This is a genomic window from Paenibacillus phytorum (assembly GCF_013141715.1).
Taxonomy (GTDB): domain Bacteria; phylum Bacillota; class Bacilli; order Paenibacillales; family NBRC-103111; genus Paenibacillus_E; species Paenibacillus_E phytorum.
In genome coordinates this window covers 1-57,671 of sequence record NZ_WHOA01000041.1, presented here as the reverse complement: position 1 = coordinate 57,671, position 57,671 = coordinate 1, and the positions used below count along the sequence as shown (strand labels likewise).

At 46.3% G+C, this 57,671-nt stretch carries 47 protein-coding genes and 1 pseudogene (1 of these 48 running past the window's edge); 28 read left to right on the top strand and 20 right to left on the bottom strand.

The genetic code is table 11. The annotated features are described in order from the left end of the window. The 7 genes from GC098_RS07105 to GC098_RS07075 all read left to right on the top strand — a co-directional run. A protein-coding gene (locus GC098_RS07105; RefSeq protein ID WP_171642331.1) for a phage late control D family protein crosses the window boundary here: on the top strand, positions 1–257 show its end. The gene continues 832 nt to the left of window position 1, outside the view; 257 of the gene's 1,089 nt are visible here — the last part of the coding sequence; its start codon lies beyond the left edge, outside the window; the stop codon is at positions 255–257. Next, positions 257–982 (top strand): phage baseplate assembly protein V, encoded by a 726-nt coding sequence (locus tag GC098_RS07100; protein WP_171642329.1) that lies wholly within the window; start codon positions 257–259, stop codon positions 980–982. The genes GC098_RS07105 and GC098_RS07100 overlap by 1 nt, the downstream gene beginning before the upstream one ends. Positions 983–1,000: 18 nt before the next feature. Continuing rightward, complete coding sequence (locus GC098_RS07095) at positions 1,001–1,402, top strand: gp25 family contractile injection system sheath assembly initiator (RefSeq protein ID WP_057304100.1); 402 nt, start codon at positions 1,001–1,003, stop codon at positions 1,400–1,402. A 51-nt stretch (positions 1,403–1,453) separates the two neighbouring features. Further along, entirely contained in the window at positions 1,454–4,528 is a 3,075-nt protein-coding gene (locus GC098_RS41130; protein WP_171642327.1) for a baseplate J/gp47 family protein, read from the top strand. A gap of 662 nt (positions 4,529–5,190) precedes the next feature. Next, entirely contained in the window at positions 5,191–7,425 is a 2,235-nt protein-coding gene (locus GC098_RS07085) for a putative baseplate assembly protein (RefSeq protein WP_171642325.1), read from the top strand. A gap of 30 nt (positions 7,426–7,455) precedes the next feature. Beyond that, the gene (locus tag GC098_RS07080; protein ID WP_171642323.1) at positions 7,456–9,573 is read left to right on the top strand and encodes a phage tail protein; all 2,118 of its coding nucleotides are present in this window, start codon (positions 7,456–7,458) and stop codon (positions 9,571–9,573) included. A 33-nt stretch (positions 9,574–9,606) separates the two neighbouring features. Continuing rightward, the gene (locus tag GC098_RS07075; protein ID WP_171642321.1) at positions 9,607–11,304 is read left to right on the top strand and encodes a hypothetical protein; all 1,698 of its coding nucleotides are present in this window, start codon (positions 9,607–9,609) and stop codon (positions 11,302–11,304) included. A gap of 119 nt (positions 11,305–11,423) precedes the next feature. Here the strand turns inward: GC098_RS07075 and GC098_RS07070 are convergent, their stop codons facing one another. After that, entirely contained in the window at positions 11,424–12,302 is an 879-nt protein-coding gene (locus GC098_RS07070) for a LysR family transcriptional regulator (RefSeq protein ID WP_171642319.1), read from the bottom strand. 110 nt (positions 12,303–12,412) lie between these two features. Here GC098_RS07070 and GC098_RS07065 point away from each other — a divergent pair, with 110 nt between their 5' ends. Then, entirely contained in the window at positions 12,413–12,823 is a 411-nt protein-coding gene (locus tag GC098_RS07065) for a tautomerase family protein (RefSeq protein WP_171642317.1), read from the top strand. A gap of 2 nt (positions 12,824–12,825) precedes the next feature. Further along, positions 12,826–13,182 carry a carboxymuconolactone decarboxylase family protein gene (locus tag GC098_RS07060; protein ID WP_171642315.1) on the top strand — a complete coding sequence of 119 codons (357 nt, stop codon included), beginning with the start codon at positions 12,826–12,828 and terminating at the stop codon, positions 13,180–13,182. Between the two features lie 139 nt (positions 13,183–13,321). Here the strand turns inward: GC098_RS07060 and GC098_RS07055 are convergent, their stop codons facing one another. Next, on the bottom strand, positions 13,322–13,984 hold the full coding sequence (locus GC098_RS07055; protein WP_171642313.1) for a stalk domain-containing protein: 663 nt from the start codon (positions 13,982–13,984) through the stop codon (positions 13,322–13,324). A 239-nt stretch (positions 13,985–14,223) separates the two neighbouring features. Further along, positions 14,224–14,883, bottom strand: coding sequence for a TetR/AcrR family transcriptional regulator (locus GC098_RS07050; RefSeq protein WP_171642310.1), 660 nt, complete (start codon positions 14,881–14,883; stop codon positions 14,224–14,226). Positions 14,884–15,163: 280 nt separating this feature from the next. Here GC098_RS07050 and GC098_RS07045 point away from each other — a divergent pair, with 280 nt between their 5' ends. From GC098_RS07045 to GC098_RS39860, 6 genes and pseudogenes are all read left to right on the top strand, one after another. Next, a complete protein-coding gene (locus tag GC098_RS07045; protein ID WP_171642308.1) occupies positions 15,164–16,015 on the top strand; it encodes an SDR family NAD(P)-dependent oxidoreductase in 852 nt (283 codons plus the stop codon). Continuing rightward, positions 16,012–17,022, top strand: a complete 1,011-nt coding sequence (locus GC098_RS07040) for a zinc-dependent alcohol dehydrogenase family protein (protein ID WP_171642306.1) — start codon at positions 16,012–16,014, stop codon at positions 17,020–17,022. Before GC098_RS07045 ends, GC098_RS07040 begins: the two co-directional genes overlap by 4 nt. Positions 17,023–17,053: 31 nt before the next feature. After that, entirely contained in the window at positions 17,054–18,217 is a 1,164-nt protein-coding gene (locus GC098_RS07035) for an SMP-30/gluconolactonase/LRE family protein (RefSeq protein WP_171642304.1), read from the top strand. Between the two features lie 24 nt (positions 18,218–18,241). After that, positions 18,242–19,030, top strand: a complete 789-nt coding sequence (locus GC098_RS07030) for an SDR family oxidoreductase (RefSeq protein ID WP_171642302.1) — start codon at positions 18,242–18,244, stop codon at positions 19,028–19,030. Positions 19,031–19,106: 76 nt separating this feature from the next. Further along, positions 19,107–19,256 (top strand): annotated as a pseudogene (locus tag GC098_RS07025) (DUF2087 domain-containing protein); the annotation flags it as partial. Between the two features lie 423 nt (positions 19,257–19,679). After that, complete coding sequence (locus tag GC098_RS39860) at positions 19,680–19,799, top strand: strictosidine synthase family protein (RefSeq protein WP_246358471.1); 120 nt, start codon at positions 19,680–19,682, stop codon at positions 19,797–19,799. Between the two features lie 315 nt (positions 19,800–20,114). Here the strand turns inward: GC098_RS39860 and GC098_RS07015 are convergent, their stop codons facing one another. The 7 genes from GC098_RS07015 to GC098_RS06985 all read right to left on the bottom strand — a co-directional run bounded on the left by GC098_RS07015 (position 20,115) and on the right by GC098_RS06985 (position 26,681). Further along, entirely contained in the window at positions 20,115–20,414 is a 300-nt protein-coding gene (locus GC098_RS07015) for a hypothetical protein (RefSeq protein WP_171642299.1), read from the bottom strand. 254 nt (positions 20,415–20,668) lie between these two features. Continuing rightward, positions 20,669–22,093, bottom strand: coding sequence for an MFS transporter (locus GC098_RS07010; protein ID WP_171642297.1), 1,425 nt, complete (start codon positions 22,091–22,093; stop codon positions 20,669–20,671). Positions 22,094–22,157: 64 nt separating this feature from the next. Further along, complete coding sequence (locus GC098_RS07005) at positions 22,158–22,745, bottom strand: TetR/AcrR family transcriptional regulator (protein ID WP_171642295.1); 588 nt, start codon at positions 22,743–22,745, stop codon at positions 22,158–22,160. Between the two features lie 106 nt (positions 22,746–22,851). Then, the gene (locus tag GC098_RS07000) at positions 22,852–24,054 is read right to left on the bottom strand and encodes an MFS transporter (protein WP_171642293.1); all 1,203 of its coding nucleotides are present in this window, start codon (positions 24,052–24,054) and stop codon (positions 22,852–22,854) included. 78 nt (positions 24,055–24,132) lie between these two features. Beyond that, entirely contained in the window at positions 24,133–24,732 is a 600-nt protein-coding gene (locus tag GC098_RS06995) for a TetR/AcrR family transcriptional regulator (RefSeq protein ID WP_171642291.1), read from the bottom strand. 125 nt (positions 24,733–24,857) lie between these two features. Beyond that, entirely contained in the window at positions 24,858–25,709 is an 852-nt protein-coding gene (locus GC098_RS06990; protein ID WP_171642288.1) for an EamA family transporter, read from the bottom strand. A gap of 27 nt (positions 25,710–25,736) precedes the next feature. Further along, a complete protein-coding gene (locus tag GC098_RS06985; protein WP_171642286.1) occupies positions 25,737–26,681 on the bottom strand; it encodes a metallophosphoesterase family protein in 945 nt (314 codons plus the stop codon). 292 nt (positions 26,682–26,973) lie between these two features. Between GC098_RS06985 and GC098_RS06980 the strand changes: the two genes are divergently transcribed. The 7 genes from GC098_RS06980 to GC098_RS06950 all read left to right on the top strand — a co-directional run bounded on the left by GC098_RS06980 (position 26,974) and on the right by GC098_RS06950 (position 36,041). Beyond that, positions 26,974–28,623: a DUF4091 domain-containing protein gene (locus GC098_RS06980; RefSeq protein WP_171642284.1), complete on the top strand. Its 1,650-nt coding sequence runs from the start codon at positions 26,974–26,976 to the stop codon at positions 28,621–28,623. 145 nt (positions 28,624–28,768) lie between these two features. Further along, positions 28,769–29,542 (top strand): DeoR/GlpR family DNA-binding transcription regulator, encoded by a 774-nt coding sequence (locus tag GC098_RS06975; RefSeq protein WP_171642282.1) that lies wholly within the window; start codon positions 28,769–28,771, stop codon positions 29,540–29,542. 236 nt (positions 29,543–29,778) lie between these two features. Continuing rightward, entirely contained in the window at positions 29,779–31,422 is a 1,644-nt protein-coding gene (locus tag GC098_RS06970; RefSeq protein WP_171642280.1) for a type 2 periplasmic-binding domain-containing protein, read from the top strand. A 58-nt stretch (positions 31,423–31,480) separates the two neighbouring features. Continuing rightward, positions 31,481–32,398, top strand: a complete 918-nt coding sequence (locus GC098_RS06965) for an ABC transporter permease (protein ID WP_171642278.1) — start codon at positions 31,481–31,483, stop codon at positions 32,396–32,398. Between the two features lie 54 nt (positions 32,399–32,452). Beyond that, entirely contained in the window at positions 32,453–33,331 is an 879-nt protein-coding gene (locus GC098_RS06960) for a carbohydrate ABC transporter permease (RefSeq protein ID WP_216625185.1), read from the top strand. 172 nt (positions 33,332–33,503) lie between these two features. Continuing rightward, positions 33,504–35,783 (top strand): helix-turn-helix domain-containing protein, encoded by a 2,280-nt coding sequence (locus tag GC098_RS41125; protein WP_171642276.1) that lies wholly within the window; start codon positions 33,504–33,506, stop codon positions 35,781–35,783. A 30-nt stretch (positions 35,784–35,813) separates the two neighbouring features. Beyond that, the gene (locus GC098_RS06950; protein WP_171642274.1) at positions 35,814–36,041 is read left to right on the top strand and encodes a hypothetical protein; all 228 of its coding nucleotides are present in this window, start codon (positions 35,814–35,816) and stop codon (positions 36,039–36,041) included. Here GC098_RS06950 and GC098_RS06945 read toward each other — a convergent pair. Continuing rightward, on the bottom strand, positions 35,998–36,885 hold the full coding sequence (locus GC098_RS06945) for an AraC family transcriptional regulator (RefSeq protein ID WP_246358470.1): 888 nt from the start codon (positions 36,883–36,885) through the stop codon (positions 35,998–36,000). The two genes, GC098_RS06950 and GC098_RS06945, sit on opposite strands and share 44 nt — an antisense overlap. 189 nt (positions 36,886–37,074) lie before the next feature. Between GC098_RS06945 and GC098_RS06940 the strand changes: the two genes are divergently transcribed. The 3 genes from GC098_RS06940 to GC098_RS06930 all read left to right on the top strand — a co-directional run bounded on the left by GC098_RS06940 (position 37,075) and on the right by GC098_RS06930 (position 41,344). Then, complete coding sequence (locus tag GC098_RS06940) at positions 37,075–38,835, top strand: glycoside hydrolase family 35 protein (protein WP_171642270.1); 1,761 nt, start codon at positions 37,075–37,077, stop codon at positions 38,833–38,835. 22 nt (positions 38,836–38,857) lie between these two features. Next, positions 38,858–39,694, top strand: coding sequence for an alkaline phosphatase family protein (locus GC098_RS06935; protein ID WP_171642268.1), 837 nt, complete (start codon positions 38,858–38,860; stop codon positions 39,692–39,694). 681 nt (positions 39,695–40,375) lie between these two features. Continuing rightward, positions 40,376–41,344 carry a CapA family protein gene (locus GC098_RS06930; RefSeq protein ID WP_312880010.1) on the top strand — a complete coding sequence of 323 codons (969 nt, stop codon included), beginning with the start codon at positions 40,376–40,378 and terminating at the stop codon, positions 41,342–41,344. 83 nt (positions 41,345–41,427) lie between these two features. Here GC098_RS06930 and GC098_RS06925 read toward each other — a convergent pair whose 3' ends face one another. Genes GC098_RS06925 through GC098_RS06915 form a run of 3 tightly spaced genes read right to left on the bottom strand, consistent with a single transcriptional unit; the run spans position 41,428 to position 44,459 of the window. Further along, positions 41,428–42,462 carry an NAD(P)-dependent oxidoreductase gene (locus GC098_RS06925; RefSeq protein WP_171642264.1) on the bottom strand — a complete coding sequence of 345 codons (1,035 nt, stop codon included), beginning with the start codon at positions 42,460–42,462 and terminating at the stop codon, positions 41,428–41,430. Between the two features lie 8 nt (positions 42,463–42,470). After that, positions 42,471–43,328 (bottom strand): DUF6807 domain-containing protein, encoded by an 858-nt coding sequence (locus GC098_RS06920; protein WP_171642262.1) that lies wholly within the window; start codon positions 43,326–43,328, stop codon positions 42,471–42,473. A 27-nt stretch (positions 43,329–43,355) separates the two neighbouring features. Further along, complete coding sequence (locus GC098_RS06915; protein WP_171642260.1) at positions 43,356–44,459, bottom strand: Gfo/Idh/MocA family protein; 1,104 nt, start codon at positions 44,457–44,459, stop codon at positions 43,356–43,358. 174 nt (positions 44,460–44,633) lie between these two features. Here GC098_RS06915 and GC098_RS06910 point away from each other — a divergent pair, with 174 nt between their 5' ends. Next, positions 44,634–45,848 (top strand): DNA-binding transcriptional regulator, encoded by a 1,215-nt coding sequence (locus GC098_RS06910; RefSeq protein ID WP_171642258.1) that lies wholly within the window; start codon positions 44,634–44,636, stop codon positions 45,846–45,848. Positions 45,849–46,048: 200 nt separating this feature from the next. Here GC098_RS06910 and GC098_RS06905 read toward each other — a convergent pair whose 3' ends face one another. The 6 genes from GC098_RS06905 to GC098_RS06880 form a co-directional block, all read right to left on the bottom strand. Next, positions 46,049–47,758: a cache domain-containing sensor histidine kinase gene (locus GC098_RS06905; protein WP_171642256.1), complete on the bottom strand. Its 1,710-nt coding sequence runs from the start codon at positions 47,756–47,758 to the stop codon at positions 46,049–46,051. Positions 47,759–47,783: 25 nt separating this feature from the next. After that, positions 47,784–48,026 carry a helix-turn-helix domain-containing protein gene (locus GC098_RS06900; protein ID WP_312880009.1) on the bottom strand — a complete coding sequence of 81 codons (243 nt, stop codon included), beginning with the start codon at positions 48,024–48,026 and terminating at the stop codon, positions 47,784–47,786. A gap of 17 nt (positions 48,027–48,043) precedes the next feature. Next, the gene (locus GC098_RS06895; RefSeq protein ID WP_171642252.1) at positions 48,044–48,544 is read right to left on the bottom strand and encodes a hypothetical protein; all 501 of its coding nucleotides are present in this window, start codon (positions 48,542–48,544) and stop codon (positions 48,044–48,046) included. Positions 48,545–48,779: 235 nt separating this feature from the next. After that, positions 48,780–49,829: a Gfo/Idh/MocA family protein gene (locus GC098_RS06890; protein ID WP_171642250.1), complete on the bottom strand. Its 1,050-nt coding sequence runs from the start codon at positions 49,827–49,829 to the stop codon at positions 48,780–48,782. Next, positions 49,826–50,839 (bottom strand): zinc-binding dehydrogenase, encoded by a 1,014-nt coding sequence (locus tag GC098_RS06885; RefSeq protein ID WP_171642248.1) that lies wholly within the window; start codon positions 50,837–50,839, stop codon positions 49,826–49,828. Before GC098_RS06885 ends, GC098_RS06890 begins: the two co-directional genes overlap by 4 nt. A gap of 125 nt (positions 50,840–50,964) precedes the next feature. Beyond that, positions 50,965–51,798: a helix-turn-helix domain-containing protein gene (locus tag GC098_RS06880; RefSeq protein WP_171642246.1), complete on the bottom strand. Its 834-nt coding sequence runs from the start codon at positions 51,796–51,798 to the stop codon at positions 50,965–50,967. Between the two features lie 187 nt (positions 51,799–51,985). Between GC098_RS06880 and GC098_RS06875 the strand changes: the two genes are divergently transcribed. Together GC098_RS06875 and GC098_RS06870 are read left to right on the top strand one after the other, a co-directional pair. Continuing rightward, positions 51,986–53,050, top strand: a complete 1,065-nt coding sequence (locus GC098_RS06875) for a zinc-dependent alcohol dehydrogenase (RefSeq protein ID WP_171642244.1) — start codon at positions 51,986–51,988, stop codon at positions 53,048–53,050. A gap of 320 nt (positions 53,051–53,370) precedes the next feature. Beyond that, a partial coding sequence (locus GC098_RS06870; protein WP_171642242.1) for an OmpL47-type beta-barrel domain-containing protein occupies positions 53,371–57,671 on the top strand: 4,301 nt, incomplete at its 3' end.

Below are 57,671 nucleotides of genomic sequence, written 5' to 3'. Positions count from 1 at the left end.
AGCATATGTATACGAATGTGACCTCCGTGGAAGAAGCCAAAAGCTACGCGAATGCGATCCTGAATCGCCGAGCGATGAAGCTGATAAGCGGTAACGGGGAATGCATTGGGATTCCTGAGATTCGTGCCGGTCGATATATCAAACTCAGTGGTGTTGGGAAATCGTTCGACCAGACATACTATATTACTGGAGCAACACACATTTATGACGACGAAGGCTATACAACTCGGTTTCAGTTGGGAGGAAATGCGGTCTAATGTTCAAAACTCCCGATATTACGATAGGTGGCGTGTCCGATTTTGCCAGTCAGAAATTAGGTGGCGTCATGGTTGCCATTGTAACAAATAATACCGATCCTGATAAAATGGGGCGAGTGAAGCTCAAGCTTCCCATGCAGGAAACAGAGACCGAAACGGATTGGTGCCGCATCGCGACGTTAATGGGCGGTAAGGAAATGGGCAGCCTTTTTATACCGGAGGTAGGGGATGAAGTCTTAGTCGCTTTCCATCTGGGAGAGCTGCGAATGCCTTTCGTCATTGGCATGCTGTGGAATCCGAAGAATAAGCCGCCTGCGCCCGCAGATAAAAATGATTTGCGTATGATTAAATCACGCTCCGGTCATGAGCTTTCTTTCAACGATAAAAGTGGTGACGAGAGCATAAAGATTAAGACGAAAAAAGGCCAAATGATTGAATTGAAGGATAAGGATGAGAGTATTTCGATCGCAGATTCAAGCGGGAATAATAAGATTACGATCAAGGGCGGCTCAGCGAATGAAATTTCGGTTGTGAGCCAAACCTCGAAGATCACCTTGAACGCTAAAGGCGAGGTCAGCATTGAGAGCACGAAGGAAATCAAAATCAAATCCACTCAAATTAGCATAGAAGCTTCTGCCACGATGGCTCTGAAGGCTGGGGCAACACTGGATCTGAAGTCCGACGGAATCATTAATATTAAAGGCAGTATGGTCAAAATCAATTAACGAGAGGAGCGTGACGAGGTGTCGGAAGCATTTTTGGGACGAGGCTGGAAATTCCCTATTCAGGTCGATCCTGCAACAGGGCGAATCCGAATGTCTGAGTATGAGGAAGACATCGCCGAAGCGATCCGCGTTATTCTGGGGACCACACAAGGGGAGCGGGTAATGCGCCCGAGTTTTGGGTGTGGTGTTCAGGAATTTATTTTCGGATTAACGGACGATACAACGCTTCATTTGCTCCAAAGTAATATCGAGGAAGCAATACGGAACTGGGAACCTAGGGTTCATGAAGTCGATGTACAAGCCATACCGGAAGCAGATGACCCTGCTAAGGTGATGATTCATATTTCTTATTTGGTACGTACGACCAATAACTTATTTAACCAAGTCTATCCGTTTTATTTATTTGAAGGATCGAAATAGAGAGGCTGGCTGCGGAAGCGATGACGACACGTACAGAGAGGAGGTGGAGCTGTGCAACCTCCCAAAATTGATTCCAGAGATTTACCCGATTTGATCGCGCAAATGAAGGAAATGGCGCCATACTATACGCCGGAGTGGCGGTTCACGCCTGAAAATCCGGACCCGGGTTCCGCGCTGTTCTTGATGTTTGCTGATATGTTTCATGACAATATCAAACGGTTGAACCGAGTGCCTACGAAAAATTTGATATCGTTCCTCAACATGTTCGATGTGACGCTGCTTCCGGCACGTCCTGCCCGAAGCTACTTAACGTTTGCGCTGAACGAGGGTACGAAGGAGTCCGTGTTCATCTCGGCAGGCACACAAGTTGCCGCTGCAGCAGAGGAAGGCAGCATTCTGTATGAGACAGCACGGAGCAGCTTATTGACGCCCGCGTTGCTTACAGATGTGTACATGACGAGCCGCAAACAGGATATGATCATTCGCATTCCTGATGAGTTCGTTACGGCATCCCGGCAAGGATATGCAGCGCCGACAGCGCTTTTCCGTTTACAGGATGGCGACAATTTGCAGGAGCATGCCATTTATTTGGAGCACAGCTCTCTTTTCACCGTGTATAATACGGCACGAATCGAAATCGAATTCCGTAACTCGAAGCGACGTTTTGATGAACTTTCGATGTCCAGCCAACTGGCGAATCCCGAGCTAACCGAGTGGCTGTATGCCACGGAGGAAGGTTGGAAGACTTTTGACCACGTAGAGGCTAAGGGGAATCGGGTTACTCTATTGAAAGCGGTGGCAGGCGAGATTGCTCTGCGAGAAGTGAACGGGGCATCCGGACGCTGGATACAATGCCGTTTAAAGCCGCTCATAAGCGGTGGTAAAACGCTGGCAGACAGCAGGCTGTCCATGGACCATATTTCATTTAAAACGGATTATGTCGATACACTGGAAACAGGTGGCGTTCGGCCTGATCAGATGTTTTACAATGATATTGGTGCGGACCCATCGGGGTTTTATCCGTTTGGTGATCAGTTTGCGCTTTATGGTTCTTTTTACATCGGGAGTCAGGAAGTTTTTACGAAAAAAGACGGCGATATTAAGCTAAGCTTTGGGCTGCAAGCGATTCAGAATCGGTTTCAGCCGGAGCTGACGGAGCAAGTCGATTGGAAAATGGTGATGAAAAAATCCAAGTTCGATAAGCCGCCAGTAACTCACGTCACCGTTCTGGAGGTTGCTTGGGAGTATTGGAACGGGGCAACTTGGTTGCGGCTGGATGTGGGGAAGGAAGCAGGGAAGCTGTTTTATTATCCGCAGGAGCAGAAGGTGCGCAAAGAAATTCACTTCCGCTGTCCAGCTGATCTTGAAGCGACTTATGTGAACGGCAATGAAAACTGCTGGATCAGAGCACGAATTTTACATATCGAGAATGCGTATGTGGCACAAGCGATCTATCTTTCACCTTGGGTGGATGATGTGTCTCTAACCTATAAGTATGATGATCGACTATACCCAGCCGAACGTTGTTTAGCGCTGAATAATACGGTGTTTGAGGATCGGACTCGGCATAGCCGTCAGTTGGAGGGCGGGTTTGAGCCCTTTCAACCTTTGGAGGGCAGTCATCCTGCCTTGCATCTTTCTTTTGATACACCGCCTGTAAAAGGTCCGATATCGATGTTCGTTTCGGTGAAACAGCAGCGTTTCTCGGAGCAGGACATGCCATTACTCGAATGGGAGTATTTGCGAGCTGGTCTGATGCCGGGAAGCCATCCCGAATGGGTAGCGCTCAAGGTTATTGATGATACGAACGGTTTGACCCAGAGCGGTACCGTCCAATTCGTAGGTCCATCTGATTTTGCAGGAGCGTCGTTGTTTGGTAAAGAGGGCTACTGGATTCGTGCTGTTAATCGTGATGATAAATATGATGATAGTTCCGGTCGGGTACAAATCCCCACAATTCAGGGCATGTATATGAATACAGTTCAAGTACTTCAGCAGGAGACGATTATCGGGGAAATTCCCGATTCCAAAGGGCTGGAAGAAACGGAATACCAGCTCAGCAGAAGCGGGATTGTCTCCGAAGAGGTATGGGTGGATGAGACGGAGTTTGTGACAGAAGAGGAAATCGCTGAGTACGAGCGTGTAGGGACTCCTCTTATGGAGGTTTCTCGTGATTCTGAGGGGAACTTACTTCAACTTTGGGTTCGTTGGACAGCGGTTCGCCAGATGGCAGATTCCAGCAATAGGGTTCGTCATTATATGATCGATCGTACGTTTGGTCGTATTCGTGTAGGCGACGGTATCCATGGCATGCGTCCGCCAAAGGGTGGGCTGGAGCAGCTGAAGGTAACCTACCAAGTAACGTCCGGACAAATCGGAAACGTAGGGGCTCGTCAAATTAATCAGATGCAGGACTCTATTGCGTTTGTCGGTGAGATTTATAACCCAGAACCAGCGTCAGGCGGCTGCCAAGCTGAAAAGCTGGAGTCGGCCTTGCAGCGCGGACCAGAAATGCTGAAGCATCGTGATCGGGCTGTATCGTCCAAAGACTACGAGTGGCTTGCGCGTGAGGCATATCCGAACATTGCAAAAGTCACATGCATCCCGAATCGGAACGCCTATATGCACAAAGAAATCGGGGCTATGACTTTAGTGGTGCTACCAAAAGAAGGGCAGAAGGGAAGCTCCGCGTTTCCAGAACTGAAGAAGCAGGTTGAGAGGTATATTCTACAGCGGGCTTCCAGCCTTGTTGCTTTCCCGGAACGGCTTCAAGTGATTGAGCCGGTCTATATGGAAATTTCCATTTCGGCGATCGTTGCAGTTGAGGGCATGGACGCTGTAGTAGCTACCGAAATTCAGGCGTTAGAGAAGTTGAATCGTTTCCTTGATCCGCTAACCGGCAATTTCGACGGCAAAGGCTGGCAAATCGGTCAACAAATCCACCCCTCCGTTTTCTACGCGTTGTTGAAATCAATTCGAGTGATCAGTCATGTAGAGAAGCTTTACATGACGGTATACAAGATTGAGGACGGCGAGCGTACGGAACTCGATGTGAACCGCCTTCCGGCGCTCCCGCACGGGATCATTGTGAGCGGCAAGCACAAGGTGGTTGTGAACGCGTTGTAGGGAGGGTGTCGATGGTGGGGGAGTCTCAACCCCCAGAACCCTTTCGTCAGAAACATGGGAAGTCCGTCTTCCTGGTGAAAGGATTCGGGTTCCGGCAAATAAGAGTCTTTAAAGACTGCTATTTTCTGTTTTTTGCCTAGATTTGCTGTAATAGAAGCCTCTAGAGACTCTTATTTCAGCAATATCATATAAAAAGATGGGATTTATCAGAAATAAGAGTCCTTAGAGACTGCTAATCAGCAGCTCCAACGGAAAATAGCGATAATAGGAGCCTTAAGAGACTTCTATTTGGTTGAATAGGGATGTTTTTCATCGCTAAAGTAGGAATAAATTAGCTAGTTGGCGGGTTAGCGATGTTTTATATCGTTAAAGTAGCTGAATAGTGGTTGCGAGTGAGAGTCGAGCAACTTTAGGGATGTTTTGCATCGTTAAAGTTGGAGTAAATGAGCTAGTTGGTGGGTTAGCGATGTTTTATATCGTTAGAGTAGCTGAATAGTGGTTGCGAGGGAGAGAAGAGCGACTATAACGATGTATTATTTCGCTAAAGTAGGAATAAATGAGCTAGTTGGCGGGTTAGCGATGTTTTATTTCGTTAAAGTAGCTGATTAGTGGTTGAGAGTGTGTTGGTGGGAGTTAGTAATAATCGAAGGAGGTGAGCACAAGTGCTGCCAATACCTAATTTGGATGATCGTATGTTTGAACAGATGGTGCAGGAGGCTCGAAAGTCGATACCTAAGCTTTTTCCGGAGTGGACGGATGAGAATGAACATGACCCAGGGATTACGCTGCTGGAATTGATGTCATGGATGACGGAGATGCAGCAGTATTACTTAAACCGGGTGACGGAGCGCAGTGTGCGGAAGTTTCTGAAGCTGCTGGGGATTAGCCCTCATGAAGCTGTATCCGCTGTTTGTGATGTGGCGTTTGCTGGTTTACAGCAGCAGCTTGTGCTCCCCAAGGGGACACCGCTGCAAGCGATGGACCAGCGGTTTGAGACACTAGATACGGTGAATCTTGTTCCTTCCGAGCTTGAGAAAGTGCTGGTCCGTACGGAGACGGCGGCTGGTGATTTTACATCCAATAATCACGCTAAGATTGCTTATTATGCTTTTGGACCTGAAGCGCGTAAGGGCGCGCATTTGTATCTCGGTTTCGATAGAGCGCTGCCTGCGCAAACGGAGATTTCAATCGCCTTTAAGCTATTTGACCGCTATCCGGTAAGGGTGGGTCACCGTGAAGATGGGACAACGCCGATGATTTCGTCTGCTAAGGTGGCGTGGACATTTGCGGGTGCCGGGCAGCAGGGGCAAAGCGAAAGCTGGCTGCCTATCGAGCAGATAAGTGATGCAACGGTTCATCTGTCGCAAAGCGGTGAGCTCCGGTTTCGGATCACGTCGGAGATGAAGCCGATTGCGCTTTACCCTGCGGATGATCGCAGCCGATTCTGGATTTGCTGTACACTCGAGGAGGACGGCTATGAGCTGTCTCCGAAGATTGAGAAGGTTAGTCTCAATGCGGTGAAAGCGGCTGAGCAGGAAACCTTCAGCGAAGTTACTGCTTTTGACAGCTCGGGAGAGCCTGATCAGAGCTTCGAGGTAAGCTCGTATCTCGCTTACAACGGCATGCACACTGTGCAGGTTCAGGACGAGCAAGGGCACTGGCGCGACTGGCACATCGTCGCGGAGCTCGAGGACTGTGAGCCGGATGATCTCTGCTGCCAGCTGCAGCAGGACTCGGCTCTGCGCACCACCCGTCTGCGTTTCGGCGACGGGGTGAACGGGCGTATCCCGCCGCAGGGTTCGCAGCGGGTACGGCTCATTGCTTACACGGCCGAGTTTGACTATGGCCGTTTTGTCGGGGGCAGCAGAGGTCTGCCCGGGCAGACCTTTGAAATCAGCCGTGGCCGGATGTATAAGCCCAGCAGCATGCTGCTGCAGGTTGGCTACCGGCCACGCGGAGAGAGTGACGTCGTTTGGGACGACTGGCAGTCCGTGGACGACTTCGATAATTCGAAGTCCACGGACAGGCATTACGTCTACGACGATGCAGCAGGAACGATCCGCTTCGGCAATAACGAAGCGGGTCTCACTCCGCCCAAGTCCGTGGAACCGAACATTCGGTTCCTGGCGCTGCAAGCGGGCGGGGGTGTGCGAGGCAACGTGAAGGATGGCCTCGTGACCGGCTTCACGAATACCAAAGGCGTGCGTGTGACGAATCCGTTCCCCGCGCGAGGCGGCCTCGAAGCGGAGACGCTCACGCAGGCGAAACTTCGCGTGCGGCGCGAACTCGAGAAGCCGACGCGGGCCGTGACTGGCGAGGACTACGAGGCGATCGCGAAGGCGACGCCCGGTCTGCGTGTCGCGCGCGTAAAGGCAATCCCGCTGTACAAGCTGGGCATGCGGGATTATCCGAAGGTCAAAGCGCCCGCACAGATGACCGTCGTGGTCGTCCCTTATAGCGAGAGCGATAAGCCGAAAGCTGGCAAGGGCTTCTTGCAGACGATCAAGCAGCATCTAGATCGGCATCGTCTTTTGACCACAGAACTACACGTGATTCCCGCCGAATATATTAAAATAACGGTTCACGCTGTCGTGGTGATGGAGCCCAAGCACAAAGATGAACAGCGCCGAATTATGCAAGAGCTCAGACTGTTACTACAGCCGATGGATCATGGACAAGGCTCAGAAGGCTGGCGTTTTGGACGGACCGTGTATAAGGGAGATATTTATGGCGTTATTTCCCGGATTAAAGGTGTTGTCTATGTGCAGGACATTTGGATAGATGCCGAGGGCACAGGCTTCCACAAGGATGGCGCTGGCGACATTCATATCCCGCCTTATGCCTTGGTCTATTCCGGTGATCATGAAGTGGAAACCATTAGTCAGACGGATTTATAAGTCCTTATTTAGGAAAAGAGGTGTCGAACGATGCAGGATGGACAAACGTTTTTCTCACTTAATAAACCGCTTGACTGGGAACAAGGATATGAAGCCAATATTCATATGCAGAACGAAGGATTTTCGATTCAGCAGACAGAAAAATACAGCATCCATCGCATCGTTCGCACAGACGAGCTGGAAGGCATTCATCCTATTCAAGAGATGACGGTCGGTCCAGGTCGGAAGCTATTTTTGCTAGACGAGGCTTCAAATGTGTGGATTTATGATGATGAAAGTCGTCATCGGGAGTCGTTATTTCGCCAGGGTCATCAGTTGTTTAGCCATCAAGCGATGCTAGCTTCTATGTCAGATCTTTTGGTGATAGCTGATGCCCACACGGAGAGCGAAAGAAGACTTGCGGTGTATTCGATTTCCAATGGACAGACGATGTGGGCTATCCATGATTGGGAAGGTCTTGAATTATTTCCTCTCTCGGTTAATACGAGAATTACAACGGCGAATTTGCTTTACGCGGCGGTCCCTTTGGACATTGCGATTGGTATGAATGGAAGTCCCGAAGTTCCTAAGGGCGGCCGGATTGGCATTATACAGTGGAACGCGGCAGGTGAAGTGGTACATGTGTATGAGCATGAAGCACACCGTCTGGAAGAAACGGCTGAAATTGCTGCACTTCGAGGGCGTTATTACACCGCTGCTGCGGGTGGTAAATTAGTTCTATTGGATGCACAGCTCAGAACGGTAACGGTGTTCCATGAAGATGGTCGGGAGCCGTTTCATTTTAAGCTGGAGCAGGAAGGGCGCTTTGCCGGTATTTCCATTGATACGAATCATAATATCTACATAGGGGACAGCGGATACGCACAGCAAGAAGGAGTAACGGAGCGGTTTATTCTAAAGTTTCGCGAAAATGGGGAGCAGTTTGATAAAGTTACTAGCTTCCGAGGACGAACGGATACATTGCTGCATGATGGGCGCAACCGGTTGTATGTCTTTGATCGGATAAGTGGTCAGATTAGCCTGCTTGATCTTCGTGCGCGTACGATGCTGCTTGAGGGGACTCAGCTTCCGGAGGCCATCTATTTCTCGGCTGAGCTGGATACGACGGAAACGGAGACACAGTGGCATAAGATTCGTTTAGAAGCCGATATTCCGGAGGAAACGCAGGTTCGCTTTTCCTATTTTACATCGGATGAAAGCGAAGGATTCATTGATGGCGAATACGTAAATTATACGGGCTATTTGACGGATCCAGGCATTTCGATTCGAGATAAGCTGGCTGCGACGCGTGACTTATGGTCGGAGCCCATCCTGAATCCGAAGGATGCTCTTCTGATGAATGCCAGAGGCCGTTATCTATGGTTCAAAATCGAGCTGATTGGCAGCGAGCAAAAATCACCTTACATCCGAAAGCTTCGGGTCTACTTCCCGAGAACGTCACTGATTGCCTATTTGCCGCCGATTTATCAACAGGACGAGGAGCATAGCCCTTTCCTGGAGCGGTTTCTGGCGATGTTCAGCACCTTCTTTGACGATATGGAGGATAAAATAGACCGTATTTCCTCTCATTTCGATCCGGATGCGGTATCCGGCACTTATCTGGAATGGTTAGGCCGCTGGTTGGCTATCACGGATCATGAGGCATGGGGCGAGACGAAGCTAAGACTACTGATCAAACAGGCCCCTGAGCTTTACAAATTGCGGGGAACTCGCGAGGGCATGATGAACATGCTTAAGATTTACACAGGGTCAGAACCGTTTTTGCTGGAATATTTTCAGTTTAAACAAATGCAGGAGACGTCGGAGCTGCGGCAGCTTTTTGCCCAGTTATATGGGGATAATCCTTATTGCTTCTGCATCATGTTAAAGCCTGAATTCGTACAGACAGATGCACAACGGCTAACCATCGAGCAAATCATCGAAGACCAAAAACCAGCCTATACCGAAGGCAAATTAATCGTTCTACAACCGTGGATGTACGCGGACATGCATACATATCTGGGCATTAATACTTACTTATCTGAGCCTACCTTGTTAACACTAGATCAGCGTTCGTCGATGCCTTACAATACGGTGCTGATTGACGTAGATCGCGATAAACGAATGGACATACATACTCGCTTGGAATTGGATTCCGAAATCGAATAAACGAAATGAGCCTTGGAAGGTGAGGGGATACTTATGAAAAAAACACGCTATTACCCGTTTGAGCGCAATCGGTATTTCTATGGAAAGCTGCTGACAGTAAGGGATTTCGAGTCTGAGCAAAAGTATTTCAACGATAAGCGAAGAATGATGAACCGTTTGCTGCATGGTTCGGGCGTACTTACGGGTCTGCAGGTTGTCGCGGTCGATGAAAAGTCAGTTTCTGTAGAGATGGGAGCTGCGATCGACGCGCTTGGCCGGGAAATTGTCGTGCCTTCTCCGATGACATTGAAGCTATCGATGATGGACGGTTTCAGCAATAATCAGTACGCCAAGAACGTATACCTATGTATTGCCTATGACGAAAAGGAAAAAGAACCCGTTCACGCGGTCGCTAATTCTTCTATTCGTTCCGACGAAATTAATGACTATAATCGTGTGCTGGAAAGCTACCGCTTGTTTATCCGAGAGGATGCGCCTGATCCGGCAGCACTACCTTTGGCTAATTTGTCGGATCAGACAGTCGTTCTTTATCAAGATTCTCAAGTGCGGGTGCTTCAAACAACACCTCGTTATGTGAACCCAGGTCAACTGTTCGAAATGAAGCTGCGCTTCGAGAAGACTCTAAAGGCCGGCAGACTGTCCTTTCAATATGAGCTGGCTGCTGAACGCGTAGAGGCGATTGAAGGAGCAACGATTGTGTTCCAAGAGCCTCAGGACGGGCAAGAGAGCGAGTATGAAATGAAGGTGCTTTTGCGAGCGGATAGTACGACTTCCGTGAAGGGGACGATTGGTGTACAGGTGAGTACGGCCGTTCTGAAGCTGGATGACAGACAGTTGGAGCTGCAGACTCATGCTGTTGGCGAACTGCAGATTATTGGCGAATCCGTGCGGGAACGGTTGATGTCCGACTTCGTGAAACAATCTTTGGAGGCTTCTTTAGAAGCTCCGTCCGAGCCTTGTATTTATTTGGCTAAAATATGCCTTGTTCAAGTGGGACCAACCTATGTCATTGAAAGTGTCGAGCAAGTGCCATTTGGCGAATACGTGTACAATTCCTCGGTTATGTACAGGCTTGCTCAAGCGAACGAATACCGCGAGGAAACATCCGGTCAGTTCGTAACGAAGTCCAAAGTGAAAACCTTGGCGCCAGGACAGCCTCCGGAATTCAAGGTTAACTTCAATAAAGCGATTAGCGAGCTTTCATTCGATTTAAGTATTCCAGCAGGCGGCGGCAGCGGCAGCGGCATTGCGGGGATGCTGAGCGGTGTCGTGGACATTCCGATCGAGCCTTTTACGAAGATTGCTGTGTCCCCATTTGGGAGAGCGACCAAAAGCTTCTTCTCCGGCGAAATCGCACACGGACTTGGCGAGGGCAACGTGCTCATCATCACTAGCTTGGAAGAGAGCAGCGGTGAGGCCTTCTCCGAAATGCTATCCAGCGATGACCGCGTATACGGCGGAGTCTCCGATGTGTTCAAAGGCAGCGAGTTTGAACCCGATGCGCCAGAAGTGAAGATCGGTACGATTGCCTATCCACAAAAAGGCACGTTCCGCATTGGGGTGAAGGTGCAGCAAACTTCGGAGCCGGGGAATGTACGTGTGCGCTGGTGGGCGTATAGCGCGGAAATGGCCAGTACTGCGCGTAGCGGCGCAAGCGGTGGCGTTGATTCACTAGACGAAGCACTGTCGGCTATGAGAGAAGCGGCATCTGCGGGCAGCGGGGCTGAGTAGTAAGGATCCACAAAAAAACAAAATTTATACACGCCAAGTGAGGCGTGTTTTTTTGTCTTTGGTGGAGTCCCCGTAGGAGGGGACCCCCGGAGTTTTCCAAAGGCTTTAGATCAATACGCTTAGATTCGTTGCAGTTCCTCTTTTACATATTGCATTAAAAGATTTTTGGATGATGAAGTATACTCCGTGTTACGTAATTGCAACAGGCCGACCGGGATGGATGAATCCTTCAGTTCGACGTGTATTTTCACGACATTCGGGGGTAACGCCGTGGAATCGAGAACGGCTCCAACGGAAGGAATTCGCTGAACGAACCCGGGAATAGCCGAGATTTGACTCACCGTATATAGAAAAGGAGTTTCGGTGTAATGGGAATATTGCTTAGATAGCCTCAGATAATACAAGCAGGTATTTCCTCCAACGATCATCGGATAGTTAAGCAGTTCTTCAAAGGGTATTATTCCGTTTCTTTCGGCCAAGGGATGGCTGTTCGTTACAATAAAGGAGATGTTCTCGTTATACAGCGGTTCGAAGTGAAAAGAAGAAAGATCGGTAGGCTCTCCGCATATGGCAAAGTCCAATTGATTCTGGAGTACCGCGCGTGACAGGGAGTCGGTGTTCCCATTGACAAAGTGACACGATACTTTGGGTTTATGTTCCCGGAATCGCCGCAGTGAGTTGGGTAGCACATGCTCTATCAACGATTCTAGCCCTCCGACATGCAGGGAGCCGATCTCCTCTCTTTGCAAAGCTTTCGCTTGCTCAGTTACATGGTTCCAGTGCCCAATGAGCTTGTCAATTTCCGCGGCAAAAATTTGTCCAGAAGTTGTTAACTCCGCATCCCATCCTCGCTTGAATAGCTGGATGCCCAATTCCTTCTCCAGTCGCTGGACTTGATTTGTAATCGTAGACTGCGCGTAATTCAATTTCACTGCCGCTCTGGTGAAGTTTCCTTCTTGAATAATGGTTTGAAACGTAGTTAGTTCTTTTAAGTCCATGGTATATATCTCCATCTAATTAATTGAATTAAAATATCATTTTATTCAATTATACAAATAAAGAAGCGGGAAGTACAATTAGGGTATCTCGCTGAAGGAGTGATATAAAAATGCCATTCATCAGAGTAAGCTACATGGAAAATCAATATGGGACACAGCAACTGCCCATGATAAGCCGTGCGATTATGAGCGCTCTAATTCAGCATTTCAATGTGCCGGAAGACGATTACTTTCAAGTGTTCCATTCACACAAAGCAAGCGAGTTTTATTATAGTCGGAATTATTTAGACATAGAGCGAAGTGACGGGCTGCTTTATATTCAAATCACGCTCAAATCCGGAAGAAGCACCGAGCAGAAAATAAGCTTTTACGGAAAGTTAGCCGACCTATTATCAAATACGCTTAACATGAGGAAAGAAGACGTATTCGTCGTACTGGTCGACACGGAATTCGAGGACTGGACATTCGGTAACGGCGTTGCGCAAATGATCGAACGTCCAGACAACAAGGGGGAGGTATAAGAATGAAGCATCGAAAAATTGTATCAAACGCCCGTGAATCGTTTGGGAATATTGCCCCTACTTTCGTGCGCTATTCGGAAGAAGTGCTCTTCGAGGACGTTTGGAGAAGAGAACAATTATCGCTTCGGGAACGCAGTCTCCTTACGATATCAGTGCTAGTCACCGGAGGACTTACAGGGCAGCTTCCTTATCATCTCCGCTTAGCAAAAGAGAACGGTTTGACCGAAGAAGAACTGATCGAAGCGTTGACCCATCTCGCGTTTTATGCCGGATGGCCGCGCGCCGCATCTGCGATTCAAGTTGCGAAGGATGTATTCGAGGAGAACACAGAAAGACGGGATAAAGGGCAGTGTAACTAACCACTGCGGGAGCGCGCATTACTGGCTGTGACGAAATGTATTTTTCATTTGGTATGATGTTATGCAAAAAAAGCACTCATCTACAAGACAAGGTCTTGGTAAATGGTGCTTCATTTTGAACTGCAAATTTTGATTTATATTATTTATAGTAAGAAGTAGTTAAAGGTACAAAAATACCTGATTTATCGTTATTTTCATATGAATAAATGACAGTAACTTCATTTAGTCCAGCCACATTAACTTCGATTGTTTTTAATCCATCATCTATCTTCACTGTGTCTTGTTTAAGTAAAACGCTATTTTTGTCTTGAATTTTTATTTCAACCTCTGAACCTATAGCAGCAACTTGTAAATAAAGTTTTTGATACTTCCCTTTCGGCTCTAATGTGAAATTGGATCCGGAAGATTCTGTATTCTTAATGACTTCCCCATAATCCTTATTTTTATATTTAGTTAAATTCGGGTCTTTAATAGCTTGATAAAAAGTTTGGATAGCATTAACAGGAGTACCCTCGACTTTTTCTCCAAACAAAACACTATTTGATGCAGCATCATAATCTACAGCTACGTTCAGTGAGCTTGCAATAGCTCTTGCAGGTAAATAAGTACTTCCATCGTATGTAATAGGAGTCACTACATTCCCTTGAGCGTCAAGTAACTGAACAGTATTTCCGTTAACCTTTACTTTAATATCGTTGTTCAGATAAGCTTTAATTTCTTGCAAATTAGCTCCTGCGTAAACTCCACCTGCTGCACCAAAAATCATAGAAATCCCTACAATCGAAACTATCATTTTTTTCATAAATATCTCTCCCTGTATCCTTTTTTCCATACATTTCCTTTCTTAATATATATGACAAATAAAGTAAACACAAGTCATGCCCTGGGTAAACGTCAAATAGCCCCCATCTTTCAAATTGGGGGCTATTTGACGTTTACAGAGGAGCATGGCATTTATATCTACCGTTAAAAGTCCCCGGCGAGTATGAATTGTCAGTCAGCATTAGATCAAAATTCGCTCATCCCCTAGGGGATCCCCCTTTAGATGATATGATCTGGCAACAATGATCTGGCAATTAAAGACAACGTTTGCTTGTATACCGCATGGGCCGATTGTACATCTCCCAAGTGTCCTCCCATGTAAAGATGAATAACGCCGTGGAGAGAGGACCAGACTATACGTACAATGGATTCCGTGTCATACTGGGCGGGAATTAGTCCTTGCTCTTGCGCATTGCTGATCACGGTTATTAATTGCCGCATGGCTGTTACGGTGCCATGTACACTTTCCTCGTCCGGTTTGAAATCTGCAAAGGCTCCTCCGAACATCAGCTTATAATAGCTGGAGTAACGCTGCCCGAATTGCCAAAAGGTTTCGCCTAAATTAATCATATGCTGTACTGGATCAGCAGCTTGCGGCGTCGCCTCGAATTCGTTTGCGAGAAGCTTACAACCATCCAGATACAACTGCTGAGCCAAGCCCTCTTTATTAACAAACAAGCTATAAATAATTTTTGTCGAGCAACCCATTTTCTGCGATACTTTACGCACCGTTACGGCTTCCGGCCCCTCTTCTTGCAAGAGCGTTGCCGCAGCATCAACAACGAGCTTGCGGAGATTTTCGGTATTTTGCAAGCGAGCCTCTTGGTAGGTTTTCAACACTCGTGAGTTCGCATTGGAGGAGATATCTTGACCGCTCATAATCATCACCTTCGGTTATCGTGTTTGCATCAGGGAACAAATTTCCTGACTCTCTTGCAAGGAATTTTATACAGTTGTTAAGCAGTTGTCAATGAGACGTTTGATGTTCAAAGAGCATATTGACTTTCTAGAAAAGGCGGGTTACAATCAAACCAATCGGAAACACTGTTACCAAACGGTGCAATGATTCTTATCTTTTTTGGGTAATAGGAGTTACTTATACTCAATAGGTAACAGTGTTTCTATATTATAACATAGTATTTAAAAGGAGACTAACACTATGAAGATTCAAGGAAAATGGACGCTTGTCACTGGAGCTTCTTCCGGTATTGGAGAACAATTCGCGAGACAACTAGCCAAACAAGGCAGCCACTTGGTACTCGTGGCTCGATCAACGAATAAGCTTGAGAGCCTGGCAGAAGAGCTTAGAAAGAAGTATGGCATCAAAGCTGAGGTTATCTCAATGGATCTTGCGAAAGAGGGCGCACCCAGCGAGTTATATCGGCAATGTGAACTTTTGAAAGTGGATATCGAACTGCTAATCAATAATGCAGGCTTTGCTACACATGGTTTGTTCGAGCAAGTGTCAGGTGAGCGTCAACATGAAGAAGTGATGCTCAATGTCGCTGCTGTTGTAGATATGACGCACTTGTTCCTGCCAAACATGTTGCGAAAAAACTCAGGAGCAGTTATTAATGTGGCTTCAACCGCTGGATTTCAACCGCTTCCCTTTATGGCAGTATATGGGGCGACGAAAGCTTTCGTCTTATCGTTTACTCAAGCGTTATGGTGGGAAAACCGCGACCGAGGTATCAAATTCTTCGCACTTTGTCCCGGTTCGACGGACACCAGCTTCTTTAATGTTGTAGGAACGGAAGAAGCCTCTGTCGGAAAGAAAGATACGCCGGAAAGAGTCGTAGAGGTTGCACTTCGTGCTTTGAAGGAAGGGAAAATATATGTTGTTCCGGGTGTGCAGAATTATATCGGGGCGCAGTTATCGCGATTCATAACACGCAAGCAAGGTCTTCGACTTGTTGGAGGCATGCTTCGTCCACGCGGAGGATCCGGCAATACTAATAATTATAAGAATACAGGTAATCAATCTGATCTTGCAGGGAGGACAATTCGATGAAAGCTATACAACTGACAAACGGCTTCGGCTTTGAGGAATTAAACTTAACGGAACTCGACATACCAACGCCAGGCCCCCATGAGGTACTAATCCGCATGAAGGCAGCTTCTCTCAATTACCGGGATCTAGTGATCCTCAGCGGATTAATGCCGATTGAAATCAAATTCCCCTTCATTCCATTATCAGACGGAGCGGGAGAAATTGTAGCCGTTGGCCAAGGAGTAACAAGGTTTCAGGTCGGACACCGAGTAGCGGGTAATTTGCAACAACGATTTTTTGCCGGCAACCCAAGACCGGGTGTATTAGAAGACAGTCTGGGAGGTCCGTTGAACGGAGTAGCGGCTGAATATGTCGTTCTACATGAAGACGGAATTGTCCATATTCCCGATCACCTCACTTGGGAGGAGGCTGCAACCTTGCCGATCGCGGCATTAACCGCATGGAGCATGCTAATCGAATACGGTGGTTTGCAAGCGGGGGATACCGTGCTGCTGCAAGGAACAGGCGGGGTTTCTATCTTCGGGCTTCAATTCGCTCTTATGGCTGGAGCACGAGCGATCATCACATCGAGCAGCAACGACAAGCTGGAACGAGCAAAAGCTCTCGGTGCATGGCAAACGATCAATTATTCGGAAGTTCCCGATTGGGATAAAGCAGTGTTAGAACTGACTGGCGGCGTCGATCATGTTCTAGATGTTGGAGGAGCGGCAACGATGGCCAAATCCATAAATGCGCTTCGAATTGGAGGAACCGTGAGTATGGTCGGGTTCTTATCGGGCTTGACCATTCCGGAATATGATGTCACGGGCATCTTGCAGAAAGCCGCGACTGTTCGTGGCAGTCAAGTCGGCAACCGGGATCACTTTGAAAAGATGAATCGAGCGATTGCCCATCATCGTTTACATCCCTTCGTTGACCGTGTATTCCCTCTGGAGCGAATTGGAGAAGCATTCGCGCTCTTGGCTGAAGGAAAGCAATATTTCGGTAAAATCGTAGTCCAAATTTAATTCTCACATAAAAGACACAGGAGGCACTCTAATGCCAAATACACAAGTTCGCTCCGTTAAATCTACTGAAGGCGTGAATCGTCCGAAAGGCTCACCGCGTAAAATAGTACGCAGATTTTTGTTATCACTACTTACGTTGCTCGTTCTCGGAATGATCGTTTTCTTGCTTATTCCTTCACCGATCGAACCGGCAAAATGGTCCGCGCCGACGGCCCCCTCTTTTGAGGAATCGGGCCCTTGGAAACAGAACAACAAACTCAGCTCTGCTCAGCTTGTTACTGATGCCCCTAAATCCCCGGAATTCATTACCTTCGATAAGGAAGGCCAGCTATACACAGGAGATTCTGACGGGAAAATTTACAAGGTTGCTTTCGATGCAGAGGGCAATCCACAAAAGGCCCAAGTGTTTGCAGACACCAAAGGAACGCCTAATGGGCTTATATTCGATGCCAATGGCAATTTGATCGTTACTGATGTCAAGAAGGGACTGCTATCTATAAACCCATCCGGGAGCATAGAGGTATTGGCCGATCAAGTGGACGGCAAGCCGATCTATTTAGCTAACGAGCTTGATATTGCCAAGGACGGCGCAATTTATTTCTCCGATACCTCGAACTATGGCAGCGTGACCTTCAAGGAAATTGCCGAGAACAAGCCGCATGGACGTTTGCTGAAGTATGATCCAAAGACCAAGCAGACGACTATCCTGTTAGAGGGGCTCTATTTTGCAAACGGGGTTGCCTTGTCTGTGGATGAAGATTTTGTGCTTGTGGCGGAATCCTATCATTATCAGTTGACCAGATACTGGCTCAAGGGTCCAAAGAAAGGGACATCTGATATTTTTGCGGACAATCTCGCAGGCTTTCCAGACAACATTACGCGTGATGAGCAAGGTCATTTCTGGGTCGGTATCTTCACGACTCGCCTTTCCTTTGTAGATCAGATGCATAGCAACCCTTGGTTGGCCAGTACCATGGCCAAAATACCGCAGTCGCTGCTAAGCGGTGCAAGCGCACCGGTGAAGCATGGGCTTGCTGTGGAGCTCAGCCCGCAGGGAGAGCTTATCGGAAGCTGGCACGATCCAGAAGGCACACTGTACGGCATAACTACAGCAATAAAACATAACGGATATTTATATATAGGAACGGCACCTGGAGGTAGCCTGGGCCTTCATCGCGTGCTTTTAACAAAATAATGTTGGAATCCGGGAGGGTGCGAAATGAAACTGGATGATTTAGCGTTATCATGGAATGCGAAGGAGAGTCTGGCCGGCAAAGTAGCCTTGGTGACAGGCGCCAGCAGCGGCATTGGAGCATCGATTGCTAGGAAGCTGGCAAAGCGCGGCGCACATGTGACCGTAGTGGCACGCCGGCGGGAACGATTGGATGAGCTGGTTCATGAATTGCATAAAGAGGAATTGTACGAGGTTATGGCGGTAACTGCTGATATTCAAAATGCTGAAGAAGTACAGCATGTGGTCAATGCAATTATTAATCGCTGGGGGCGTCTTGACATTGTAGTCGCCAATGCCGGATTCGGATATCGAAGTACTTTGGTAGATGTGGATCTGGAAAGGTGGGAGGAGATGTACAGGACCAATGTGCACGGTCTTATGCTGACACTGCGGTATGGGCTCCACCCGATGCTGGGTCAGGGTAAGGGAGATGTCATTATCATCTCCTCGATTGCCGGCAAGGAAGTGATTGCCGGAGGAGGCCCATACAGCGCGACTAAATACGGCGTTAACGCCATAGCGTCTGCATTGCGTTTGGAGACACTTTCTCAGGGGATTCGCATTACTACGATTCAGCCGGGGGCGGTGGCAACGGAATTTTCTCAGGTGGCCGGGTATTCCGAGGATGAAATCCGCGCGTTTGCTTCGAACGTCTTGCCGTTACATCCCGATGATGTTGCCGAGGCAGCACTCTATGCACTAGAGCAGCCTGAGCATGTCAACATTTCGGAACTTACCATTATGCCTTCAAGGCAAGCGCAGCGGTTCAAATAAAGCGACGTCCATCACATGTACCATTGCCCAACCTATAAGAGCTCAAGCGAGTTAACGCTTGGGCTTTTGTTTTTCGAAAGAAATCAATGATTTTATTAAGAATTTCCATGAAGATTTTGCAACGATTCGAAGGGAATTTATTATGCACCAATTCATGTTTAGGGAAAACCAAATATACGAATTAAACCCACAAGAGATGTGGGCAAGGTGGGAGATTCTGTCGTGACGAATATAGTCATCCTAGGGGTGGTTCACGGCTCTTGGACAAGTAATCCGTGTTGATGAAATTAAGGGGCGAACCTAAAAATGCTAAACCCCAGTTAGAACATCTACTCGGCTAATCATCTTGTGAATCAAATCCCAAAGGATTCCTAGTTGTGTACGTTTAGGTCGGCAAATCATTTTCATTTGTAAATATGCCCTGTGCCACTGAAAGGAACGCTTGAACTGCTGGGGAAACACATTGAATCGATGGATAAGCTAATGCCACACGACGCCAATTCAATTGCTTAAGATTACCAATTTTAATTTTTGGCTGGTTTTTGAGAAACAATTCAGGCCCGATTGTAATGCCAAGTCCTTCTTGTAGGTCTTGTACGTCAATTGTTTTTTCTTCTTGAAATCGATGTCCTTCGGGAAAGGTGATCCAATGACCAAACAGACGACAGTCCTATTAGAAGGTCTCTATTTTGCGAACGGGGTTGCCTTGTCTGCGGATGAAGATTACGTGCTTGTGGCGGAATCGTATCATTATCGGAAGCTGGCATGATCCGGAAGGCTCATTATTTGGCGTAACTACGGCTGCAAGCCATAACGGATATTTATATATTGGAACGGCACCTGGAGGGGACGAATCATTTTATATACTTAGCTACAAATTTAGTGATTAATAGGGATGGCAGAAATAAAGCTACCATAAAAATAAGCAGCAATACATTAATAAAGGGTGATATCCCTTCATCGAAAAAGAAAGTATACGTCCACTTAAAACCGGTGAACAACAGCAAATATGTGAATATAAAGAAAATGGTTAATAGGATATTCCTCATGTTTCTTAAGACCATCCTTTTGTTTACTGCTTAATTTAAGGCTGTTCCATTTGATAATCAACGGGTTTCTCATTTAAGTACATTTCAATTTTTTCGGGTGGGGAATCTAAAGTAATTATGAAAAGTGACTCTGATTTCATGTACTGCTCGTCAGATGCTATTTTATCTTTCAAATAGATAGATAGAGTCCCATCTTTCTGATCTAATTTAATTGTTCTGTAGTCGTAGTTAAGGTCTTTTTTGGAGAAAATGAGGTAGCGTATCTTCTCTGTTGGATCCTTATGTTCATTCATTTTTCTAATATAAATACCATTTTCTTGTGATTTAGTTTGCACCCATGTTTGTAGACTTGTATCAAGATCAGATCGTTCAACATTCTTAGAAGTTATTTGTTCATTTGAGCATCCAATCAATAGAAAGAAACAAATGGAACTGAAAATTCTGATCAAAAAAGTCATATTTTCTCCCGTATGTTAGTCATAACTTAACAGTTTGTGCTTTGTGTTCTAGCATATTGTCATACCCAAAATTTGTCAACGCAATCAAAAAGGCCCATGCAACTGCGCATGGGCCTTTTTGATTCTGTCGTTTAGTTATAACTATTCAATAAAGCAGCTGCCTCAGACTCCTTCAAGACCAAAGCTTTCTTTTGCATCTTTCTGCCAAAAGAAAGATAGTAAATTGCTAGAATAACCAGTTGCAATGCGGCTATAACCAAACAGATATTGCTGAAAATAAAGCCAGATGAATAGCTGTAAAAGGGGTTCCAGTTTGTAATGCCTTGGGATCCAAGATCAACAATTTTACTGTATACGCCAATAGCGATCCCTTGCGAAATAAAGTTGACCATCGCCAGCATGCCCATCCCAACGCCAACTTGTTCCTTAGGCAGGGTTCTTGAAACCGAGTTGGATAACGCAATGACAATGAAAGATTGCCCGACGTTGCCGAGAATCAGAAAAACAGCAATGAGCAGGGGAGAACCTCCGGTAAAAGTGGAGAGTAAAATAAAACAAGCCAGCAGTAGGCTTGAAGCCACATATACGACGAACGAGTTGCCTTTTAGATCCGCGAGTCTACCGCCTCTACGTCCAAATACAGCAGAAGCAACAGCTGCAGGGACCATCGCGAAACCGATCCAAACGGATGGCAACTTCTGAATATTTGCTAATAGCAGAGGACTGAGTACATAGAGTGAGCAGCAAGTGCCGCTGATGAGGAATGAAATGGTTAGTCCGAGTGTGTACTTTTTATTTCGAAAGAGTTTTGGGGCAATAAAGGGCTCCCCAGCCGTGCAAATTCGAGCAATGAATAACCCTAAAGCGAGTAAGCCACCTAACAAAAGCCAGATTCCCTTCGTAACACTCAGTAGAAATAAGGCTATGGTGATGGCCAACAGACTACCGCCAATCCAGTCAAATTTCCCTGTTGTCCCAGGCTGTTCATTTCCTAAATATTTGCGGTAAAAAGGGAGTGTCGCCAAAATAAGCAAAGGTACAGCGAATAACCAGCGCCAGTGTACCGTGCTAACGATTAATGCAGCGACAACAGGCCCGAGTGCATTGCCAAAAGCCAATCCTACCGCGGTCATACCAAGAGCTGCGCCTCTACGCTCCGGAGCGAAATAACGCAAGGGTATGATCATCGCAATTGCGGGAATAACTGCAGCTCCGGATGCTTGCAGACATCGGCCGACTAGCGCCATTCCGAATGTTTGTGAGGTCAGCCCGATAAGAGACCCGGCCGTAAATAATAGGAGTCCGAAGGTTACCAAACTTTTCAGCTTATAGCTGTCTGCCAGCTTTCCGTAGGTGACTGCGCCGATCGCGTAGATCAGAATGTAGGCAGAAGAAAGCCAGCTAACCTGGGAAATCGTAAGGGAGAAATCTTCACTAATCTTAGGTAAAACGATGTTGAACATGATGCCGCTCATCATGGATATAATCAAGGTGAACATCAAAATGCGCATTAATTTGTCGCCGACTTGCTGAGGTTTTTGAGTTTGGGTAGTCATGCGTTACCACATCCTTATTAAAATTTGACTGTCAGTACTGACTGACATTTGGTCTATAAAAAAACTAGGGTTGTAAGGCCCTAGCAAAAATCTTTACGCTCTCTTGAATAAATGGCTCCAACGAAATGGTTGAGTAATTTTTATGACTATCGAGATCGTTCATGAACGCACCGAAATTCATCATCATAAAGGAGAAGGCGTGCATCTCCGGATTCGCGGGATTCATTTTGCCTTTCTCGGACATCGTGATGAAATAATTCGTTAAGATTTCCAGCAATTGCAGAGGATGCTTATGCGTACGCTCGCGGAATCCGGGCAGTTGGCCTTCTTCTTTGAGACTGATCTGGATCAATTTGCGATTACGGTTCATAATCTCATGGTAGGTTTTACTGACCAGAAGCAGATCCTTCTCCAGATCCCACACGAGCTTTTCACTAAACAGCTTCTTCATCTCTTCGGCATAATGATAGCGGTCAAATGCGGCTTCGAGAAGCTTCTGTTTACTGCCGAATTGGCGAAACAATGTCTTCTCACTAAGACCTGCTTCCGTGGCAATTTCAAGGGTGGTTACCCCATTGTAGCCTTTAGCCGCGATCAAATTGAGTGCCGCTAAGAGAAGTCTATCGCTGCTTCCAAGCTTGCTGCTGTCCATATGATCCCTCTTCCACAACAATGTCAGTACTCACTGACATCATAATATGCTGGATAAGGAATAAAGTCAATACATGTATATCCTGTTGTAAGATCTTTCTGTATAATTATGCATTTTCACAGGCAGCTTGCATGCCTCTTCCGGCCTGTAACGATAAGACGAAGCATAGAATGAGAACGAAGGCTGCGGCTGCGTACGGATAATTAATGTTCATATCGAACAGAAAGCCTGCGATGACAGGTCCGGCGATATTCCCGAGACTTGTGAAAGCCGAGTTCAGGCCTGCCACATACCCTTGCTGCTCATGTGCCATTTTGGACATCTGAGTGCCGATTGCCGGTCGTAAAATGTCGATGGACAAAAACACGATGAAAGTAACCGTGATAATCAAAAAGTAGCTGTTCACAAAAAGCGTTAACAATACGAACAGACCTGCAATGATCAAACAGAAGGAGATGACTCGCTTCTCTCCAAACCGATTTAATATCCATCCGAAAATGGTTACTTGCACCACAGCGCCAGCTATGGATCCGAACGTGATGATAATAGCGATGTCTTTCGGTGTGAAGCCGAATTTATGATCGACGAAAAGTCCGAATATCTGTTCATAGTTCGACAGACCGAAGGACATGACAAACACAATGATCAAGCTCAAGAAGTAAGGCTCTCGGTAGGAATGTACCAGCTGCGTAATAAGACTTTGTTTCTTCATTAGGACAGGCGTGGAGCTTGTGAGTTTCTCTGCTGTTCTTGATTCAGGCAGAACAAGAAATGTAAGGACAGCAGCAATAGCGCCGGCGACCGCAGCCGAGTAGAAGGGGACACGAATCCCATATTCAGCTAGAAACCCACCTATGCCGGGACCAATAATAAACCCCGTTGTGATTGCAGCATTAATGAATCCCATACCTTTACCTCTCTCTTCGACAGAGGTAACATCTGCTGCATAGGCCATCACCGCAGGCATAATGAGCGCCGCGCCGATTCCTCCAAGCATTCGAGAAACGAACATGAGTAGAGGAGTGCTAGCGGCACCGAAGAGCCACTCTGAGAGGGCGAACAGAATCATGCCAGCCACAATAATCCTTTTCCGACCAAGAGAATCGGATAACCTGCCGGCTAAAGGTGAAAAGATAAGCTGGGTGAGTGAGAAAGAGGCAACTAGCAATCCCATCAGACTTCCGCTTACATGAAGCTCCGTCATATAGGTGGGCATAATGGGAACGACAAGACCGACGCCTGTAAAGACGAGAAATATATTAAATATGAGGAGCAGGACAGCCCCTCTGTTTCTTAGTAGTAAAGGCATTCGAAGGCCCTCCAAAGTTTTGTAATGGGTTTAAAACAAACAATACTGAACGTTCGTTTTGTATTAATCCGAAGGGGACTATCTCTTTTCTTGAGCAATCCCATAAAGAAAGACATGAATTGTTGTTTTATATAAAGCGAGCGCATCCTCCAAATTGGTTCTTCGAGACATCTGACTAAGCCCAATAATCAAGCTTTCTAGAATAATAGCCAGACTTTCCACATCATTTTGCTTAAATTCACCGTTATCAATTCCTTGTTGGAACAACTTTTCGTTGAACTTAAGATGTCCAGTGATCATCGCCGTAATTCGTTCTTCGACTTCAGTAGCATTTTCCTGATTGCTGAAAAATTCATCAGCTGCTTTGGTAAGAGGATGGTTTAAGTCTTCACGAACAAGCTGCTCTGCAAGCCCGTACAGTTTATCTGTTGTTGTTGGGTAGAGCGCCTCTTTTAGGCTCCATTTATGCTCCCAATCCCGTTCCCATTCATCAAGTAAATAGAGAAACAAGCCTTCCTTGCTCTTAAAATGATAATAAATGTTCCCCTTGCTGCTCGCGGTTGCCTCCACAATATCTTCAATGGAAGTGGCTTTGTACCCTTTTTGAACAAACAGGGCTCTTGCAGCGTCGGCAACACGTTTTTTGGTCTGCTCGCTTTGCAACTGCTTTTTGTTCATATGTCTCGACTCCGATTCAATTGAGTATTAGAACGCCTTATTGAATTGAATACATTAATAATACTGAACGTTCGTTCTGTATCTTAACAAAAAAAGTGGCGTGAAGCAAGGGGAGTACCCCTTGTTTAGCCAAAAAAGCTAATGATCAGAATGCCGATCAAGATAAGAACCGAGCAAATAATTCTTAGTGTGCCTTGCTTTTCTTTGAGTACAACAATGCCCAGAATTGTAGCAAAGACAGTGCCAATCTCACGAATTGGTGAGATATGGGCGACAGGGGCATATTTCATGGCGATCAAAAATAACAAATAAGATCCTGGATTGAGGATAGCACCCAGTAAAATGATCTTGGCGTTCAGCTTCCACTCGACGCGAAGTTGTTTAGAAGCGAGTACTATTGGCGTCAGTGCAGCCATGAAACCGATATTCGTAACCTCTAATAAAGAGATAGCTGAGACATGCTGAAGATTGATGCGATCAACAAAAACGTAGCATGTCGTACATAGGCCGACACTAAGGGCCATAAGGAATGGTTTGACAGTTCCGGCGGATGCCTTTTTACGGGTGAAAATACCGCTAAGCCAAATGAAACCGAAGACCATGCAGAGCAGACCTATCCAACCGTATATCGATAAGGATTCACGAAGGAACAAGACGCTGCCAATGGGAATGAAGAGCGTGCTGGTGCCTCGCATAATCGGATACACCTGGGAGAGGTCGCCCATATTGTAAGTGCGTGCCAACAACAGGGAGTAGACGCTTTGCAAACACGCAGATAAAAGTAAGAATCCGTAGGCTTGTAGGGATAAAGGGTTAAGCCATAGTTCTCTGATTAAATAAGGAAGAAGTCCGATTGTGGTTACCATCATGATGGACCATAGGAAGACGCTTTTATTCTGGCTTCTTTTGGTGAATAAGCTCCAGACCGCGTGCGTAAGACCTGAAGCTACGACTAGCAAAATTGAAACAATAAACAAACGATCATCTCCAAACCTTGAGAGAAGTTAAACGTTGGGGTTGTGTTCGGGTTGATCGATGATTACCGTGCCGTCAGCCAGTCGCAGCCAGGATTCGAAAGAACGCTCGCCTTCGCGGAGTCGAATCATTCTGGCACCACGAGGGAAGTCTTCTTTGCCATAGGTATTGTAACCTGTTGCTCTTCCATAGCAGAGACGTACTCCGTGAAGCTCGCCCCAATAATCGTTGACGTGGTCATGGCCGCAGAAGGTTCCCATGACATCGCCCATTTCTACCATGGCTGTAAATAGTCCTGAATTGACGGGAGAGCAGCAGACATTTTCAAACTTGTTGCCGTAGCAGGTCTCATTGTCCCAAACTTGTTTATACTCTGGAAGCGGGATGTGAAAGAAAGCCAAGGCAGGGTATGCCTGCTCCCCGATGCTCGATTGGAGCTTACGGGATTCCTCCCTGTACCAGTCGATCTGATTGCTGCGAATCCAATCATAACCTTGGATATGCGGCAGCACAGAGCGATCCCCGGAATCAAAGAAGTACAGAGCAGCAGCGGTTTGACCATCTGGACCGGAAATGGATAATGTATAATTGCCAACACCGTTAATTTCTTCTGGTCCACGCTGGGTAACGGTATGGGAATGCTCCAGCACTGTATTCATAAGTTCTTCTCTAGTGATGGTAGCTTCTGTATCGTGGTTGCCGAACACAACGGCCCATGGAATACCGCGAGATTCGGCCGTGTGAACGGCATCGCGAAACGCTTGGTGCGGATGCTTGCAAACAGGTTCACCGGATGCCCCTGTATAAATGACGTCGCCAGTAAATACGACAAGGTCAGGATGCTCAGTGTCTAGCACTTCTTCCATTAGACGACGTGTTTGCTGATCTTCATCCTCACCATTTTCCCAATGTAAATCGGTGAACTGGACGATGGTAAAAGTTCGATCTTCGCGAAAGGCAAGCGGATGCTGCACGATAAATGTCCCCCTATAAGTTGTATTTTTGTAGTATTCATGTTGTTTCTTTATGATATAATGTTGTTTGTTGGCTATTGTATCGCTGGTTTGCACTGCTGTCAATGAAGAAATTTTTTGATAAAATGATTGAAAGCAAGAATGAAACCGTTTTCGACTGTAGTGCTCGGGGGGACGGTTTTTTTCACAAAAAAGAGCGATTAAGCAAGAAATGCCGATATACGGTACGGAGTAACAACCTTATCTTTATAATCAAACAACATATTAAATGTAAGTAAGAGGAGACTACATCATGTCTGATAAAAAGATTGAATTACGATGTTTGAATTCTTTGGCTAAAGTAATCGCTCATAGTGAACTGGATTCCCGTTATTTCCTTGAACGAGCAACAACATTCAGCAATGAGATTTTCTCTTTTCAGGTAGCCTATCGATCGGAGCAGCTTGTCAAAGGGATACGAGTCACAATCGAGTCACTACTTTCCGATTCAATTACGGTTAGAAAAGTAGGGTTGGTGCCAAGTGAATTAGCATGTTATGGCGATCATGATGATTATGTCATCAGTGATCAACCGGGACTGTATCCTGATCCGTTGATGCCTTTGGATGTCCATGGTGAGGTGGCTTTACCTGGGAGCTGGAGCTCTCTATGGATAACGGTGGATCTCAAAAATCAACATTGTGAGGGTGTGTATCCAATTGATGTGATTTTGCTATCTGCTGATGGCAATCGGATGGGTTCAGAACGCATCGATTTGCAAGTACTAAGCGGTTCTTTGCCCAAGCAAAGGTTGATTCGAACCGAATGGTTTCATACGGATTGTTTGGCCAACCATTACAATGTGAATGTCTTCAGCGAAGAGCATTGGACACTTATTGAGCAATATGTTCAAACTGCTGTCAAACAAGGAATCAATATGATTTTAACACCATTATTCACGCCTCCATTGGATACAGAAGTTGGTGGTGAGCGGACTACTGTGCAGTTGGTTGAAGTAGAGCGGGATGAGAATGGGTACCGATTTGATTTTCGCTTACTGGAGAGATGGATAGCACTTGGAGAACGCTGCGGGGTTGAATATTATGAGTTTTCTCATTTATTTACGCAATGGGGGGCACAGTTTGCTCCCAAAATCATGGCAACGGATAAGGGGCAGCTGAAGCGAATATTTGGATGGGAAACAGATGCAACTGGAGAAGAATATGGCCAGTTCCTAGAGGCGTTTTTACCTGAATTGGATCAGTTTATCAAAAAGCAGGGCATTCAGGCTCGCGTATTTTTCCACGTTTCGGACGAACCGACCTTGGACAATTTGGAATCGTATCGAGCAGCAAGTAGCCGGTTGAGCCAGTTCCTTCAAGGCTATCCTACGTTCGATGCACTTTCGGACTATGAATTTTACGGGCATGGCCTTGTGAACACGCCAGTGGTGGCCAACAATCATATCGATTCCTTTATTAGCCGCGGCGTGGATAACCTCTGGACTTATTATTGCTGTGCGCAGTACAAAAAAGTGTCGAATCGATTCTTTGCCTTTCCTTCGGAGAGAAATCGGATCATTGGATTCCAGTTATATAAATTTGATATACGAGGATTTTTACATTGGGGGTATAACTTCTGGTACTCGCAATATGCGCGTAAAATGGTGAATCCATTTGTCCAAACGGATGCAGATCGAGCTTTTCCATCTGGGGATGCCTTTCTTGTATATCCAGGAGAAACGGGACCCGTCGAATCTATTCGAATGGTTGTATTTTATGAAGCTTTGCAAGATGTAAGGGCGCTTGAAATGTTAGAAGGTTTGATTGGTCGCGAGAAAACGATTGCTATGATGGAAGAAGATCTTGCTGTGCCATTAACATTCGGCGATTATCCGCATGAACCCGACTGGATTATCAAGAAGCGTGAGCAGATCAATCAACTTATTGCTTCGCTAGCTTAAGGATGAAGCCGTTCCGTTGACATCGTAAGCGCCACCTTATAAACTGGATGAAAACAACAGGAAACATCACCATGTGGATATCATCGGTCAATAGCTGATGCTTACGATGCCAGTTTTCCTTACGGAAAACTCTTAGGAGGCCATTATGTCATTAACATACGAAGATCGCAGGATGACCATCCTGAACCATTTGGAGATGGAAGGGAAAGTGCAGGTGCATCACCTGTCTGAGATGCTTAACGTCTCTACGGAAACGGTGCGGCGGGACTTAGATCGGCTAGAGAAGGAAGGCAAGCTTCGCAAAGTGTACGGAGGCGCTGTCAAAATGCGCATGGAGCTTGTTGAGCCTCCCTTTCTCAAGCGGACCCAAATGATGAAGTCAGAGAAAACAGCGATCGGCAAGCTGGCTGCCTCTTTGGTCCAAGACGGTGAAACGATCATGCTGGATAACGGCACCACGACGATTGAAATTTTGCCATACCTGAAGGATCGTCTGAGTGTAACCTTGATTACCCATTCGGTCCCGATTCTCAATCTGGCCATGGAAACGTTCCGGGGAAGAATTATCTTCGCAGGCGGGGAAGTGAACGTCGAGTATCAAGCTGCAACAGGCTCATTGACGGATCAGATGCTGGATCAATTTAAAGTGAACAAAGCGTTTATCTCGGTTGGAGGCATCTCACTCGTGGACGGGATTACCGACTTCCATTTGGCTGAAGCCATCATTTCGCGAAAAATGATGCAGCGAGCCGAGGAATCCATTCTGGTAGCGGATCATTCCAAATTCGGTATGTCTACGTTCGCCAAAGTATCCAAGCTCGAGGAAATCTCGATGCTCATTACCGATCCGGGCTGCTCGAAGGAATGGATCGATAAGATTGAGGCGCTCGGCATTGAAGTGCTGATCAGCGACAAATAGGAAAATCGCCACCAACCGGCTCTCATAGCGGCGAAAGGGCGATTTTTTCTTTGCAAATAAGGGCATTCTCAAAAAAAGAGGATGGTACAAAAAGAAGCGACGTCTATTCCTAAGAAAACAATACGATTGAATAATCGACGATATACGACATGAGCAAGCGTGAGATATGCTTCTTTCACAGGGCGAATCCGCTTCACGGCGTTAGCGCCGGACTACGAGATAAGGGGAGTGTTTCCATGAAAAGAAGACCTCAATTAAAAGTACTGCCAATCGCGGCAACCATTCTTGCTCTAACGCTTGCAACCGCTTGTGGAAATGCTGGATCTACAAAAGATGCTGCTAAGGGCAGCACAGTGCCAGCCGCAACTGCTTCTAATGAACCCGTGAAGGTGACATTATGGACACCGATGAATCCGAATGCCAAAGCAGTCGTCAAAAGCTTGAACGAGCTGCCTATGGTGAAAGAGTGGGCCAAGAAGACAAACGTAACGTTTGACTTCCAACATTCTTCTGGAAACACACCGCAAGATGATGTTCAGCAATACGGTGTCATGGTTGCTTCTAATAATCTGCCGGATTCGATGCTGTGGAATTGGAACAGTGTGCAGGGCGGAACATCCAAAATGTTCAAAGACGGCACAATTATTAAACTGAATGATTTAATTGAAAAAAATGCGCCGAATTTGAAGAAAATCATGGACGCTAACCCTCAGATCGCCAAACAGATCAAGGCGGATAACGGTGATATTTACGCGATGCCTCACTTGAAGGTAGGTCAATATGGCCAGTACAAAACATTCAGCGGCATGGTCATTCGTCAGGATTGGCTGGATGAGCTTGGACTGAAATCGCCGGAAACGATGGATGAGTGGGAAACAGTGCTCAAAGCGTTCAAAGAGAAGAAAGGCGCTATTCCTTTCACATTGAACAAATCCTATCCGATGTCATTTGCTGACTTCGCAGGCGCATACGGTGTTACGGGCATGTCGACGATTGCCAATGCGAGCAGCTTCTATATCGATAACGGCAAAGTGAAATTCGGACCTGCTCAGCCAGAGTTCAAGCAATATTTGACGACGATGCAAAAATGGTACAAGGAAGGTCTGATCGATCCGGATTTCGCTTCCAATGATTCCAAAACGATGGATGCAAAAGTGACTTCCGGCAAAGCGGGAGCGTTCTACGGTTTCATCGGCGGAAGCATCGGTACGTATACACCGGCGCTGCAGAAGACAGACCCGAAAGCGAAGCTTTCTGCTGTCCAATATCCCGTTTTGAAAAAGGGCGACGAGCCTAAATTTGTGCAAGCGTCATGGGAATACGACAACATCGGAACGGTTATTACGAGTGCGAACAAGCATGCTGCAGAAACGGTAAAAGCCTTGGATTATCTGTATAGCGAAGAGGGCGCAATGCTCAAAAACTTCGGTATCGAAGGTCAAACGTACACGAAAGTAGACGGTCAACCGAAGTACACGGACCTGATTTTGAAAAATCCGGACAATCTGCCAATCAGTCAAGCGATGGCTAAATATTTTATCGCCAATTACGGCTTCTCCGGTTTGGATGATGACCGTTACAACGATCAGTACTATCAATTGCCGGCACAAAAAGATGCTGTAAAACTATACGCGAAATATGCGAATAATGCCTACAAAGTGATGCTGCCGCCTGTGGTTCTGTCTACGGATGAAGCGAAAGAATCTGCAAAAATCTTGAACGATGTGAGCACGCTGTTGACAGAGCAAATCACCAAAATTGTGATGGGTGCCGCAAAAGTTGAAGATTATGACAAAACAGTAGAGCAAGTGAAAAAGATGAATATGGACCGTGCTGTGGAGATCTACCAAGCGGCAACGGATCGTTACAACAAACGTTAAAAAAGTTCGAGGGGAGCCAGCCTCCCCTTTTTTATCAAACAGGTAAGGAAGTGAGAACATGGCCCATTCCATTCGGGTTTTACTAGATGACATAAGAAAAAATCGCGCGATCTACCTGATGGTACTGCCGGTTGTGCTGTACTTCTTCATTTTTAAATATTTCCCGATGTATGGCGCCGTTATCGCCTTCAAGGATTTTAGTCCTGCGAAAGGCATTTGGGGCAGCGATTGGGTAGGCTTTCAACATTTTAAAGATTTCTTTCAAAGCTATTATTTTATCCGCGTGCTGCGCAATACGTTTCTGATCAGCTTTTATAACTTGATATTCGGCTTCCCAGCACCGATTATTCTTGCGATCCTTTTGAATGAGCTTCGCCAGAAGTTTTTTAAATCGATTGTGCAGACGGTGTCCTATTTGCCGCATTTCATCTCAATTGTCGTCATTTCAGGGTTAATTATTGACTTCACGAACCGTGGAGGGATTGTAAACTCCATCATTATGTTCTTCGGCGGGCAAGATTCTGCCCTTATGAATAATGCAGAGAATTTCCGTACCATTTTCGTCAGTACATCTGTTTGGCAAGAACTTGGTTGGTCATCCATCATTTATTTGGCCGCGCTTAGCGGGATCAACCCGGAGTTGTACGAAGCTGTTCGCGTTGATGGGGCAGGAAGGTTCCGTCAAATCTGGAGTGTAACGCTTCCCGGACTTATTCCAACGATTATGATTTTGCTCATTCTTCGAATTGGCGGATTGATGGAGGTCGGCTTCGAGAAGATCGTCCTGTTGTATAATCCGAATACGTATGAAACGGCGGATGTGATTTCGTCCTTTGTTTATCGTGAAGGGCTGGCACAAGGGAATGATTACAGCTATACTACGGCCGTGGGGCTATTTCAATCCATGATCAACTTTATTTTACTTATTAGCGCTAACAGCATATCCCGCCGATTCTCGGGCAGCCGATTGTGGTAGCCTACGCTTACGATGTCAGCTTTTCTTATGAAAAGCTCTCAGGAGGAACTAACAATGAAATTAAGCGCAACTGAGCGTCTATTCGATATCGGTAATGCGATTCTGATGATATTGCTTATCGTCTGTACGTTGTACCCGTTCTACTATGTTTTCATGGCTTCCATCAGTGATTCCAATTTGCTAATCCAGCATACGGGCTTATTGTTGAAACCGCTGGGGTTTAACCTCGACGCTTTTCAGAAAGTGATTGCGAATCCCAACATTTTGACGGGATATGGGAATACCTTGCTCATCTTGATTGTGGGTACGGCGGTTAATCTGTTTTTTACTACGCTTGGGGCTTATGCGCTGTCCAGAAAGTTCGTGATGCGGAAGTTCTTGATGATCTGCATCGTGTTCACGATGTATTTCAGTGGCGGATTGATTCCGACCTATTTGTTAATCAACAACTATCTGCACATGGGGAATAGCTACCTTGCACTCATCTTACCGGTGGCGATCAGCACGTGGAACTTGATTATTATGCGAACTTCGTTCGAAGCGATCCCTGAGGGCTTGATGGAATCCGCTAAGATTGATGGCGCAGGCGAATGGCGCATTTTGTTCCAGATTGTAGTGCCGCTGTCCATGCCTGTTATTGCCGTTATGGTGCTCTACTATGGCGTAGCCCACTGGAATTCCTGGTTTAATGCCATGCTGTTCCTTCACGATCGAGAGAAGTTCCCACTGCAGTTGATTCTTCGAGAAATTCTTGTGCAGAACAGCACAGATTCGATGACCACTGGCACGGGTAACGCGAACGATACGCAAGCGATTGGGGAAAGCATTAAATACGCAACGATCATGGTGGCTACACTGCCGATTCTGATTGCCTATCCTTTCTTGCAGAAATACTTTGTGAAAGGCGTAATGGTAGGAGCGCTCAAAGAATAACGACCAGACCTGTTCTCTTTTTGGATCTTCAAAAAGAGGGCGGGTTATTTGGTTTTTCCATTTTCTGTGAGGGAATCAATAAAAATGATGATGATACAAAAATCGTAGATGTACTTGAGCGGATGAAGATGGGATAATACTGCTTACAGCATGAGTAAGGGAGGACATCTTTGTGAAGCGGAGCGTATTTTTATTTTGGCTTTACTCGAACTTAACCATTCTATGTATTCCTATCGTCATCACGATGTTGGTTCTTTTTCAGTCACAACATTTATTGAGCTCCGAGGTCATTCGATCCAACAAAGCACTGCTTAACCAGGTGAAGCAATCGCTAGACAATCAGTTCAAAGATATTAAGCGGATGGGACTCCAGCTTTCCCTGGATCCTAAAGTCATTAAGTATGTTAATCAAGCTGATTTCAACAGTTCGCAAGTCAAGATCGATACACTGGATCTGATCACTTCGCTTCGTTCTTATGCCGCCTCGAATGGGGATATTAACGATTTATATGTATATATGAAAAAAGGGCATTTCGGGGTTACGACATCGACAATGAATCAAGATGAGCTCCTGTTCCAATTGCTCCATGCAGGAAATAAAGGCATCACCATGAAGCAGTGGAGCGACAGTATGGAGAAAATCTACTATGGAAATTTCCTTCAATTCGCTGACGATGACATGGTGTATATGCAGTCACTGCCGATTCAGAATGCGAGCGAAGCGCCCGCGACTCTTGTTGTTATGCTGAACGCAGAACGCTTGAAAGCAGCTATCTCAAATATCCAGATTGCCCAAGCGGGCAGTGTTTTGATACTCGATTCTACCAATAAGCTGCTGATGACGGCAGGCGATTCGGAGCATGTATCCGATATTGATTTCGAGCAGATCCACTCAGCGGAAGGGTCATTTAGTCAAAAATGGGGCAAGGAAGAGGTAACGGTTTCTTACGTTTCTTCGGTTGAAAACGAATGGAAGTATGTCTCCATCGTTCCAACGAAAATTTATTCAGCGAAAGTTAGTCAATTGCGCAGCTGGATTTATGCGGGCTTATTTATGTGTATTTTTGTCGGAGGTCCGATGTCCATTTGGCTGACGCGAAGACATTATATGCCGATCCGCCGCATGGTGGATTTGGTTTCTCCGAAGGTGAAGTCCAATCTCGAAGGTATTGGGAATGAATTCTCACTGCTGCAGTCCTTCATGTCGGAAAATGAAGCTTTGCAGGTTACGGCGAACCGAACCATCCAGAAGCAGCAAGACGTGCTGCGCAGCCATTTCCTGGCACGACTGCTCAAAGGCAGAGTCGAGAGCGGTTCTGCACTCGCGCAATCGATGGAGTCGTTTGACCTGCGGTTTGAATCGAACCGTTTTGCGGTATTGCTGTTTCACATTGGCGACTACGACGCTTTATTCAATGATAACGGGTCCCGCGATGCGGAGTCCAAGCTGCAGTATGTCTATTATATTGTGACGAACATTACCGAAGAGCTGATTGGCCGTAAGCATACCGTGTTCACGACCGAGGTGGATGGTATGATTGCTTTTCTGGTTAATATTCAGAATGATGATGAAGCTCGGACGAAGCAGGATTTGATTGATATTGCGCAAGAGGCGCAGACGATTATTCAGGGGAAATTTTATATTCAACTGACAATAGGAATCAGTGATATCCATCCTCTTTTGACCGGAATACCCCAAGGATTTGACGAGGCGCTGGAGGCGCTTGAATATAAATTCGTCATTGGTCCGAGCCAAATCATACCTTTTGATCGGATCAAACGACCGAAGAACGAGCTGTATTATCCGCTGGATATGGAGCGGCAGCTGATCAATCATATTAGAACCGGGCAGTACGAGGAAGCCATGGAGGCCGTCAGTGAACTGATCGTAACGAATGTGTCGGACGGCACGTTGTCACTGCAGCTCGGCAAGCTTCTCATGTTTGAACTGATCGGCACGATCTTGAAGGCCATCGAGCATCTTGATCAAGGTCCTAATGAACTGGCGGTAGAGAAGCACGCACTCATTAAACAATTGACCCAGTGCGAGTCCTTCGTGGAAATTGAAGATGAAATTTATAAGTTTTTGAAAACCGTCTGTGACTACGTCGATTCCAAGAAGAAAAGTCACAATACGAATCTGAAAGATCAAGTGCTGAGCTATATTGATGAGCATTTGGCGGATATGGATTTAAGCCTGACCTCACTGTCTTTGAAGTTTGAAGTCAATGCGCCTTATTTGTCACGCTTCATCAAAGAGCAATCTGGTGAAACGTTTATTGATTACGTTAATAAACAGCGTGTCCAGTTGGCTAAGCAGTTGATGACGGAGACCGATGATACGATTACGGATATTACGCAAAAGGTTGGCTTCTCGAACAGTAATACCTTCATCAGGGTATTTAAACGCTATGAGGGCATTACACCAGGGCAGTTTAGGAAAGGGGAATAAGGAAAGGTTGAAAAATACCCTCTTACACAGATGAAGAGGAACGTAGAAGCGCTATTTCGTGGAAATCACATTGGAAATGGGATTGGCGGAACATGGAACCGTTATTTGGTGAAAAAAGTAAGATCCGGAGGCAAAAATAACGAAATAACGTCCTCTGGTTCCGCGTCCCATGGCATTCAAGTGGTTTTCGCCAAAATAGCGACTCCTAGTTCCGCTAAAGTACGGGCGGCTGCTGTGTGGCATGATGCTTCGGTTTGAATTCACTTGGCGACAGGCCGGTCCAGCGCCGGAATTGTCGCGAGAAGTGGCTGGCTGAATGGAAGCCGAGTTTCTCCGCAATGTCGGTCATCGGCAAATTGGTTGTGACGAGCAGCTCTTTGGCTAGGTTCAGTTTTTGCCGGCTGACATACTGCCGCGGCGATAGTCCGTACACTTTGGAGAAGAGCTTGCTGCACTGACTGCGGCTCAGATTCAGCTCTTTCGCAACCCCCGCGACGGACGCCTCCTCGCAGAGGCCTAGCGATAGCTTTTCTTCAATCGCATGGGCGACATCGGCGGTGAACAAGGAGGCGTCTTTGTCCACCATTGGCGCATGGTTTTGTTTGTGCGGTGAATCGTGTTCGCGCAGCAAATGAAGTACATCATGGATGATAAGCAGGGTGTAAGACTGCAGCAGCAGTTTATCCTCGAATCGCAGATGCTGCTGTTCTTGCTCTGCATCCTCCGTCCGATTGCGATGCATGAAAGCCTCTAGTTCGCTTACGTAGAACCGAAGCTTGCTTCGCTCTGCATCCTTATGACGGATGTGCCGGTAAGGAGTAGTCGATAGCAAGCTGCGTATTTCGGTATCATCGAGATCGAAATGCACATTAAAGTAGCCATAATCTACGGATGCTAAATTCGAAGATTGATGTCTGACGCCGGATTTGATCAACAGCCAGTCCCCTTGCCGCATGGTGATGGAATCGCGGTTCATTTCTTGCACAACTTCACCTTCCGAGCAGTAAAGCAGTTCAAACAAATGATGATGATGCCGAGGGTAGTGCCATCCCGGTGGCTGCAAGCCAAAATGGCATCCTACTACTTGTAAGGTATTGATCATGTTCGGAAAACGGTACAAATCTTCCATGAAGGGCTCCTTCCGTACGTCATCGCTGTACGTTCAATTATATCATTGGACTGGCACATTTGGTATAGAAAATGCTCCATTTGGAGATTGAGGATTGACCGGCTTTTCAGCGATGATTAGATCATTAGAACACTATCGCATTCATCAGTCGGAGGGATAAACGTGGCCAATTTACAAGCACAAAATAAGCAGTTTCTTTTAGATGGGAAGCCTATTCAACTCATATCTGGAGCCATCCATTATTTTCGCGTCGTGCCTGATTATTGGGAGGATCGTTTATTGAAGCTCAAAGCCTGCGGGTTTAATACCGTGGAGACGTATATGCCTTGGAATTTGCATGAACCGGAGGAGAATGTTTTTAATTTCGCTGGCATTGCGGACGTGGAGCGTTTCATTCGGAAGGCTGGCGAGCTAGGGCTGCATGTGATCTTGCGACCGAGCCCTTATATCTGTGCAGAGTGGGAATTTGGTGGATTACCGGCATGGCTATTGAAATATCCGGATATGCGGCTTCGCTGTATGGATCAGGCTTATCTGGAGAAAGTCGACCGTTACTACGACACGCTAATCCCTCTATTGGTCCCGCTGCTTAGCACAAATGGTGGACCCATCATTGCGATGCAGATTGAAAATGAATATGGCAGCTACGGCAATGACACAGCGTATTTAACATACTTACGGGATGGGCTCATCAACCGCGGCGTAGATGTTATGCTATTTACGTCTGACGGTCCAGAGGACGGCATGCTGCAGGGCGGGACGGTTCCAGGCACGCTTGCCACGGTGAACTTCGGTTCTAAACCGGAGGAGGCTTTTGATAAGTTTCGCGAGTATCGTGTTGATGAGCCGCTCGTTTGCATGGAGTACTGGAACGGTTGGTTTGATCACTGGTTGAAGCCTCACCACACGCGTGATGCGGGCGATGTTGCGGACGTATTCGACCGAATGCTTCGCGCTGGCGCCTCAGTGAATTTCTACATGTTCCACGGCGGGACGAACTTTGGCTTCTACAACGGAGCGAACTATGGTGATAAGTATGAAGCGACCATCACCAGCTACGACTATGATTCTCCTTTGTCCGAATGCGGAGATGAGACGGAGAAATATAAAGCTGTCCGCAGCGTGATTGCTAACTATCTAGGAAAAGATGTTAAGGATTTCCCGGAATTACCTGCACCTATTAAGAAGAAAAGCTACGGTCGTATCACGTTGGCTGAAAAAGCAGATATGCTTGACCATTTGCCAATTCTCTCAGAGTCCGTGAAGTGCGTTTACCCGGAACCAATGGAGAAGCTTGGTCAAAGCTACGGTTTCATCGTCTATTCGACGCATGTCTCCGGGCCGCGTTCCGGTGAAAAGCTGCACCTGCAGGAGGTACATGACCGTGCGCAAGTCTTTTTGGACGGTGTCTATCAAGGCACGGTGGAAAGATGGGATTCGCGTCCACTCCCGATGGACATTCCCGCTGAAGGCGCGAAGCTGGACATTGTGGTCGAGAACATGGGGCGCGTCAACTATGGTCCGAAGTTAAAGGACTATAAAGGAATTACAGAGGGCGTACGGATGAACAATCAGTTCTTGTTTGATTGGACAATATATCCACTCCCACTGGATAATCTGACGGCGATTCCGTTTGAACGTTCCGCGGAGGTAAGTGAGAGGAATGATCGTCCTGCCTTTTATCGAGGGGAATTCACCGTGGAAGAAGCGGGGGACACGTTCATTCGTTTGGACAGCTGGACGAAAGGTGTAGTCTGGATTAACGGGTTTAACTTGGGACGTTATTGGGAGAAAGGGCCGCAGCAAACGTTGTATCTGCCGGCGCCATTACTGCGAATTGGACGCAATGAAATTATCGTATTTGAATTACATCATACGGATACGCCGGTCATTGAACTGACGGATACGCCGGATTTGGGATAACTTGAAATCGGAGGGATTGACAATGGCATCAACCATGGCAGTCAAAAGAGTCATCATTCTTGGTATAGATGGAGCGGGGGCATTCGTCAGCGAAGCGGATACGCCGTATATCGATGTACTCCTCCTGGGCGGAGCCAAAACGGATCATGCCCAAACCGTATTTCCCTCCATTAGCGGGGAATGCTGGGGTTCTCTGCTGCATGGCGTAACGCCGGAGAGACATGAGTCCCATGTGAATATCAAAATGGAACGGAACTACCCAGTAGTCTCGGCAACGCCCTCCTTATTTCAAATCATTAGTGAAGCCAAACCTAACAGCAAGATGGCTTCCTTCGTTTCGTGGAAACCGATACAGACCGGAGTCATTGAAGAGAACGATGCGGTTTATAAATACGCTGCACCGGATGAAGATTTGGTTCCTGCCATTGCCGCGTATATCCATAACAATCCGGATTTTGAGCTGCTGTTCGTTCAGTTGGATGATGTGGATGCTGCCGGCCATCGGCATGGGTATGGCTCGGAGGAGTACTTAAAGGCGATCTCGCGTGCAGATAGTCAAATCGGTGAGATCAGTAAAGCCATTCTAGATGCAGGAATGCTGGAAGACAGTCTGATTATTGTAACGACGGATCATGGCGGCGGGGGCTTGGATTCCTTCAATCATGGCAGCGATCATCCGAAAGATATGACGATTTTCTGGGGCTGCCGTGGCCCTGGCATTCAAACAGAGGCTGATTTGGCTGGCCTGACTATCATGGACACGGCTGCCGTCGCGCTATCTGCGCTAGGCCTACCATTCCCGGATGATTGGGATGCCAAGCTTCCGAGCGGGTTGCTGGTGAAAACGGGGCAACGCTAAAGGATTACGTGTGGCGACTGGAGCTAGCAAGACGCCGTATGGACTCGGCGCGAATGAGTCAGTCTCAAATTTTTCGTAAAGGAACCTCCAAATCCACCTGAAGTGGGAATGGAGGTTCTTCTTATTATAAAGGGGCTCGGAATTCAATTCGGCTTTTGGACAGTCACATTTAACATTGGGATACTAATATTTCTAGTTGCGGGTAAAGGGTATGTTTTATTGAGGTGAATTTGTAATGTGACGCCGGAGCTGGCAACGCAGGTTGGGTGTAGGATTTTCGCTCCTTAAGGATGTTTTTCATCACTAAAGTTTGAACACGATCAAAGTATGTTTCGTTAACGATATAAAACAACTTTAAATGATTTGGAATCAGCTAATTAGTCCGATTTCCGCTCCATAGTGATGTTTTTCATTGCTAAAGTGTGTGCCAGAGGGGGATCTCCATATTTAGCGATGATTAACATCGCTAAATACCTCACAACGGAGGGGGACAGCTACCGGGTCCAGTATTAAGAATTAACACCAGCACCAAGCACCCAGTATCATGCCCCATCATCAGCTCCCGCCCCAGCCCCCAGCACCGCTTTCTCCCAACCTGCCTGAACTCTAAAGCCCAGCCTATTTTACAATCAACAACTCCTCTCATCGAATAATGTGCTCATGAGAGGAGTGAAAGCGTTGGTGCAAATAACGATCGCCGCTGTTGGAGATTTGTTGATGAAAAGTGAAATCATTGACTCAGCTAAACAAGAAGATGGATATTCGTTCGATCCTATTTTTGAACCCATTAAACCTTACCTAATGAACCATGATCTAACGATTGGCAATCTGGAAACGACCTTCTCTGGGAAAAGGCAATTGGGCAGGATGGGAATCCGTCCCAAATGCAATTGTCCAATGGAACGAAGGAATCCGAGAACCGGGTACCCCGTGTTCAATTGCCCGGATGCATTGGCAGCAACGCTGAAAAACACAGGGTTTCATGTATTAACAACTTCCAATAACCATTGTATGGATGGTGGTGTAGCTGGCTTAAAGCGAACGTTGAAGGTCCTCGATCAACACGGGCTCAAGCATACGGGTACCTCTCGTACCCTTGATGAAGCTAATCAGCATCTGATTATGCGTGTAAAAGGGGTGAATATTGGCATTTTGGCCTATACCAAAGGGACGAATGCCATATCTGTTCCTCGTCGATGGATGGTGAATCCATTCGATCGAAAAAAGATGGCTGCAGATATCCGCCAATTGAAAAACAAAACTGATTTCATCATAGTATGCTTACATTTTGGGAAAGAGTATCAGACGTACCCGAGCAGAGATCAGAAGCAATTGATGCAGTTCCTCTTTAAACAAGGCGTTAACGTAGTCTTAGGCTCACATCCTCATGTGCTGCACCCGGTAACTCAGACTGTAGTGAAAGACAACGATGGTAAGGTGCGCAATCGAGTCGCTGCTTCCTCCTTAGGTAACTTCGTATCGTCGAAGCTGACAAAAAGTGAGAATACGATTCGGGGCATGATTTTGTCATTGACTCTAACTAAAACTGAAAGTGGCATCATAGATGTCCTCGAAACTGACCAAATTCCAACGATAGTGGAGAAGAAGAAAGCGGACAAGACTACGTTTACAGTTGTTCCGGTGAGATAGACTTCGGACATGAAAAGTGCCTCGCTCCATGTAATCACATGGGAGGGGCACTTTTGTTGCATCTGTTGTTGATGAATTGATTATTATTCATATTGTGAAAGGGGAAGGAATTGTTCGACTAGTTTTTCGGCCCAACGTTGATTTGCTTGTACCGTTCGTCCAGCGTTATGTGGGGTGTGAACGACATTGTGCCTTCCCAACAATGAATCCTGCAATGGTAAGGGCTCGATATCAAATACATCTGCTGCAAGGCTAATCTCATCTTTAAGAACACGCTCACGAATCGCCTGCATATCGCAAATTTCTGCTCTCGTTACCAGTACCACTAAACATCCTTTAGGCAGTGAATGAATATGCTCTGCTGTAATTAGTCCTATTGTCTTCTCTGTTAGGGGTACCATGGGTACGAAAATCTCTGCATCTTGGATGAGCTGGCTCAAGTGCCATTCCTTCCTAGCTCCTGCGCGGTGAAAGGAAGGTTCAGTAGCGAAGGGATCCCACGCCGCAACGTCTGCCCCAAGCATGCTGACAAAGCTTGCATAACGAGAAGCGATATTGCCTGCCCCAACAATACGGACTCGTTTACCTTCAACGGTTCCATTCGTAAAGTTGGGATCGTCACCAAACTGTTGTCCTCTTTTTTTCGGCATGCCTACACCATTATCAGGTTCATAATACCAAGGCTGCAAGCTTGTCATGATGTCATGATGCGTTTGAGGAATTCTACGTAAACCACATAGGGTTAGCGCCAGACCGAACTCGGATACGGATTGTCCCCAGAAACCTTCGCTAGGATGCGTGTACACGGTCACTCCTGCATCTTTCAAAATACCCATTTGTTCTTCCGCTAAAGGACTCCCATAGGAGCTGGTTGTAATAACGGCTTCTTTTAAACTACTGAAAGCGTGTAAGCAATCGGATGTGACAGCTACATTTAAGGAAATCAAACGGGTAACGCTGCTGGGTTCGGGAACAAGCTCCCCAAGCGTTTTTAACTCATCAGGAGCCAATCGAATAAAATCAGTTGTTCCTTGAGCTTTCCAAAGTGTGTGAAAGTGGTCCGCGGTCCACGGCCAGATCGCATCGAAACTAGGATGGACGATAATAACACTTCTCATAATAGGTTTCACTCCTTGTTCATTGCTATCTTTGATGCGAAATTTCGCCAGTTTTCATTCACAGAGGATGGATCCATATTGTCACAAAATACGAGTATCCGATACTTGCTCATTTGTGTTTCTCCTTGATCCAGCTCCCACTGACCTGCAATGCAACGGCTAGGAGAAATACCTAATTGTCCATCAACACGCCATGGCACAGGATGCTCCGTATTCTTCGGATGGTCCATAAACACAAAGCCAGCGTTGTCAGATCGGCCTTCAATTGGCATTCTGCAGGATACCCAACGGGCACGTTTTCCCTCTGCTTCACCATTCATTTGACCTTCACTATTGAGCGCTTCGCCTCCTAGTTCATGACGATAAGGCATACGAAGAAAAAGACCGCCATAATCGTAACGTCCGAAGGTTAGTTTGATTTCTGCTCGTAAAGACCATTGGAAATCAAGCTCATATGTACTCCCCAGATCATGCAGACTCCATTGCTGCAATTCTGTAATCATGTGGTTTCCTTGGGGATCGCGCCAATACGTTTCAATCTCCCATGAAGCATGGTGTAGGTTAATGACTGTAGGCTTAAGCGGCTGAGGGTGAAAGCTGCCATCCTTTGGATGATGTTTAATGCCTTCCTCCCAAAATCCAATGCCATTTACATCATTCAAGCCGATACAAATGCCATGCTGCCAGGAGTGATGAGGCGGAGCATTTTCAGTTAACACACCTTTTCCATCCGGAGCAAGGATTGGGTGAATAAAGGGACGTTGATTCGTTTGTGCATTCTGTACAAGAATCGGATCTGGATGATTGCCTCGATAAATACGTATGCTTTGTTCATCGGTTTCAGCTCTTAAATAAGGGATATTCATGGTGATGGCCTCCTGATATGAAGTGTTTTACCGGAATATTGGCAACTTCACTTGCTCACCATTGTTCATGGCGGATTCATGTGCGCATATGCCAGCACAAGTCCAATTGGCAGACGTATAGACGTTGGGGAAAGACTCACGTTTCTCAACGATGCTCATGATAAATTCATGTGCCAAATGCGGATGGGAGCCACCATGCCCGTTCCCTTGTTTGAAGGATAAATGTACATTATCTGCCGAATCATAGACACCCTCCAGCGTATATTTACGTATGCCTTCTGGAAGCAAATTTGCATAATCTGGAATTTCAACCCGCTTAGCGTTCTCACCTATGAAGATAACAGGTTCTTCACCCTCTAACTGCTGCCATTCAAAGCTCATTTGATCCGCATAAACGTCAAAGCTTTCAACATATTCGCGTGAGGTTTCAAATAGAGAACGCGTAACCTCCATGGCAAGGTTGGAGTCACGAAGTCGGAATAACGCGGATTCGACTGCAAACGGTGACCCGTATTTTGCAGCAAGATTGTCAGCTATTTGGCCAGAACCCAAGCATGAGACGAATTCTGCTTCCTTGCCGGCAAGAGCGAGCAATGGACTAACCGCGTGCGTCGCATAATGCATGGGTGGAAGTCCTTCCCAGTAGCCAGGCCAGCCTGACATCTCTTGTTGATGAGCTCCGCGTAGAAACTGAATCCGCCCAAGTTGGCCGCTGTCTCGCAAAGCTTTCACATATAGAAATTCGCGGGTGTAAACGCAGGTTTCCATCATCATATAATTTTTCCCAGACAGCTGCCCAGCCTCAACAATTCGCCTGCAATCTTCAACAGTCGTTGCCATAGGGACCGTACAAGCAACATGCTTGCCTGCCATCAATGCTGCAATGCTTTGCTCGGCATGGTTAGGGATTGGAGAATTAATATGCACGGCATCAATGTTGTCATCCTTCAACATTTCATCAAAACTGGAATACCTAACTTCAATACCGAAATGGTCACCTATCTGATTCAATTTATCCGTTGTTCTTTGACAGATGGCGTACATTTCCGCATAGGGATGATTTTGATAGATTGGAATAAATTCTGACCCAAAGCCTAAACCGACAATAGCGACTCGTATTTTTGAAGACACAGTTGGATCCTCCTGTCATATTCCGTTTATAGCTTGACTTTAGACCAAAAAACAAAAGAAGTCGATGAGATTATTTGCTTTTTAAAATGAGATTTTTCACCTATCTTTCATAGTTGTAAATAGTGAAATATAACCATATATTAATAAGTAGTGTGAAAAAGGGGTTGTTTACTAATGAGTTTATTCACATCAGGATTCAACGAAAATGTATCGATAACGAATCCACAGCAAAAACAGGTCGCTCTATTAATTGAAACCTCGAATGGGTACGCTCGTGGACTTCTCAGTGGGATAAACACCTATTTGCGTGAAAATCGTCCTTGGTCGATATTTCTCAGTGAATATAGCCGAAATAACACCGATTTGACTTGGCTGCGTGAGTGGCAGGGAGATGGCATTATCGCCCGTATCGAGAACGAGCAAACCGCTCGGTTTATTAAGGACGCGGGTCTTCCAACCGTAGATCTCAGTGCCTCAAGAATGATTCCGAGCCTTCCTTATGTAGAGACGAATGATCAATCCATTGCCCAATTGGCTGCAGAGCATTTTCTCGAACGTGGATTTAAACATATAGGGTTTTATGGGGACTCTCGTTTTCGATGGTCTAACTTACGATGCACCTATTTGGCGGCATGTCTTGCGGAGAGAGGTCATTATTGCCATATTTATGAAGCCTCTGAAAATCTATTAGTTGAAAAATCATGGAAGACAGAAAGAGACAAGCTGGTCCAATGGTTGTATGACCTACCCAAGCCGATAGGGATAATGGCGTGCTATGACATTTGCGGCCAACAGCTTCTCGAGGCTTGCCGGATTGCTCAGATTGCCGTTCCTGATGAAGTGGCTGTCCTAGGTGTGGATGACGACGAGCTCTTGTGCGAATTATCTAATCCTCCCTTATCCAGCATCAAAACGAATGCCGTCAAAACAGGCTACCAAGCAGCGGAGTTACTCGAGCGTATGATGTCAGGCGAAGTAATAGGGGCGCAAATGCACTTGATTGAACCCTTAAATGTTCATGTTCGATTGTCAACAGATGTTCTTGCTATAGAGGACAAAATGGTATCCGATGCCGTACGTTTTATTCGCAATCATGCCTATGATGATATTCAAGTTCAAGATATTCTCGAACAACTTAAGGTATCGCGCCGTATATTGGAAAGCCGATTTCAGAAAGCATTGGGTCGCACACCACATGATGAAATCATAAATGTAAAACTAAAGCTTGTAAAAAAACTACTCCTAGATACTAAACTTTCCTTAGCTGTCATCGCCGAACGCATCGGCTTTAAACATACAGAATATATGAGTGTAGTCTTTAAGAGAGCGACTGGGATCAGGCCTGGGCAGTTTCGGCAGCAGAATAAACATCGGATTCAAGATTTGTAGTCCAATCCAAAGTGGCGAGATCAGCAAGCAATTGTTGCCCGGCTCTGGTCAAAAAATAAAAGATCGCATCTTCACTTTTTGCTTTTTTTTTGCAAAAGTGGAGAACGATCTTTTTAATATTTCACGAAGTTACGAGCGTTTCATGATATTCCTTCATAAGGAATTCGATTCCACAATTAACGGTATATGTACTTCGACGATCAAGCCATCTCCGGTGAACTGAAAAACTGCAATCCGAATGTTTCACCATAGTATAATTTAATTCGTTCCTGAACGTTACGGATCCCGTAGCCGCTGCCGGAGGGGTTAATGATCTTGTTGCCGGATCGAAGTGTTTCCAGATGCTTTTCATCCATTCCAACCCCATCGTCAATGACTGACAGGACAATCCGATCTTCCTGGCGTTCGCAGGTTACCGTAATGCTTCCCTCACGATTTTCGCTCCTTAAAATTCCGTGTAGAATGGCGTTCTCGATGATTGGCTGAAGGGTTAGCTTTGGAATGAGTCCCTGTTGAAATTCCTCATCGACCTGTAAGTTAAGCTCGATTCTTTGTTCGAAGCGAATATTTTGGATTTCAACATAATAGGCGACCAGCTTCAGCTCGTGCCCAATGGTGATGATATCCTGTCCGTTGCTCAGAGTGAGCTTATAGTATCCGGCTAGCGAGTGTACAAGGGCGGCGATTTGGTCGTTCATCCCGAATTGAGCCATCCAATTGATTTGATCCAGTGTATTGTATAAGAAGTGGGGATTGATCTGGGATTGAAGAGCCTTCAATTCCGATTTGATTGCCTTTACTTCGACATCCTTTAACAAAGCCAGCTGTTGCGACATATAATTATAACTTTGGATCAATTCTCCAACCTCATCATCCCCCGACGGTTTTATGATAGGTTCAAGGAATCCAGCCTCCATGGCTTTCATCTTTTGGCTCAAGTGAGTAATTCGCCTTGTCATATGAAGTGAGATAAAATGGGCAAGTCCAATGGCCAGCAGTCCGACGATAAGCAAACTAACTAGGAGCTCTTGTTGGAGGCGCGTGCTTTTGGACACAATTTCTTGATGTGGAATAACCGTAACCATGGTCAGGTCAGTTTGCGGAATTTGCATTTGGTGGAATTCTAGCCTTTTGCCATTCATAATCTGCGTATTACTGCTGTTGGTATTCTGAAATACTGGAGATACGGAGCCTTCAGATGGAAGATGTTGCTTCAGGAGCGCATCGTCCGAGGCGATCAGAACCAGACCATCACTGCTCTGCAAATAAGTTAGACTATTCTTAACCGTGTTGGCACGGGAAACGATCTCTTTTAGCATTTGTTCATCCATATCCAATCGCAGAATGCCGATCGTATCGTTATAGTGGTCGGGATGGCGGATGAGACGGACTAGGGATATGACTGGAGTAGAATCGGTGGCTTGGGTTGGATAATCATGTGAGGAGAACCACATGAGCTTAACCCTCGAAGTGATCAATTTAGCATACCATGTCGTGTTTAGAGCATCTTCTAATCGGAACATGCTGCTGCCTTCATTAGCAAACAGGAAACCGTCCGGCAGAAAGAGTCGAATAGTACTTACATCCGTGCCGTCACGGAAAGAAGAAAGAAACTGACTTAGCTTATTTCCGTCCTGCAGCTGATCGTGAAGGCTGTAATCGGCCACGTTTCGTGTCAGTATACGGGTCATCTGATTCTCGTCTAAAGCGATTAGATCCGAAACGTCGGTAATGCGTTTCAATTTATAAGTAAGAAAAGAATGAGTCTGGCTAAAGCTTTGATTTAACGAAAAGCTCACCATTTCCTGAATAATGCCCGCCACCTTGCCGGATGCATAGAATTGAAGATAGAGAATCGGGAGCAGGATGAGCAGCAGGTAAGACAGCAGCAGCTTCTGCTTCAATCTCATCTTAAGAAGAATACGATTGAGGGCATTAAACATCGGCGATCCTTTTCCTGTATTCGGAAGGCTGCAGGTTGGTTATTTTTTTAAATATTTTGCTGAAATATTCTCCGTCCCCATAGCCCACCTGCAAGGCAATATCAAACAGCTTGAGCTCCTTGTTAGCCAAAAGCTCTTTAGCCCGATCGATCCGATATTCGGAAAGGAAATGTTTGATTGTCATACCGGTACCTTCCTTAAAAACGGAACACAAGTGGGGTATTGTAACGCCCACATACTCACTGATTTCGGTCAAGGAGAGTTGGCGATTCCGATAATTTCGCTCGATGTAATTCGACGGATAATCGAGTTGCCTCGGCGTGACTCCAGATAATCAAAAAGAATTTCGAGCTCACCACTTAGCAGTAGTTGTAACTCCTCCAGTGTCTGACAAGCATATAAACGCTCTACGTATGTCCCCAACGCCATTTCCTGTTTGAATGCGGGAATACCGCTTTCTTTACCGATTTGTTGAACAGTTTGGTAGAGCTGCAAATAGATCCCTTTCGTATAACTAACAAGTGTGTCCGGGCGCTTTCGGATGTCAGACGTCAAATCCGCCAACCAAATTTTTGCCTGATGTGATCCTTCTTGTTGAAGCGAAAGGGTGAAGGACCCAGAACGGTCATCGTCCATGAAGAAGCCATCCGTGTGGGAATGGGAGGTCTCCCATATAATGGAATTCGACGGCTGATAAAAGCCTCTCTGAAGACGGACTACAGCAGATAAGTAGGAGGAATATAGCTGATCCATACCATTGACTTGCGGGCCAACTGCCAGGTGGTAACCAGGGAGCTTGGGTAAACGAAATGATGCATCTTCGATCCATCGTTGGAGTTTAACTTTAAATGGTACTGGCCGGATTATCGGGTAGTTTCCTATGTAACCATTACTTAGCGACTGTATGCCCTCCTTCCACGTAATAACAAAAGTGCCACTCTCATTGCAATCGCGTGGGAGGGGCACTTTTTTACATTGTAGAAAAGAATTAATTAATTTCCGCCAGCTCCGGAATAACGACGACTTTCTTCAATTGCTGGGATTCCATACCCGCAAGTATGGTCTGAAGCGCTCTATACCCATCCACTCCGGTAATTTCATGGCCGCTTCCAGACAGAATACCATCGACAAAATGATGAATAACGCCCGAATTATGCTGTTCCCCAGTCTTATTGGTTTGCAATGCCCCGACTTCATGGTAATCCTTCGTACCGTCTGAGTATTCAATGATTACCCCGAAACGGTCATCGGTTCCGATTTTCAATGTACCTTTTTCGCAGTATAACGTAGTGGCGTTAATTTCATTTGCATAATTGGTCCAGCTGGCTGTTAACGAGCCTACGGTTCCGCTTGCTGTTTTCAATAATATGATCGAGTGATCATCCACGTTCGTAGGCTTATGCAGCGTTGAGCAAAATGCTGAGACTTCCGTGATACTGTCTTCCAACAGCCAGTGGATCAAATCCGCTTTATGGATGCCTAAATCACCCAATGCTCCGGAAAAGGCATGCTCCTGGTTGAAAAACCAGCTGTTTTTGCCGTCTATGCTCCAATGTTCGGGTCCCGAGTGAGCAAATATCGTACTAAAGCTTAACACCTTGCCTAATTTTCCGGATTGTAAAATGTCTTTCGCTTTGCGGTGTGCTGGCATAAACCTTTGATTGTGGCCGACCATCAAAAATACATTCTGCTCTTTGGCCGTGCGAATCATAGCTTCCGCTTCTTTCAGAGAGGTGGCCATCGGCTTTTCGACCAGTACGTGAATGCCCAATTCCATAGCTTCTATGGACACGGAGCTGTGAAGATGATTCAGCGTACATACGGAAACAGCGTCAATCCCGCCACTATGCAGCAGTTGTTGATGTGTTTCGTAGGCATTCGGTATACCAAACTGCCTAGCGACTTCTTGTGCGCGTTCCAAATTTGGATCACATACAGCTACAATGACTACATCCTTATGTGCTAGGTACTCAGGCAAATGGCGGCGCTGTAAAATGGCCCCGCATCCAATTAGTCCTACCCTCAACTGTGATTTCACATTTCGCTTCCTCCCATTAATTTCGTCCAATCAAACAGAACGCCCATGGCAGAACTACGATTTTGCACCAATGAATCGTACACCTGCGGGGCTTCTGATGGTGAATAATGATGGGTAATCAAAGGTAACACGTCCATTCGTCCCTGCGCGATATAACTTAAAAATAAAGCGGCAATTTCGGGATGATTCCAACCGTTGTAATTCATTTGGGCGTGGATGCCCAGAATGGAAACGGAATTGGACACAACATTTCGGCCCATTTCCTGCTCAGAAGGCGTTGCTGTATCTCCCAGCAAAATAACTCGTCCCAAAGGTTTAACGAGCCGAGTGGCTTGGGCTAGAACGGCCGGATGTCCGGTAATATCGAAGATAACATCCAGCATTCTGCCATCCGTTTTATGGTTGATTTCTTCAAGTGCTTTTCCTGCATCCATGGGCAGCAAATGAATGCCTGGTCGTTGCCCAACCAGTTGCAAACGGCTCTCTGCAGGATCGATGGCGAAAATCTCTTTGACCCCAGATAGATATAAATATTGGGTAACCAACTGTCCAAGAAGTCCAAGACCGATGACGCCTACAGTTTCCCCTAGCTGGAGCTCTGCTCTTCTTACACCAAGCTGTGTTGTTTTGGAAAGATTGATCCATACGCCTTGCTCGGCGCTGATATTCTGCGGAAGAAGATAGGCATGCTTGGCATCTGTTTTAAAATATTGCGAATGCGAATTCTCGACAAATACGCGATCCCCTTTTTGTATCCCCTTAACTTTAGGGCCAATTTCTAGCACTTCAGCCACCATACAATAACCGGGATAGAAAGGATACTTAACCCAGTCCGACCAGTTGGTATCGGGGTCAAAAACACCTCTAAGGCATTGTAGCTCTGTCCCTGTACTAATCAGGGAGCATAGAGCGGCACATAAAATTTCGGTCTGACCGAGTGCAGGATCGAACGTTTCTTTTCGGACCTCAACCTTTTGTTTTTCTGTGAAAACGATACGCAGTGTTTCCATTTTCCTACCTCCTCGAACAGGTTTATTTACCCTCGAGATTAGTGTATAGGTATCGGATTTACAAAAATAGAGCACAACTTTGCTGAAGTTTAACACTTATACAGGTAGTGCAGCTGGAAACATGTTTAAATATTTTTATCAAACAAACGCTTGTATTGAATGGGAGAAATGCCCGTGTATTTCTTGAAAAGGCGGGTAAAGGTTTGGAGGTCGTTAAATCCAAGGGTGCTGCTGATTTCGGTAATGTTCATTTCTTGCATTTCCAAAAGCGATTTTGCTTTGACGATTTTAATTTCCCGATGCAGCAGGATGGGCGATTTGCCGAACATCTCTTTGAAGTGGTTGCTTACGTAGGTGGGATTCATATGTAAATCCTTGGCTAAATCCGATAATGAAAGAGAAGCTTCGGGCTGAGTGACAATCTTCAATAAGATGGACAAAAAGCTTCGAGACTGCTGTCTCAAATCGGTGGTATTCGCACTTCCCAAAGCATTATCCAATAACAAATAAAGCAATTCAAGAGATTTTGCTTTTTGCAAAATGATGTTAGGGATATGGCCTTCCCTTGTGGTGGAGAGTATGAATTCGTCGAAGACGGCTTCGAATTTTTTGTGATTTTTCAGCGGATAGATATAAGGGATCTGTAAAAACGGCAGCACATCGATCACATTCTGAATCTTGTAAGTAAAATGCCACCAGAGAAACTCGGTTTCCTCATCACTATCTTTATATTGGTCGTGTTCCAGAAAAGTAGGGATAAAAATGACGGATCCCGGTTCAATGACATAGATGTTGTCCTGAACCCTGAGTTTGGCCGAGCCTTTTCTCACATAGGTCATCATGTAATACTCTTGAAATACACGGTTCCGGTAGTTCATCTCGCGACGGCGATGGATATCAAACTTTAACACTTTTAACTCGGCTGTTTCCAGCAGAGAAGAGAGCATATCATTCTTCATGCTAGTCAACCCCTATCTTAAAGTTAATTATATCATAATCATTGGTTCTTATTTGATACTTATCTAAATCTATTTGCAGAAAAAAAAGGACGAAATGCTTATGAAAAAAGGTTTGACAGTCCTTTTACTATCGCTTAACATGAATAATATGATCCAGATAAATACCAATAATGAAAGGAGGGAAGAGATGAAAGCAGTTATTTCTTTGAAAGGCAAGGTTGAAGTCTTAGACATTGAAGAGCCTACGGTTGAAACGAACCATGTGCGTGTTGAAACCTGCTATTCCGCAATTAGTTCAGGCACAGAGCTGCTGCTGAAAAACATGATGACCGATACTCCCATTCAACTTGGTTACAGTGCAATGGGAATTGTGCGGGAAATTGGGGAAGGCGTCTCCCATGTGAAGGTAGGGCAGAGAGTTGCTTGTTACGGCTCTCCTTATGTTAAGCATGCGGAATTCTTAGTGGTTCCTAAGCATTTAGTTGTTCCGCTTCCAGATGAATGCAGCTCGAAAGAAGCGTCCTTCGTCGGACTCGGTGCCATCGCCATTCATGCGCTGCGGCAAGCGGATTTGCGTTTTGGAGAATCGGTTGTCGTGGTTGGACTAGGTATACTGGGACAAATCGTATGTCGGATTGCAGACGTTTCCGGCAGCAGGGTAATCGGGCTTGATTTGTTGGCGGAACGCTGCGCCAAGCTTTCGGAAGCCTGTGCCGTTCAAGTATGTGACAATGTACAGGATGTTAACCGTACCATCGATTCGTTACATCAGCATGAAGGTGTTGATGCGGTCATCATCTGCGCCAATGGTGCCAATTCCGGCATCATTGATCAGGCCCTTCGCTGGATTCGCGACAGGGGGAAAATCGTCATTGTTGGCGATGTGAAGATGGACTTCGATCGGGAGTTGATGTTTGCCAAAGAGGCGCAGGTGCTCATTTCACGCGCTGGTGGTCCTGGGCGGTACCATGATAGCTACGAAAGCAAGGGCGTCGATTATCCGATCGGTTACGTACGTTGGACGGAAGGTCGCAACATGGCGGAATTTATCCGTTTACTTGCGGAACGACGGATTTCCATCCAAACACTTATCACGCATGAGATGGTTTTACCCTCTATGACAGTTGCTTACGAATTGCTTCGCGAAACTCCGCGAGACGTATTAGGCGTTCTCATTGATTACGGGAAAGAGCTAGGAGGGGAAGCTGAGAAACAAGTAAGTGCTGTACCTGTATCTTTTGAAATTTTGTAATCACTGCTGTTCGTATACGATCCCCAAAGAAACGCTCAAAGCCAATATTGTGCAAGTTGTTCAATGCCATTCATTGTTGATGCGTACCTCGGTTTCCTTCATCAAATCCTACCAGTCCATGAGAGTGTTATAGATACTTCCAGCCATTTTCCATTTAAAAATAGGGTTATCATGCTCCATGACTGGTCAGGTTACTAACTTTTTTTTATTAGTTCGTTTATATACAAAATGTAAGCGATTTCACACGGGTGATACATCAATCTCGCCTATCACCACACCCACTACCGAATCGGGTAGAATTTTGAAGAAGGATGATGAAAATGGCTATATCCATGGTTGGTAGAAGTACGTTTTCGAAATGGTTGTTGGGATTGTTAGCTTTGCTATGCTTAGCTTTTTACTTGCCCTCCAACGTACGAGCCGCTGAGGCGGCGGAGATCATTCCGGTGCCCAACTCCGGATTTGAGCAAGATTTGGTATCAGGTAAGATTCCGAGTTGGGGTTATTTTTCTGGCGGTATACAAACAGGTCTTTCGATGTCTGAAACGACCAAATTCGCAGGCAATAGAAGCATGAAGATTGATAAAACACAGACAGGGGCGCTTGGAGCGGAAAGTGTAAAGCTGGCCGTCACGCCCGGTAAATCATACGAAGCTGTAGTTAAATTGTATGTTGAAAGTTTTACGGGAGCTCCCACGCTTTGGATTCGCTGGTACAACACTGCGGGGCAACCCTTGAACAAACAGGCGACTTCTACCATCTCCGCACCTCCGTTAAACAAGTGGCTGGATATTCGGGTACAGGGTATTGCACCATCAGATGCCGCCTTTGCAACGGTCTTCGTGTATGGTTCGACAGGAGTTTTAATGACGGCCTATGTAGACGAGACCCAGTTTTACCGCGTGGCCGATACAATTGCCGTGATCAATCCCGGATTTGAAGATCCTACTTCCGGAGCAACTATTCCTGGTTGGGGGTTGTTCTCAGGTACGCCCGCAAGCTCAGTGTCGATAAGTAAGGCGGAGCAGAACAGCGGGTTGTCCAGTCTACTGATTGATGACACTTATACGGACAAAGCTGTTGGGCTGGGCACCCAAGCGATCAGTGTGAAGCCGGACGGCATATATGAAGCGAATGCCAGTATTTACTTAGTATCCGGAGGAGCCGTGAATCTTTATTTGAAATTTTATAATTCATCAGGCAGCGAAATTGGAACATCCTCCGTTTCATATGGTACACCGCTGAATACATGGAGCCAACTCAAAATAGAGGGTATAGCTCCAGATAACGCGACCACAGCGAAGGTTTTGTTGTATTCCGGTGTAGCGACTCTTAGCAAAGCCTATTTTGATGATGTTTCATTTTCTTATAAAGGTGACGCGCTTAAATTACCGTTTAAGTATGGCGCCCCCGTCGATTTAGGCAAAGCGACGCTCACGGCGACAACCTTAGGGGGAGCGATAGGGAACGGCGAGCTCTATTTCGTAGCCAACGGCAATCCGGGGACGTTCTATGCCGTTGATGCTGCGACGGGAGTCATCAATCACTCGGAACCGGTCCCCGGTACGACGGAAACTTGGGCGGTTACGGTTGGGGCGGATCATAAGGTCTATTTTGGTGCCACCAACAATCGAATGTTTTGGAAGTACGACCCAGTCTCCCAAAAGGTCACATTAATAGGGAACAATCCCTCCAATAATTTCTTATGGGATTTGGACGCAAGTTCTAATGGTCTCATATACGGCTCTACTTATCCGAACGCCAAGGTCTTTACTTATGATACCAATACGAGTTTGTTTGCCGATCTGGGCAGCATGCATCCAACCGAGCAATATGCTCGGGGAGCCGGGGTTACTGACCAGTACTTGTATGTCGGAATCGGTTCAAAAAAGCATTTGATGCGAATGGACCGGAATAGCGGAGAAAAAATTGAGATCCAATTGCCATTCACGGGCATGGATGATTTCGTGCACAACATTTCTCCTTACAACGGACTGCTTTACATTGCACATGGTACATCTCTCGCCGTCGTAAACGAACTGACGTTCGAAGTGAAGAAGCAAATTGCCTATACGGCTCCAGAGGCATTTGACGGCAAAATCTCACCTCCGTCACCTTATGACGCCAATCTGCTTTATTACCGCAATAAATTTTCGAACAATTTGTGGGCGTATAATGTCTCAACGAATACGGTAGGGCCTGTGACAGCGCAGGATACACTTCCCGTAGCTGGGAGCAAAGCTATCGATTGGATCACTTTACCTGGCGTCGGCCAAGTGTTGGCTACGCTGTACGATAACGGCAAATACACGCTCTATAATCCGAACGATAATTCTATACAAACCTTCCAAGTGGCTATGGCAAGAGACGGTGTCAATATTCAAAGTATGGCGGAAGGCCCTGATCATAAGCTCTATCTCGGCGGTTACATTGATGGGATGAGCGTGTTCAATGAATCCACTCAAAGCTACGATGTGCAAGCCTCATCCCCTAAATCTCCCCATCAAGTGGAGGAGATCGGCTTTTTGAATGGCAAGACCTATTTCGGCGCTTATGGTGGAGCGCGCGTTTACCGTTACGATGCAAGCCTGCCTTATAACTATGGGGAAACAAAAGCGAACAATCCAGGGCTTGTTTACACAATTCCGCAGAGTCAAGATCGGCCTTATGCGTTTGCTTCTGGCGATAACAAGCTGTTTATCGGAACGGTACCGGTCTACGGCAATATGGGCGGCAGCTTGACCATCTACAATGAAACGACGGATAAGTGGACGTCAACTCGTAACGTTGTAGAAGATCAAAGTATCATTGCGCTTGCCTATAAAGACGGCGTTGTCTACGGTGGCACCTCCATCGAAGGGGGGCTCGGCACAACGACGCCAACCACAGCGGTGGCCAAACTGTTCAAATGGGATGTAGCAACAAGTACCAAGCTGGATGAGTTTGTACCCGTCATCCCTGGCTTGACGTCCCCAAGATTACTCGGCGGTTTGTCTTTCGGTCCTGACGGACTGTTATGGGGCGGCGCATGGGGGAAGGACGATCAAGGGGGGCAGATTTCTGCTATCTATGCGATGAATCCCGGCACCAATGCGGTTATGAAAAGTAAGCTGCTTTACCCGAATGCAAGCGGTGGCAGCACATGGCGATCCTTTTATTTACGTTGGGGGCAAGACGGACTGCTGTATACAACAATTGCTCGTTATGTGACTGCAATCGATCCCGTCACCATGAAAGCGCGTAAACTTGTAGATACCCAGACGAATTTGATGGACTTGGGTGTGGACGGCAGCATCTACTATACATCGGGGCCAATCTTATTCAAACTGCCCGTTCCGCTAGCTCAAGCATCCATTTCGATGGCAAAGGTTACGCTGGAACAGGAGCAAAGTGAGCCGGTCATCAGTTCCGGCACTCTGGTGAATGGACTGCCGGCCATCTTGGCAGGGGGCACCACTTCCTTCACAAGCAGCGACCCGACTGTTCTGTCCGTTGTGTATGGGCAGGCTAAAGCGCTCAAGGCGGGAACAGCGAACGTTTTTGCCGATATCACTTTAGGTGGAACGACGATCAGAACGAACACTATTGGAGTTACAGTGACTCGCCCACTGGTTATTGATCCTACCTTTACTGCAGATAAGACAACACCGACCAACACGGACGTTATCGTAACGATCGGCTATCCAACTAACGCAGCAGTCAAAGAATATAAACTGGGCGCAAGCGGTGCATGGACAGCATATACAAGTCCTATCGCCGTTTCGGACAACAACACCTTGTATGCAAAAGCAACGGATGCCGCAGGCAACGTTTCCGATGAAACCAGTTATGTGGTAAGCAATATCGATAAAATAGCTCCAGTTACTACAGCAAGCTTATCGCCTTTGCAACCGGATGGACCGAATGGGACGTACGCAAGTCCGGTCACGGTTACATTGAATAGCAGCGATAGCTCATCGACTGTAACCAATACCGTGTACAGTCTGGATAACGGGACTACATGGCAGCTGTATACATCGCCGATTACATTTGATAAGCAAGGCCAAGTCAAAGTGAGTTATAAGTCAATTGATCTAGCAGGGAATGTTGAGTCTCCTCAAATGGTTAGTTTTACGCTGTCGTCGACAGCTGTTAAGGTTCAACTCAAAGACAGCAGCGGAAATCCACTCAGTGGAGGGGTAGTCAGTTACTACGACGGAGGATGGAAAGATTTTGGCACAACGGATGCCTCCGGATCTGTAAGTAAAACATTGCCGAATAAGAGCTACACCTTTTCGATGAAATATGAAGGTACAATCAAGGAGAAGGTGCAGAATACGGGGGCTGACGCGGTGATTGCGTTCCAGACGGTTAAAGTCAAGCTGCAATTGAAGGATAGTCAAGGGAATCCGCTGGATGTCGGCAGTGCGAGCTACTATGCTGGAAACTGGCGGACTATCGGAACTACAAGCGGCGGTGAGATTAGCAAGGAATTGTTGCCTGGCTCCTATACGTTTGACATGACTTATGAAGGAACGCACAAGGAAAAGGAACAGAATACCGAAACTGACGCCGTAATTGCGTTCCAGACGGTTAAAGTCAAGCTGCAATTGAAGGATAGTCAAGGGAATCCGCTGGATGT

Coding starts and splice junctions, on each gene's coding strand:
- GC098_RS07100 (WP_171642329.1), top strand. CDS start 257: ATGTTCAAAACTCCCGATATTACGATAGGTGGCGTGTCCGATTTTGCC.
- GC098_RS07080 (WP_171642323.1), top strand. CDS start 7,456: ATGCAGGATGGACAAACGTTTTTCTCACTTAATAAACCGCTTGACTGG.
- GC098_RS07075 (WP_171642321.1), top strand. CDS start 9,607: ATGAAAAAAACACGCTATTACCCGTTTGAGCGCAATCGGTATTTCTAT.
- GC098_RS07070 (WP_171642319.1), bottom strand. CDS start 12,302: ATGGACTTAAAAGAACTAACTACGTTTCAAACCATTATTCAAGAAGGA.
- GC098_RS07065 (WP_171642317.1), top strand. CDS start 12,413: ATGCCATTCATCAGAGTAAGCTACATGGAAAATCAATATGGGACACAG.
- GC098_RS07060 (WP_171642315.1), top strand. CDS start 12,826: ATGAAGCATCGAAAAATTGTATCAAACGCCCGTGAATCGTTTGGGAAT.
- GC098_RS07055 (WP_171642313.1), bottom strand. CDS start 13,984: ATGAAAAAAATGATAGTTTCGATTGTAGGGATTTCTATGATTTTTGGT.
- GC098_RS07050 (WP_171642310.1), bottom strand. CDS start 14,883: ATGAGCGGTCAAGATATCTCCTCCAATGCGAACTCACGAGTGTTGAAA.
- GC098_RS07045 (WP_171642308.1), top strand. CDS start 15,164: ATGAAGATTCAAGGAAAATGGACGCTTGTCACTGGAGCTTCTTCCGGT.
- GC098_RS07040 (WP_171642306.1), top strand. CDS start 16,012: ATGAAAGCTATACAACTGACAAACGGCTTCGGCTTTGAGGAATTAAAC.
- GC098_RS07035 (WP_171642304.1), top strand. CDS start 17,054: ATGCCAAATACACAAGTTCGCTCCGTTAAATCTACTGAAGGCGTGAAT.
- GC098_RS07030 (WP_171642302.1), top strand. CDS start 18,242: ATGAAACTGGATGATTTAGCGTTATCATGGAATGCGAAGGAGAGTCTG.
- GC098_RS39860 (WP_246358471.1), top strand. CDS start 19,680: ATGACCAAACAGACGACAGTCCTATTAGAAGGTCTCTATTTTGCGAAC.
- GC098_RS07010 (WP_171642297.1), bottom strand. CDS start 22,093: ATGACTACCCAAACTCAAAAACCTCAGCAAGTCGGCGACAAATTAATG.
- GC098_RS07005 (WP_171642295.1), bottom strand. CDS start 22,745: ATGGACAGCAGCAAGCTTGGAAGCAGCGATAGACTTCTCTTAGCGGCA.
- GC098_RS07000 (WP_171642293.1), bottom strand. CDS start 24,054: ATGCCTTTACTACTAAGAAACAGAGGGGCTGTCCTGCTCCTCATATTT.
- GC098_RS06995 (WP_171642291.1), bottom strand. CDS start 24,732: ATGAACAAAAAGCAGTTGCAAAGCGAGCAGACCAAAAAACGTGTTGCC.
- GC098_RS06980 (WP_171642284.1), top strand. CDS start 26,974: ATGTCTGATAAAAAGATTGAATTACGATGTTTGAATTCTTTGGCTAAA.
- GC098_RS06975 (WP_171642282.1), top strand. CDS start 28,769: ATGTCATTAACATACGAAGATCGCAGGATGACCATCCTGAACCATTTG.
- GC098_RS06970 (WP_171642280.1), top strand. CDS start 29,779: ATGAAAAGAAGACCTCAATTAAAAGTACTGCCAATCGCGGCAACCATT.
- GC098_RS06965 (WP_171642278.1), top strand. CDS start 31,481: ATGGCCCATTCCATTCGGGTTTTACTAGATGACATAAGAAAAAATCGC.
- GC098_RS06960 (WP_216625185.1), top strand. CDS start 32,453: ATGAAATTAAGCGCAACTGAGCGTCTATTCGATATCGGTAATGCGATT.
- GC098_RS06950 (WP_171642274.1), top strand. CDS start 35,814: ATGAAGAGGAACGTAGAAGCGCTATTTCGTGGAAATCACATTGGAAAT.
- GC098_RS06945 (WP_246358470.1), bottom strand. CDS start 36,885: ATGATCAATACCTTACAAGTAGTAGGATGCCATTTTGGCTTGCAGCCA.
- GC098_RS06935 (WP_171642268.1), top strand. CDS start 38,858: ATGGCATCAACCATGGCAGTCAAAAGAGTCATCATTCTTGGTATAGAT.
- GC098_RS06925 (WP_171642264.1), bottom strand. CDS start 42,462: ATGAGAAGTGTTATTATCGTCCATCCTAGTTTCGATGCGATCTGGCCG.
- GC098_RS06920 (WP_171642262.1), bottom strand. CDS start 43,328: ATGAATATCCCTTATTTAAGAGCTGAAACCGATGAACAAAGCATACGT.
- GC098_RS06910 (WP_171642258.1), top strand. CDS start 44,634: ATGAGTTTATTCACATCAGGATTCAACGAAAATGTATCGATAACGAAT.
- GC098_RS06905 (WP_171642256.1), bottom strand. CDS start 47,758: ATGAGATTGAAGCAGAAGCTGCTGCTGTCTTACCTGCTGCTCATCCTG.
- GC098_RS06895 (WP_171642252.1), bottom strand. CDS start 48,544: ATGGATCAGCTATATTCCTCCTACTTATCTGCTGTAGTCCGTCTTCAG.
- GC098_RS06885 (WP_171642248.1), bottom strand. CDS start 50,839: ATGGAAACACTGCGTATCGTTTTCACAGAAAAACAAAAGGTTGAGGTC.
- GC098_RS06880 (WP_171642246.1), bottom strand. CDS start 51,798: ATGAAGAATGATATGCTCTCTTCTCTGCTGGAAACAGCCGAGTTAAAA.
- GC098_RS06875 (WP_171642244.1), top strand. CDS start 51,986: ATGAAAGCAGTTATTTCTTTGAAAGGCAAGGTTGAAGTCTTAGACATT.